The 53495-nt window shown below is 57.7% G+C and carries 49 protein-coding genes and 1 pseudogene (1 of these 50 cut by a window edge); 41 read left to right on the top strand and 9 right to left on the bottom strand.

All coding sequences use genetic code 11. The annotated features are described in order from the left end of the window. From HMPREF2847_RS11370 to HMPREF2847_RS10250, 3 genes and pseudogenes are all read left to right on the top strand, one after another. Positions 1 to 349 (top strand): annotated as a pseudogene (locus HMPREF2847_RS11370) (cobyrinate a,c-diamide synthase); the annotation flags it as partial. Between the two features lie 10 nt (positions 350 to 359). Continuing rightward, positions 360 to 1451 carry a uroporphyrinogen-III C-methyltransferase gene (gene cobA, locus HMPREF2847_RS10255; protein ID WP_070852401.1) on the top strand — a complete coding sequence of 364 codons (1092 nt, stop codon included), beginning with the start codon at positions 360 to 362 and terminating at the stop codon, positions 1449 to 1451. After that, positions 1444 to 1725, top strand: a complete 282-nt coding sequence (locus HMPREF2847_RS10250) for a hypothetical protein (RefSeq protein ID WP_246822005.1) — start codon at positions 1444 to 1446, stop codon at positions 1723 to 1725. Before cobA ends, HMPREF2847_RS10250 begins: the two co-directional genes overlap by 8 nt. Here the strand turns inward: HMPREF2847_RS10250 and HMPREF2847_RS10245 are convergent. Then, positions 1722 to 2459: a YaaA family protein gene (locus HMPREF2847_RS10245; protein WP_070852399.1), complete on the bottom strand. Its 738-nt coding sequence runs from the start codon at positions 2457 to 2459 to the stop codon at positions 1722 to 1724. The genes HMPREF2847_RS10250 and HMPREF2847_RS10245 overlap by 4 nt on opposite strands. A gap of 60 nt (positions 2460 to 2519) precedes the next feature. Between HMPREF2847_RS10245 and HMPREF2847_RS10240 the strand changes: the two genes are divergently transcribed. Beyond that, a complete protein-coding gene (locus tag HMPREF2847_RS10240; RefSeq protein WP_070852333.1) occupies positions 2520 to 4292 on the top strand; it encodes a proline--tRNA ligase in 1773 nt (590 codons plus the stop codon). Here the strand turns inward: HMPREF2847_RS10240 and HMPREF2847_RS10235 are convergent. Continuing rightward, on the bottom strand, positions 4289 to 5254 hold the full coding sequence (locus HMPREF2847_RS10235; protein WP_070852332.1) for a DUF4439 domain-containing protein: 966 nt from the start codon (positions 5252 to 5254) through the stop codon (positions 4289 to 4291). The genes HMPREF2847_RS10240 and HMPREF2847_RS10235 overlap by 4 nt on opposite strands. A gap of 101 nt (positions 5255 to 5355) precedes the next feature. Here HMPREF2847_RS10235 and rimP point away from each other — a divergent pair, with 101 nt between their 5' ends. The 9 genes from rimP to HMPREF2847_RS10190 all read left to right on the top strand — a co-directional run bounded on the left by rimP (position 5356) and on the right by HMPREF2847_RS10190 (position 14979). Next, the gene (gene rimP / locus HMPREF2847_RS10230; protein WP_005509582.1) at positions 5356 to 5928 is read left to right on the top strand and encodes a ribosome maturation factor RimP; all 573 of its coding nucleotides are present in this window, start codon (positions 5356 to 5358) and stop codon (positions 5926 to 5928) included. Continuing rightward, a complete protein-coding gene (gene nusA / locus HMPREF2847_RS10225; RefSeq protein WP_038628709.1) occupies positions 5925 to 6911 on the top strand; it encodes a transcription termination factor NusA in 987 nt (328 codons plus the stop codon). Before rimP ends, nusA begins: the two co-directional genes overlap by 4 nt. 171 nt (positions 6912 to 7082) lie before the next feature. After that, entirely contained in the window at positions 7083 to 7475 is a 393-nt protein-coding gene (locus HMPREF2847_RS10220; protein WP_070852331.1) for a YlxR family protein, read from the top strand. A gap of 129 nt (positions 7476 to 7604) precedes the next feature. Further along, entirely contained in the window at positions 7605 to 10361 is a 2757-nt protein-coding gene (gene infB, locus HMPREF2847_RS10215; protein ID WP_070852330.1) for a translation initiation factor IF-2, read from the top strand. A 20-nt stretch (positions 10362 to 10381) separates the two neighbouring features. After that, the gene (locus HMPREF2847_RS10210) at positions 10382 to 10915 is read left to right on the top strand and encodes a hypothetical protein (protein ID WP_246822004.1); all 534 of its coding nucleotides are present in this window, start codon (positions 10382 to 10384) and stop codon (positions 10913 to 10915) included. Positions 10916 to 11370: 455 nt separating this feature from the next. Next, positions 11371 to 11802 (top strand): 30S ribosome-binding factor RbfA, encoded by a 432-nt coding sequence (gene rbfA / locus HMPREF2847_RS10205; protein WP_070852329.1) that lies wholly within the window; start codon positions 11371 to 11373, stop codon positions 11800 to 11802. Positions 11803 to 11844: 42 nt separating this feature from the next. Beyond that, positions 11845 to 12906, top strand: a complete 1062-nt coding sequence (locus HMPREF2847_RS10200) for a DHH family phosphoesterase (protein ID WP_070852328.1) — start codon at positions 11845 to 11847, stop codon at positions 12904 to 12906. A gap of 4 nt (positions 12907 to 12910) precedes the next feature. Next, positions 12911 to 14287 carry an MATE family efflux transporter gene (locus tag HMPREF2847_RS10195; RefSeq protein ID WP_083327368.1) on the top strand — a complete coding sequence of 459 codons (1377 nt, stop codon included), beginning with the start codon at positions 12911 to 12913 and terminating at the stop codon, positions 14285 to 14287. Next, a complete protein-coding gene (locus HMPREF2847_RS10190) occupies positions 14284 to 14979 on the top strand; it encodes a 4'-phosphopantetheinyl transferase family protein (protein ID WP_246822003.1) in 696 nt (231 codons plus the stop codon). Before HMPREF2847_RS10195 ends, HMPREF2847_RS10190 begins: the two co-directional genes overlap by 4 nt. Positions 14980 to 14995: 16 nt before the next feature. Here HMPREF2847_RS10190 and truB read toward each other — a convergent pair whose 3' ends face one another. Further along, on the bottom strand, positions 14996 to 15982 hold the full coding sequence (truB, locus tag HMPREF2847_RS10185; RefSeq protein WP_070852326.1) for a tRNA pseudouridine(55) synthase TruB: 987 nt from the start codon (positions 15980 to 15982) through the stop codon (positions 14996 to 14998). A 64-nt stretch (positions 15983 to 16046) separates the two neighbouring features. Here truB and HMPREF2847_RS10180 point away from each other — a divergent pair, with 64 nt between their 5' ends. The 7 genes from HMPREF2847_RS10180 to galK all read left to right on the top strand — a co-directional run bounded on the left by HMPREF2847_RS10180 (position 16047) and on the right by galK (position 25992). Continuing rightward, positions 16047 to 17042, top strand: a complete 996-nt coding sequence (locus HMPREF2847_RS10180; protein ID WP_070852325.1) for a bifunctional riboflavin kinase/FAD synthetase — start codon at positions 16047 to 16049, stop codon at positions 17040 to 17042. A 141-nt stretch (positions 17043 to 17183) separates the two neighbouring features. After that, the gene (gene rpsO, locus HMPREF2847_RS10175) at positions 17184 to 17453 is read left to right on the top strand and encodes a 30S ribosomal protein S15 (RefSeq protein WP_070852324.1); all 270 of its coding nucleotides are present in this window, start codon (positions 17184 to 17186) and stop codon (positions 17451 to 17453) included. Positions 17454 to 17957: 504 nt separating this feature from the next. Further along, positions 17958 to 20225 carry a polyribonucleotide nucleotidyltransferase gene (locus HMPREF2847_RS10170; RefSeq protein ID WP_070852323.1) on the top strand — a complete coding sequence of 756 codons (2268 nt, stop codon included), beginning with the start codon at positions 17958 to 17960 and terminating at the stop codon, positions 20223 to 20225. A gap of 158 nt (positions 20226 to 20383) precedes the next feature. Next, the gene (locus HMPREF2847_RS10165; RefSeq protein ID WP_070852322.1) at positions 20384 to 21340 is read left to right on the top strand and encodes an aldose 1-epimerase family protein; all 957 of its coding nucleotides are present in this window, start codon (positions 20384 to 20386) and stop codon (positions 21338 to 21340) included. A 271-nt stretch (positions 21341 to 21611) separates the two neighbouring features. Further along, positions 21612 to 23273 (top strand): sodium:solute symporter family protein, encoded by a 1662-nt coding sequence (locus HMPREF2847_RS10160; RefSeq protein ID WP_187401066.1) that lies wholly within the window; start codon positions 21612 to 21614, stop codon positions 23271 to 23273. A gap of 16 nt (positions 23274 to 23289) precedes the next feature. Beyond that, on the top strand, positions 23290 to 23571 hold the full coding sequence (locus HMPREF2847_RS10155) for a cell wall anchor protein (RefSeq protein ID WP_070852320.1): 282 nt from the start codon (positions 23290 to 23292) through the stop codon (positions 23569 to 23571). Positions 23572 to 23580: 9 nt separating this feature from the next. After that, a complete protein-coding gene (gene galK, locus HMPREF2847_RS11985; RefSeq protein ID WP_083327367.1) occupies positions 23581 to 25992 on the top strand; it encodes a galactokinase in 2412 nt (803 codons plus the stop codon). A 32-nt stretch (positions 25993 to 26024) separates the two neighbouring features. On the opposite strand, the gene HMPREF2847_RS10145 is transcribed toward galK, so the two are convergent. After that, positions 26025 to 27464 (bottom strand): MDR family MFS transporter, encoded by a 1440-nt coding sequence (locus tag HMPREF2847_RS10145; protein ID WP_246822002.1) that lies wholly within the window; start codon positions 27462 to 27464, stop codon positions 26025 to 26027. A gap of 215 nt (positions 27465 to 27679) precedes the next feature. On the opposite strand from HMPREF2847_RS10145, the gene dapB reads away from it, so the two are divergent. From dapB to HMPREF2847_RS10090, 11 genes are all read left to right on the top strand, one after another. Next, the gene (gene dapB / locus HMPREF2847_RS10140; protein WP_083327376.1) at positions 27680 to 28432 is read left to right on the top strand and encodes a 4-hydroxy-tetrahydrodipicolinate reductase; all 753 of its coding nucleotides are present in this window, start codon (positions 27680 to 27682) and stop codon (positions 28430 to 28432) included. A gap of 20 nt (positions 28433 to 28452) precedes the next feature. After that, positions 28453 to 29205, top strand: coding sequence for an FAD-dependent thymidylate synthase (thyX, locus tag HMPREF2847_RS10135; protein ID WP_070852317.1), 753 nt, complete (start codon positions 28453 to 28455; stop codon positions 29203 to 29205). A 58-nt stretch (positions 29206 to 29263) separates the two neighbouring features. Continuing rightward, positions 29264 to 30169, top strand: coding sequence for a 4-hydroxy-tetrahydrodipicolinate synthase (gene dapA, locus HMPREF2847_RS10130; protein WP_069358743.1), 906 nt, complete (start codon positions 29264 to 29266; stop codon positions 30167 to 30169). After that, positions 30169 to 32268: a ribonuclease J gene (locus tag HMPREF2847_RS10125; RefSeq protein WP_070601530.1), complete on the top strand. Its 2100-nt coding sequence runs from the start codon at positions 30169 to 30171 to the stop codon at positions 32266 to 32268. The genes dapA and HMPREF2847_RS10125 overlap by 1 nt, the downstream gene beginning before the upstream one ends. An 89-nt stretch (positions 32269 to 32357) precedes the next feature. Next, entirely contained in the window at positions 32358 to 32975 is a 618-nt protein-coding gene (locus tag HMPREF2847_RS10120; RefSeq protein ID WP_070429436.1) for a TIGR03085 family metal-binding protein, read from the top strand. A 105-nt stretch (positions 32976 to 33080) separates the two neighbouring features. Then, on the top strand, positions 33081 to 36377 hold the full coding sequence (locus HMPREF2847_RS10115; RefSeq protein ID WP_070852396.1) for a DNA translocase FtsK: 3297 nt from the start codon (positions 33081 to 33083) through the stop codon (positions 36375 to 36377). Between the two features lie 235 nt (positions 36378 to 36612). After that, complete coding sequence (locus HMPREF2847_RS10110) at positions 36613 to 37746, top strand: TerC family protein (protein WP_070767353.1); 1134 nt, start codon at positions 36613 to 36615, stop codon at positions 37744 to 37746. 31 nt (positions 37747 to 37777) lie between these two features. Next, positions 37778 to 38344: a CDP-diacylglycerol--glycerol-3-phosphate 3-phosphatidyltransferase gene (gene pgsA, locus HMPREF2847_RS10105; RefSeq protein ID WP_069358740.1), complete on the top strand. Its 567-nt coding sequence runs from the start codon at positions 37778 to 37780 to the stop codon at positions 38342 to 38344. 24 nt (positions 38345 to 38368) lie between these two features. Next, a complete protein-coding gene (locus tag HMPREF2847_RS10100; RefSeq protein ID WP_070767354.1) occupies positions 38369 to 38911 on the top strand; it encodes a CinA family protein in 543 nt (180 codons plus the stop codon). 123 nt (positions 38912 to 39034) lie between these two features. Further along, the gene (locus HMPREF2847_RS10095; RefSeq protein WP_370523079.1) at positions 39035 to 39397 is read left to right on the top strand and encodes a helix-turn-helix domain-containing protein; all 363 of its coding nucleotides are present in this window, start codon (positions 39035 to 39037) and stop codon (positions 39395 to 39397) included. A 140-nt stretch (positions 39398 to 39537) separates the two neighbouring features. Next, positions 39538 to 40365, top strand: coding sequence for a PspA/IM30 family protein (locus HMPREF2847_RS10090; RefSeq protein WP_070601528.1), 828 nt, complete (start codon positions 39538 to 39540; stop codon positions 40363 to 40365). Positions 40366 to 40370: 5 nt separating this feature from the next. Here the strand turns inward: HMPREF2847_RS10090 and HMPREF2847_RS10085 are convergent, their stop codons facing one another. The 3 genes from HMPREF2847_RS10085 to HMPREF2847_RS10075 are packed head-to-tail and all read right to left on the bottom strand — an operon-like array spanning position 40371 to position 42331. Next, complete coding sequence (locus tag HMPREF2847_RS10085) at positions 40371 to 40991, bottom strand: energy-coupling factor transporter transmembrane component T family protein (protein ID WP_070601527.1); 621 nt, start codon at positions 40989 to 40991, stop codon at positions 40371 to 40373. Continuing rightward, positions 40988 to 41689: an energy-coupling factor ABC transporter ATP-binding protein gene (locus HMPREF2847_RS10080; protein ID WP_070852316.1), complete on the bottom strand. Its 702-nt coding sequence runs from the start codon at positions 41687 to 41689 to the stop codon at positions 40988 to 40990. The genes HMPREF2847_RS10085 and HMPREF2847_RS10080 overlap by 4 nt, the downstream gene beginning before the upstream one ends. 33 nt (positions 41690 to 41722) lie before the next feature. Continuing rightward, the gene (locus HMPREF2847_RS10075) at positions 41723 to 42331 is read right to left on the bottom strand and encodes a biotin transporter BioY (RefSeq protein WP_070601525.1); all 609 of its coding nucleotides are present in this window, start codon (positions 42329 to 42331) and stop codon (positions 41723 to 41725) included. A gap of 88 nt (positions 42332 to 42419) precedes the next feature. Between HMPREF2847_RS10075 and HMPREF2847_RS10070 the strand changes: the two genes are divergently transcribed. The 5 genes from HMPREF2847_RS10070 to HMPREF2847_RS10050 all read left to right on the top strand — a co-directional run bounded on the left by HMPREF2847_RS10070 (position 42420) and on the right by HMPREF2847_RS10050 (position 47109). Further along, the gene (locus HMPREF2847_RS10070) at positions 42420 to 42653 is read left to right on the top strand and encodes a DUF3046 domain-containing protein (protein ID WP_083327366.1); all 234 of its coding nucleotides are present in this window, start codon (positions 42420 to 42422) and stop codon (positions 42651 to 42653) included. A 304-nt stretch (positions 42654 to 42957) separates the two neighbouring features. After that, positions 42958 to 44061 carry a recombinase RecA gene (gene recA / locus HMPREF2847_RS10065; protein ID WP_070852315.1) on the top strand — a complete coding sequence of 368 codons (1104 nt, stop codon included), beginning with the start codon at positions 42958 to 42960 and terminating at the stop codon, positions 44059 to 44061. A gap of 43 nt (positions 44062 to 44104) precedes the next feature. Continuing rightward, the gene (locus tag HMPREF2847_RS10060) at positions 44105 to 44713 is read left to right on the top strand and encodes a regulatory protein RecX (protein WP_070852314.1); all 609 of its coding nucleotides are present in this window, start codon (positions 44105 to 44107) and stop codon (positions 44711 to 44713) included. A gap of 106 nt (positions 44714 to 44819) precedes the next feature. Further along, positions 44820 to 46367 carry a tRNA (N6-isopentenyl adenosine(37)-C2)-methylthiotransferase MiaB gene (gene miaB, locus HMPREF2847_RS10055; protein WP_070852313.1) on the top strand — a complete coding sequence of 516 codons (1548 nt, stop codon included), beginning with the start codon at positions 44820 to 44822 and terminating at the stop codon, positions 46365 to 46367. Beyond that, positions 46360 to 47109 (top strand): Rv2732c family membrane protein, encoded by a 750-nt coding sequence (locus HMPREF2847_RS10050; protein ID WP_246822001.1) that lies wholly within the window; start codon positions 46360 to 46362, stop codon positions 47107 to 47109. The genes miaB and HMPREF2847_RS10050 overlap by 8 nt, the downstream gene beginning before the upstream one ends. Before the next feature lie 167 nt (positions 47110 to 47276). On the opposite strand, the gene HMPREF2847_RS10045 is transcribed toward HMPREF2847_RS10050, so the two are convergent. Continuing rightward, complete coding sequence (locus HMPREF2847_RS10045; protein ID WP_070852312.1) at positions 47277 to 48641, bottom strand: DUF349 domain-containing protein; 1365 nt, start codon at positions 48639 to 48641, stop codon at positions 47277 to 47279. Positions 48642 to 48802: 161 nt separating this feature from the next. Here HMPREF2847_RS10045 and HMPREF2847_RS10040 point away from each other — a divergent pair, with 161 nt between their 5' ends. From HMPREF2847_RS10040 to dapF, 3 genes are read left to right on the top strand one after another with little or no spacing between them, the layout of a single operon-like run. Then, positions 48803 to 49507 (top strand): hypothetical protein, encoded by a 705-nt coding sequence (locus HMPREF2847_RS10040; protein ID WP_070852311.1) that lies wholly within the window; start codon positions 48803 to 48805, stop codon positions 49505 to 49507. 43 nt (positions 49508 to 49550) lie between these two features. Next, positions 49551 to 50477, top strand: coding sequence for a tRNA (adenosine(37)-N6)-dimethylallyltransferase MiaA (gene miaA, locus HMPREF2847_RS10035; protein WP_370523074.1), 927 nt, complete (start codon positions 49551 to 49553; stop codon positions 50475 to 50477). Between the two features lie 31 nt (positions 50478 to 50508). Beyond that, positions 50509 to 51432, top strand: a complete 924-nt coding sequence (dapF, locus tag HMPREF2847_RS10030) for a diaminopimelate epimerase (protein ID WP_070852310.1) — start codon at positions 50509 to 50511, stop codon at positions 51430 to 51432. Between the two features lie 57 nt (positions 51433 to 51489). Here dapF and HMPREF2847_RS10025 read toward each other — a convergent pair whose 3' ends face one another. After that, positions 51490 to 52269, bottom strand: a complete 780-nt coding sequence (locus tag HMPREF2847_RS10025; protein ID WP_070852309.1) for a hypothetical protein — start codon at positions 52267 to 52269, stop codon at positions 51490 to 51492. 293 nt (positions 52270 to 52562) lie between these two features. On the opposite strand from HMPREF2847_RS10025, the gene HMPREF2847_RS11360 reads away from it, so the two are divergent. Together HMPREF2847_RS11360 and feoB are read left to right on the top strand one after the other, a co-directional pair. Then, entirely contained in the window at positions 52563 to 52820 is a 258-nt protein-coding gene (locus HMPREF2847_RS11360) for a FeoA family protein (protein WP_083327365.1), read from the top strand. Positions 52821 to 52863: 43 nt separating this feature from the next. Then, positions 52864 to 53495 carry the 5' end (the start) of a ferrous iron transport protein B gene (feoB, locus tag HMPREF2847_RS10020; RefSeq protein WP_070852308.1) on the top strand. 1354 nt of this gene lie beyond the right edge of the window, so only the first 632 of its 1986 coding nucleotides appear in the window; the start codon lies at positions 52864 to 52866; its stop codon lies off the right edge, out of view.

The following is a 53495-nucleotide window of genomic DNA, read 5'->3' as shown; positions in this document are numbered from 1 at the left end:
AGATCTCGGTGGGCGCCGTATGTGTGGCATCATCCCGGGGCGAGCGCACATGGCACGGTTGAAGTTGGGGTACCGGGAGGCTGTGGCTCTGACTGATTCTGCATTGTGCCCGGTAGGTACGCGCGTGCGCGGTCACGAGTTCCACAAGACAGCGCTCACTGATGACACCGCAAGTGTCGCTGCTGCGGCCGGGTGGCAACCCGCCTGGGGTTGGCGTGGATATCAAGGCGAGACAGTTCGCGACGGCTTCGTTTCCGAGTCTGGGCGGATTCATGCCGGTTACCTGCATGTTCATCCGGTTGGTGCGCCGGGGAACGTCAGTCGCTTTGTTGCTTCGTGCGCCGGGTAAAGTATTAGCTATGAGTTTGCTTCTCAAAGACTACGGCGTGTTGGTGATTGGCGGTTCCACGGCTGCAGAGCGCGTGATTCCTCGGTTGTTGGACTCTGGCGCTGATGTCACTGTGTGTGAGGGTGGGGAAGTAACAACTGCGATTGAGGCCTGGGCTGCAGACGGCCGTATTAGTTTGACCCGCACTGGTTTTACCGAGGCGATGAGCTGGGGCAAGGCTCTCATGGTCTGCTGTGACGAGTCGTTGCTGCGTGAGGTGACACTCGAGGGACACCGCCGAGGTATTCTCGTCGACGATGAAACCGGGACATCCAGCCCGCTTACTCCTGTGGCACTGACCGGCCGTCGCGCGTCGCGCGCTGGGGATCTCGCTGGGCAGGTCGCACTCGTAGGCGGTGGCCCGGGCGATCCTGGTCTGATTACCGTTGAGGGGCGTCGCCTGCTCCGGCTTGCCGACGTCGTCGTTGCAGACCACCTCGGTCCACTGTCGCTGCTCGGTGACTTGGAGCCGGATGTCGAGATTATTGATGCCGGCAAGCTTCCTTACGGTCGCGCCATGGCTCAGGAGCGCATCAATGAACTGCTAGTTCATCGTGCCCGCGAGGGCTACTTTGTGGTCCGGCTCAAAGGTGGCGATCCGTACATCTTCGGCCGCGGTTTTGAAGAGCTTCAGGAGCTGCAGAAGGCAGGGGTACCGGTTCGAGTTGTGCCGGGTATCACCTCGGCACTGGCGGTACCGGGGACGATTGGCATCCCAGTTACCATGCGTGGCGTCAACCACGAATTCACTGTCGTGTCCGGTCACGTCCCACCGGGGCACAAGACTTCGCTAGTCAATTGGGATGCGCTTGGCCACATGCACGGCACTATTGCCATCATTATGGGAGTTAAGAACGGGCCGAAGATTGCCGAGGCTCTGATGAAGGCCGGCCGCAGCCCGAAGACTCCGGCTGCGGTCATCCAGGACGGCACGCTGCCGAATCAGCGATCCCTACGCTGCACGCTCGGCGAGCTTGGCGAGAAAATGGTCGAAGAGGCAATCAAGCCGCCCGCAGTTATCGTCATCGGTGAAGTCGCCGGTCTGGATGAGGGCGATGAGTAAGAGCAACAATTCGAGCAACAACAAGTTGAAGAAGCGCGAGCCAGAGCAGCAAAAGGCAGGGATTGTTACCCGACTGCTTGCCGACGATCAGCTGCGTAGCGCCATCTGGATGGGCGCTGCGACCTTCCTCGTGTTCTACCTCGGAGCCATGATTATCTTCCGACTCCTTCTCCTCGGCGGAGAAGGCTCGCGATACGACAGCATTTTCATCGCCGTCATTGCGCTCATTGCTGCCATTGTGGCAGGCCGGAAGCGCTACAACGACGACATTTAGTTTTCCGGGACGCGGAAGATGAGGGCGCCGTCGTCAAGCGAGACGTCGTATCCTGCGGCGCGCGCGATGTCGACGGCCTCTGTGGGAGAGGTCGGTGCCGTGTCGGAAAGGGCGATGGCACGGGCAAATAGGCCCTTGTAGTGCTTGTTGAAGTGGCTGACGATTTTGCCTTCGGCGGTGAGCACGGTCATCGTTGTCGCGGTCTTGACTTTGCCCAAATTGGCGTAGGTGCCGGAACGAAGGTCGATGAGGAAGTCGACATCATTGAGAGCCTCGGTGATGGCGGTGCCCCAGCGGCGCTTCATCGTGGGAGCTGCGTCGGCAGGCTGATCCGCGAAGGGGAGCTTGACCGTGCCAGACAGACGGTAGCGGGGGATGAGGTCGTCCCCGCCAATGACGCCGAAGAGCGCTGACCCGATGGCGAGTCGAGCACGGCCGGTTTCCGGCAGGTCGCTGGGGGAGAGTGCGTCGTAGAGCACCCCCGTATAGCGCTCGAGAGCCGGCATGGTCGGCGACTCTAGGAGTACAGCATTAGCTGTGACTTCGTCAGCGAGACGTGGCCCCAGTTTCAGTGTTTCCATCGCGGCTTCCCTGTTCGCACTTAACGCCACGAGATCGGCTGCAATGCGCTCGCGGATGGAGTTGAGGGCCCCGAAGCTCAGCGAGGAAAAGTCCACTGCGGGATTGCTGCCACCAGTGGCTTTGGTTTCAGATGGGGGTAGGACTACGAGCATGGGCACCATAGTAATGCCCCGCATGTTGCGCAGAATGATTGACGGGTAAAATCAGCATTCATGATTACGCGAATGTCCCAGCTGTTCCTACGCACACTGCGCGAGGATCCCGCTGACGCCGAGGTCCCTAGCCACAAGCTGCTCGTCCGTGCCGGCTACATCCGGCGAACCGCCCCTGGTGTCTACTCCTGGCTGCCACTGGGCTTGAAGGTTCTGCGCAACGTAGAGAAGGTTGTGCGCGAGGAGATGGAAGGCATTGGCGCACAGGAGCTGGCATTCCCTGCACTGCTCCCGCGTGAACCGTACGAGGCGACGAATCGGTGGACCGAATATGGCCCCGAGCTGTTCCGTCTGAAGGATCGCAAGGGCGCGGACTACCTGCTGGGGCCGACGCACGAAGAGATGTTCGCGCTAGCTGTCAAGGATCTTTTCAGCTCCTACAAGGATTTCCCGACAACGCTGTTCCAGATTCAGACCAAGTACCGCGACGAGGCCCGCCCGCGCGCGGGTATTCTGCGTGGCCGCGAGTTCGTGATGAAGGACTCCTACTCCTTCGACATGGACGACGAGGGGCTGGAGAATTCTTATCAGTTGCACCGCGGTGCCTACCAGCGAATTTTTGACCGGCTGGGCATTAAGTACGAAATCTGCCACGCCACCTCCGGCGCTATGGGCGGTTCGGCCTCCGAGGAGTTCCTGGCTGTTAGCGAAAATGGCGAAGACTCCTTCGTAGTCTCCACCGACGGTGAGTACGCCGCCAACGTTGAAGCCGTGAGAATCCCGGCAGTCGAACCGCAGCCGATTGAGGGACAGCCGGAGGCGAAGGTTTACGAGTCTCCGAACTGCACCACCATTGCAGCGCTTGTTGATTGGGCCAATGGCGTGGACCTCGGACGCGAGGTCACCGCTGCCGATACTTTGAAGTGCGTTCTCGTCGCCGTCGACCCGAAGAAGGTCGATAAGGAGGGCAACGCCCTGCCGGAACAGCTCACCGCAGTCCTGGTTCCCGGTGACCGTGAGGTCGATGAAAAGCGTCTCGAGGTCGCATTTGAACCGGGTGAGGTGCGCTTGCTGGAGGACAAGGACTTCGCAGCCAATGACTTCCTGATTAAGGGCTACGTCGGCCCGCAGGGGCTCGCTGATCACGGCGTGAAGGTCCTAGCTGACCCACGCGTAGCGGAGGGCACGAATTGGATTGCGGGCGCCAACGAGGATGGCAAGCACATCGTCGGTGTGGTCGCCGGTCGCGACTTCCAGATTGACGGTATTTGCGATGTCGCAGAGGTGCGTGACGGCGACCCGGCTCCGGAGGGGCATGGCACGCTAAAGATCGAGCGCGGCATCGAGATTGGTCACATTTTCCAGTTGGGCCGCAAGTACACCAACGCCTTTGAAATTGACATCCTCGATGTCAACGGTAAGCGTGCTCGTCCGACGATGGGGTCCTACGGTATTGGTGTGTCCCGTCTGGTCGCTGTCCTCGCAGAACAGCAGTTGGATGAAAAGGGCCTGAAGTGGCCAGTTGCCGCAGCACCGTACAAGGTTCACATCGCTGTGGCCGGTAAGAACGCCGAAGCAGCTGAGGCCGCTGAACGTCTGGCGGAAGACCTCAGTCAGCAGGGCATTGAGGTGCTTTTCGACGACCGTCCGAAGGTCAGCCCCGGTGTGAAGTTCAAGGACGCTGAGTTGCTGGGTATGCCGTTTGTGGTCATCTTTGGCCGTGGCTACGCGGACGGCAAGGTGGAGCTGCGTAACCGCCTGACCAACGAGACCGACGAGGTCGCCGCTGACGGCATTGCAGCTCACGTCGCGGAGCTGGTTCGCAAGGCTTAGAGTCCCGGCAGCGGCTCCAAGTTGTTGCCACCTAGCGCTGCCGCTCCGGCGGCAGCCACGCCAGCTGCCTGCAGTGCGAACATACGCATCCGAGGGTTATTGGCAGCGAGCAATACGTCTTCCCACGCCTGGGCGCAATAGCGCTCCAACGCAATCATGTAATCGACGGGTGCCGTATCCGGTGAAGGAGCATCTTCCGGCATATAGCCAGGTGCGCTCTCCGGCACCTCAACGTCGGAATCCTCCAAAATTAGCCGGGCACGATCGCGCAAAATACGGTGGCGCTCGCCACGAGCCAAAAGAGCAGTAGTGGTATCGCCTCCGACACGTGGTGCGGCGACGCCAACACCGTAAATCATCATGTATTCGGCTTGCAGTGCCTTAGTCATCTGATCTTCGGCACCCGAGATTTCATCCCTGTCACTGGGAATCAATGGGACAATCTCCTCCCACTCAGCGCCCGCAGCACGCAGAGCGAGGACTATACCGCCATCGACAGCCGTGGCAAGGCGCGCAGTGTGCTCCTCCCGCAATGCAGTGCGTGAATCCAGAGCCTTCGTCAGTACCGGACTATTTCGCGAGTCCGTGAGCAGTAACGTCGCATCGACACCGGCAGCCAGGGATCCTGGGACTGCGACGTCCGAGCCGCATTCATCGACAGGTTTACCGTCCTTGCGGGTACCGCAGGCGCGTGTGATTTCCTTATCCAGTTCGGTGACCTGCGCGGAGCGCACAGCTGCGAGGTCAGGATCGGCGTCGATAAGCGAATGTGCATCGCGTGCCGCCAGTGCGTGGAGAACCTCAATGGCGTAATCCGGGCGTGGTGCCACCAGATGCGAGCACGCGGAGAGCGCGGGAAGTGACCCCACGGCGAGGGCAGCAGTGAGGAAGCCACGGCGCGAGAGAGTGCGAGTGCGACGCGATGCGGAAGCAGAACTGGGGGCGGGAGGTTCAACAATCACCTCACTATGGTGCCACGGCGGGCGGCACTTTGTATCAATGCGGTGCGTGGAAAGTGCCCAGGTGCGCAATTCCTAGCGCTTGACCTGTAGACTCTACGACTATGGCGATACCCGCACCCGAGAAAATTGAACAGTTTGTGAGCCCGGCGCTCGCACAAATCGGCCTGGATGTGGAAGATGTCAAGGTCGTTCGCGCCGGCGCAAAGTCACAGGTCATTGTGTTGATTGACGCAGATGAGCGTCCTGACCTCGATGTTCTGGAACAGGCCACGCATGAAGTATCTTCCGCTCTGGATGCCGCGGAGGCACGTGGCGAAGCCGACTTCGGCGCTCAGGGCTACACCTTGGAAGTTTCCACTCCTGGTATTGACGCACCGCTGACGCAGCCACGGCACTGGCGACGTAACCGTGGTCGCATTGCGGAAATTTCGCTTGCCGACGGTTCCGCGATTGCAGCCCGCATTGGTGCGCTGTCGCCGGATGAAGAATCCATCATTCTCGTTACCTCTAAAGGGCCAAAGGGGCGGTTGAAGGCTGTTGGTCAGCGTGTCCAATTAACCAATGTGGCCCGTGCAGTGGTACAAGTTGAATTCTCTAATCCGCCCGCAGCCGAGAAAGATTTTGCGGGACTAGACTATGACGATGCCTTGACCAGGCTGGAGGATAACAAGTGAAGATTGAACTAGCTGCCCTGCGAACCTTGGAAAGGGAAAAGGGTATTCCTGTCGACGAAATGCTGGGACTGGTCGCCCGGGCATTGCGTGAAAGCTACCGTAATACCACCGCACCGGCACAGTATGCGCGCGTCGAAATCGACCGTGAGACCGGTGACGTCATAGTCTTTGCTCAGGAGCGAGACGACGAGGGCAATCTCATCTCCGAATGGGACGATACTCCGGAGGACTTTGAGCGTACCGCTGCATTCGCTGTTCGTCAGACCATCCTTTCGCGTCTGCGGGATGCGGAAAGCGACAAGGTTCTCGACGAATACGCAGACCTGTCTAACCAGGTCATTTCCGGCGTGGTCCAGCGCGATGTCTATGCCAATGAAAAGGGCATTGTCGTCGTCCACATCGGTTCGGAGGCCAATGGTCGCGACGGTATTCTGATGCCGGCTGAGCAGCTGCCAGGTGAGGAACTCAAGCACGGTGACCGCATCAAGTGCTACGTCGTCGGTGTGAACAAGACACCGCGGGGTGTTGCGATTCACCTGTCACGCACGCACCCGGAGCTCATTCGCAAGCTCTTCGAACTTGAAGTTCCGGAGGTTGCCGATGGGGCAGTGGAATTGATTTCGATTGCACGCGAGGCTGGTCACCGCACCAAGGTTGCTGTACGTCCCACGGTCAAGGGGCTCAATGCTAAGGGCGCCTGCATTGGGCCGCGCGGTCAGCGCGTGAGCTCGATTATGAATGAGCTCAAGGGCGAGAAGATTGACATCATCGACTACGACGAGGATCCGGCGAAGTTCGTTGGTAACTCGCTGGCGCCAGCCAAGGTCGTCAGTGTCAAGATTTTGGACATGGATGAGCGCCGTGCACATGTAGTGGTGCCCGACTACCAGCTCTCGCTTGCTATCGGCAAGGAGGGACAGAATGCCCGTCTGGCGGCTCGTCTGACCGGCTGGCGAATCGATATCCACTCCGACGCGGAGTAGACGCAACGTCAGCGTCCCAGCGGTTGCGAAAGTGGCGGGAAAGTGCCTAGGGGGTTGGCACTTTTCCGCCTTTTCGGGTTATGCTGGGAAGTGGCCAAACGACAAGGCGTGATTTTCCTATGCGAATTTTCGCGCTGAATTTCTTAGCAGGAAGGTGGGTGCGTCAGGAGTATGACGGCTTCGCGGGTGACAAACCCGAATTCGACAACTCATACACCTGCACCCACACGTACCTGTATTGCAACTAAGCAGCGTCGCAATTGCTCGGAGCTGCTGCGCATTGTCGCTACCACCCGTTCAGATGGCTCAGTAGCCGTCGTTGCTGATCCGCGTCGTCGGATGCAGGGACGAGGTGCCTGGATTACCCCAACACTAAAAGCTTGGGAGATCGCCGACAAGCGCCGTGCATTTGGCCGCGCACTGAAGGTATCTACGCAGGTAGATGCGTTTCCGGTTAAACAGTTTATCGCCACGCACTACGAAGTGGCGGAGGTTTTCGCCCCCGCTGACGATGTGCGTGTCGCTAAGCAGGGAGGCAGGAAAAATGACACCAGAAAGACCTGAACACTGATGAGCACACGATGAAGCATCAGCGATGAACGGCAATAGATAAGAGGGAGCCCTGCAGGCGCTCTCGGTGCGCGGACGAATCCGCCATCGGGCGCTGCTCGGCCCCCACTAGTGAGGAGAGCAGTGTCCGGAAAGCTACGTGTCCATGAGCTCGCTAAGCAGCTCGGGGTCACCAGCAAGGAACTACTCGCCGAGCTGAAGGCTCAGGGCGAGTTTGTTAAGACCGCTTCTTCGACGGTGGAACCACCCGTCGTCAGGAAGATGAAGAAGGTCTACGAAGAGAAGAATGCTGGTGCAGGTGCTGACGCGTCTGCACAGGCCCCAGCTACGAAGGCTGCAGCTAAGCCTGCTGCTAAGTCGGGTGCCAAGCCAGCAGCTAAGCCAGGTGCCAAGCCGGCTGCACCAGCGGCGGCAAAGCCGGGTGCCAAGCCAGCTGCAAAGCCAGGTGCCAAGCCGGCTGCACCAGCGGCGGCAAAGCCGGGTGCCAAGCCGGCTGCACCAGCGGCGGCAAAGCCGGGTGCCAAGCCAGCAGCACCGTCCCGTTCGCCGAAGCCGGGACAGGAAATGCCACGCCCGCCGAAGCCTGCTGGCCCGAAGCCAGGGCCGAAGCCAGGCGCACGCGCACCGCGTGTGGCGAACAACCCATTCTCGACCGGCGGATCGTCCCGTCCGGCACCGCGGCCGTCCAACATGCCGCGTCCGCAGGGCGGTCCTGGCCGTCCGGGTCCGAAGCCGGGTGGACGCCAGGGTGGCCCTCGCCCGCAAGGTGGACAGGGCCGCGGTAATAAGTCGGGCGGCAATCGCCCGACTCCGGCGATGATGCCTTCGCACCCGAACCCGGGACAGATGCCTGCAAAGGCAAGCCGCGGTGGCGGTGGCGGTGGCTTCGGCGGCCGTGGTCGCGGCCCAGGTGGTCCGGGTGGTGGACCGCGCGGTGGTCGCGGCGGACGTCGCGGTGGAACTGCAGGCGCATTCGGGCGGCCAGGAGGCGCCCCGCGTCGCGGACGCAAGTCGAAGCGTCAGAAGCGCAACGAGTACGAGGCAATGCAGGCACCATCCGTGGTGGGTGGCGTCAAGCTGCCTAACGGTAAGGGCAAGACCATTCGCCTCGCACGCGGCGCATCGTTGTCCGACTTCGCTGAGAAGATCAATGCCGATGCCGCAGCACTGGTTCAGGCATTGTTCAACCTCGGTGAAATGGTTACGGCAACTGCATCGGTGTCCGACGAGACCCTGCAGCTGCTCGGTGACGAGATGGACTACAAGGTCCAGGTTGTTTCGCCTGAGGATGAGGACCGCGAACTGCTTGAATCCTTCGACCTCCAATTCGGTGAGGATGAGGGCGACGATGAGGACCTGGAACAGCGCCCGCCAGTGGTGACTGTGATGGGCCACGTCGACCACGGTAAGACGCGCCTGTTGGACACGATTCGTAAGGCCAACGTTGGTGGCCACGAGTCCGGTGGTATTACCCAGCACATCGGTGCCTACCAGGTGCCGGTGGAGCTAGACGGCGAGAAGCGCAAGGTTACCTTCTTGGATACCCCGGGTCACGAGGCGTTTACCGCCATGCGTGCTCGTGGTGCCAAGTCGACCGATATCGCGATTCTGGTTGTTGCAGCTGATGACGGCGTCATGCCGCAGACGGTTGAGGCTATTAACCACGCCAAGGCCGCTGATGTGCCGATCGTCGTTGCAGTCAACAAGATTGATAAGGAAACTGCAGATCCGCAGAAGATTCGTGGTCAGCTGACTGAATACGGTCTCACTGACGAAGAGTGGGGCGGCGACACTATGTTCGTCGATATCTCCGCTAAGCAGGGCCTCAACATCGATCAGCTTCTCGAAGCAGTGCTGTTGACTGCCGACGCTTCGTTGGATCTGCGCGCCAACCCGGATATGGACGCTCAGGGTGTCGCCATCGAGGCTCACCTTGACCGCGGCCGTGGTCCGGTGGCAACCGTTATCGTTCAGCGCGGTACGTTGCGCGTCGGTGACTCCATCGTTGTCGGTGACGCATATGGTCGTGTTCGCCGCATGGTCGATGAGTACGGCAACGACGTCGATGAGGCCGGTCCTTCCCGTCCGGTTCAGGTGCTCGGCCTGACCTCCGTACCGGGTGCTGGTGACAACCTCCTGGTTGTTGACGAGGATCGTACGGCCCGCCAGATTGCAGACCGCCGCGATGCACGTCGTCGTAATGCACTGCAGGCACGTCGTCGCAAGCGCGTCTCCCTGGAGAACCTGGACGAGATCCTGAAGGAGACCAACACCCTCAATCTGATCCTGAAGGGCGACAACGCCGGTACCGTCGAGGCACTCGAAGAAGCCCTGCTCAAGATTGAGGTCGACGACGAGGTCGCACTGAACATCATCGACCGTGGTGTCGGTGCTGTTACTCAGACCAACGTCACGCTGGCTGCTGCGTCTGACGCCGTCATCATCGGCTTCAACGTTCGCTCCGAGGGTAAGGCCACAGAGGTTGCCAACGCTGAGGGCGTTGACATCCGCTACTACACGGTGATTTACCGTGCTATCGAGGATGTCGAGGCTGCTCTGAAGGGCATGCTCAAGCCGGTCTACGAGGAGAAGGAGATTGGTCGTGCAGAGATTCGCGCCATCTTCAAGTCCTCCGCAGTTGGCCTCATCGCCGGCTGTATGGTCGAGTCCGGCAAGGTCCGCCGCAACGCGAAGGCTCGCCTGGTTCGTGACGGCAACGTCATTACGGATTCGGCGACTATCGAGTCGCTGAAGCGAGAGAAGGACGATGCTACCGAGGTGGCAGCCGGTTACGAGTGCGGTATGGTGCTGTCTTACCCGGACATCCAGGTGGACGACGTTATCGAGGTCTACGAGATGGTCGAGGTTCCGCGCACGTAGCAACGTAGGCTAAACACTGCGTGAACTTTGATAAGGCGCTCCCTTCGGGAGCGCCTTTTTGCGTAGCATTTGGGCCAACGCTGCTTTTCGGGACCGACGACGTATACGACCTTATTGAGGACGCAGCGTTGGCGAATGATCCTCGTGCAAGTTGGTCACTGTGCATCAATAGTGTTGTCGATTTGTGCCACTATAAGACTCCCACCAGAGAATTAGAGGCAAGCTGCGAAGACTATGATTTCGATATGCAGCGGTTTTTCAGTTCGGGAAGGCTGTTGGATTTCGAGGTACCGTTCGCTAATGGTGAACACGTCGAGGTACTACATCCGACGGATGTGGCTGAATGGGAACAAACCCATGGCAGCGTGGCGCCCAAGGATAAAAACGGTGATGTAAGTTATCTTTTTCATCCGCTGGAGCTAGGTAATGTTGCGATTAAATGGATTTTCGGTATCGAGGGAGAAACACCATTGCAGGACAGCGTGATGGATTCACTGCCTGACTGTTCTCATGTTAATGGGTTACCGATGTACAGCTTCGTGGAGCGCCGTTAAGAGCGTACGGGTAGGCCGTTAGCTGTAGGCAAAGATTCTGAGCTGCTCCCTGGCGTGACGTTTCCGACTGTTGAATTGATGTGGGGCAGCGGGCTTTGTTTTTGAGGAGACCGCGTTTCAGCTGCGCAATTCCGTGGTAGCGACCCCCAAGCCGTCGATGACATCGATGATGGCGGCAGCATTGTCGTGATGATTAATAGGCTATTAACAAAGGGTGAGTGTGCGGCGAAGCAAGTGGCTGCACCCGGTAGAGGAGCTTAGGCGAAGTCGCGAAAAATGCGGTTCGAAGTTGAGTAGTGTTTTGCGTGTTAGTATTAGCAGTCCTTTGTATTGAACCGTTTTGCCGGATCCCAAATGGGTCTTTGTCAGCGAAGGGGCACTTCAGGCCTCACGCTATATGGGGTCTAGCTACGAATGGTTGCGCACAGATATAGATAGATAGGGAGTAGCCGAAAATGGCAGATCCAGCACGCGCGCGCAGGCTGTCCAAGCGTATTCAGGAGATTGTCGCCAGCGCAATTGAGCGTGAGATTAAGGACCGGCGTCTGGAGTTTGTGACTATCACCGACTGCCGCGTCACCGGCGATTTGCACGACGCCACAGTCTTTTACACTGTGCGCGGACGTACGCTCGACGAGGAACCGGACTACGAGTCGGCAGCAGCAGCGCTGGAAAAGGCGAAGGGGCAGCTGCGTTCCCTAGTCGGTCGTGGCACCGGTGTGCGCTACACACCGACGCTGGCTTTTGAGGTTGACACGGTGCCGGAGATTTCCGCGCACCTTGAGGCGCTGCTTGATAAGACTCGCGCGCGCGACGCGGAATTGGCTGAGCAGGCCAGAAACGCAAAGCCCGCAGGCGATGCCAACCCATACCGCGACGAGGAGTAAAACTCTCCACCGGCCACATCTATCGATGAAAGGGGCACCCACGTGACCACTTCTCCGCAGGCTCAGGAGCAGGCAGCTCACCAGCTTTCCCAGGCGATTAATCGCCGCATGTCCAAGCCGATTCAGCAGATGCAGGATATGCTTGCCGACGCTAAGAAAGTCGGCGTCATTGCCCATGTTCACCCCGATGCGGATGCGATTGGTGCCGCATCTGCGATGGTCATGGCACTTGTACAGCGTGGCATTTCGGCTGTCGCCAGCTACGGTGAGAGCGATTTGCCTGCCAAGTCGCTGCTGACCATCCCCGGATGGGAACGCTTCGTCGAGTACACGGACCTGGATGAAGACATTGACACGTGGGTGACTGTCGACTGCGCAAGCCCGGGGCGTCTCGGTGCGCTCGAAGATCGCGTGATGGCCTCCGATCGCGTTATCAATGTTGACCATCACGCGACCAACACTCGCTTTGGGTCCGTCAACATGATTGATGAACTCGCAGAGTCCTCGACCATGGTGCTCCTGGACTTCTTTGGTGTCTGGGGTATCAAGCTGACCACGCCGATGGCTCATGCTCTCTACGCCGGGCTGTTGACGGATACCGCGTCGTTCCAGTTCGGCCGTTCTCGCATGCACACTGCAGCGGCGCGCCTGCTGGATAAGGGGCTCGATCCGCGCACGATTGGTGCACAGCTGCTGGAAGAGCATCCGTTTGCCTACCTGCCGTTCCTGGGCACGGTGCTTTCCACCGCGACATTGGTGCCCGAGTGGGGCGACGGCGCAGGCCTAATCCACGTCGTCATTGAGTACGACCAGACCGCCGAAGTTGGCCACGATGAGATTGAATCGGTCGTGGACATTGTGCGTACGACCAATGCGGCCGATGTCTGTGCGGTACTTAAGGAGTATGAGCCAGGCCAGTGGGCGGTCTCGCTGCGTTCTCGCGAGCTTGTCGATGTCTCCCAGGTCGCCCTGGAAATTGGCGGCGGTGGCCACGAGCGCGCAGCCGGTCTGACTCGCGATTGCAGCAAGGATGAGCTGCTGCAAGCCATCCTGGACACCAGCGATGTCGCAGCCCAGGCACGCCGAGGCACAAGCGAGGCCTAGGGGATTGTCGGACTCGCGAGAAACTCAGGAGCGCACTGAGGCTGAGCAAACTGGCATAGAGCGAACCGGGCACAGTGCGAAGTCAGATGTCAGCCTTCGCGCAATCGTTTCGCTGGCGCTGCCAGCATTGGGCGTTCTTGCTGCGCCCGCACTCTATGTGCTGCTGGATACGGCTGTCATCGGTCGGCTCGGAGCCATCCAGCTTGCGGCGCTTGCTGCTGGTTCGACGGTATTTTCCGTGGTAACTACGCAGCTTACTTTCTTGGCTTACGGCACGACCGCCCGATCAGCGCGAGCCTTTGGCAGGGGCAACGTGGACGAGGCGGTCGAAGAGGGGCTGCAAGCGACGTGGGTCGCCATCTTTGTGGGCCTGAGCCTCTTTGCCATCATCGTGGGGTTGGCACCGGTGTTTACCGGTTGGTTAGCTCCTCATCCGGAGGTCGCTCATGATGCCGGGCAATGGTTACGAGTTGCTGCTTTCGCCATTCCGCTGACGTTGATTGCGCAGGCTGGAAATGGTTGGTTACGAGGTATCCAAAACACCCGCTCGCCGCTGCTATTTGTGCTCTCAGGCCTTGTTCCGGCCGCCATTGTGATTGTGCCTCTGATCCGCGCCTTCGGTCTCGAGGGCTCTGCGATGGCCGTTCTTTTCGGCGAATTGATTACCGGCGGGCTGTTCCTCCGCAGTCTTTTCAAAGAGTGCTCTAACCGCAAGCTCTCCATGCGCCCGAATGGCACCATTATCAAAAGCCAGCTCGTCCTCGGTCGCGATCTCATCGTTCGCTCCTTGTCCTTCCAGGTAGCGTTCCTCTCTGCCGCGGCGGTTGCTGGCCGCGTTGGGCCGACCACGCTAGGTGGGCACCAGGTCATGCTGCAACTGTGGAATCTGATCTCGTTGGTGCTCGACTCGTTAGCGATTGCTGCACAGACGCTCGTCGGTGCAGCGTTGGGCGGTAGCTCCACGGCCGTTGCCCGCTGGACTGGCAAGCGAGTTACTGTCTGGTCAAGCGTCATTGCTCTCGGCCTAGCGGCCGTCTTCGCAGTGGGTAATGCCAGTATCGTCCGCATTTTTACCGACTCCATAGGCGTGATTGACGCAGTCACCGCCGGACCATGGTGGATTCTTGTCGCAATGATTCCTATCGGCGGTGTCGTCTTCGCGCTCGATGGCGTGTTGCTCGGCGCCGGCGATGCAGCCTTCCTCCGTAACGCCACCGTTAGCGCGGTCCTGTGCGGATTCCTCCCACCGGTCTGGCTGGCTCAGGCATTTGGTTGGGGGCTGACCGGCGTATGGTGCGGTCTCTTGGCATTCATGATTCTGCGACTCATCTTTGTCGCTACCCGTTTCCGTGGAGAGAAATGGTACGGCATCAGCGCATGAGTGTGCTTACCGACGTCCAGGAGTACCTGGCCGGGCATTTACCCGCCGGTAGCCGGCTGGTCATTGACTCCAATGCCGAGCGTCCTTTTAGTGATGCGGAATTGCAGCAGCTCCATAGCGCTGAATTGAGGCTGTCTGATAGTGCAGCACCTGCTCGAATCCGTGATTTCACCCGAGGGCGCCTCGCTGCGCATGAGGCGTTGCGACGGCTTGGAGAGTCTGCCCCAGGTGGGATTGGCGTGTCGCCCACCGGAGCGCCGCTGTGGCCGCGAGGAGTCGTGGGGTCAATTAGCCACTGCGACGGGGCCGTGGCAGCTGTGTCCGCGAGCGCTGAACAGCTGCAGGGGATTGGCATCGATGTCGAGGTCGAGCAGACTCTAGAGTTAGGAATCATAGATGCAGTCTTGCGCACTGACGAAGCTCGCTTGGATCCGCTGGTGCAATTTAGCGCCAAGGAATCAGTGTACAAACTCTGGGAGCCGATAGTCGGGCAGTGGCTAGACTTCGACGAAGTTTCCGTGCAACCGAGGAAGAGACGGATAGCAGCGCGAGGTTTTTCCCGAGGACTCGCAGGCGGACCTCTACAGCTAACATTTCACCGTGAGATTCCCGACGCCTTCGGCGGAGTAAAGGGCTTCTGGGCCCGCGGCGCAGGCGTCGTTGCCACCGCGGTGTGGCTCGAGCAGTGTTAAAAGCCTTGAGAAGTAGTTACAGCGTGGCCGGGCGTACCACGAAGACCGTCTTGGCCCGTTTGCCGGATTCTGTGAGCAGCGCCGGGACCTTTCCCGTTGGAGACACCGCCGCATAGACTCCAGGTTTTCCGATTGGCTCCAGCCACTTGCCCTGAGCCAAATCAGCCGCCTGCTGTTCAGTAATTTCGCGGGTATCAAAGCAACGCAGGCAGGCCGCGTCCAGACTCATCGGCAGCAAGGAAGCGGCGCGCTCCGGAAGGGGGCGTCGCATCTCCGCAATTTCTGGATTGGCGGTGTCGAATTGCTCGGCTTTCGCTGTGAGCTCGTCGATAGTCAATGCTTCTTCAATAGTGAAAACGCCGGCGGCAGTACGTCGTAGAGCGGTGAGATGACCACCGACTCCCAGTGCATCCCCCAAGTCACGAGCTAAGGCGCGGATGAAAGTGCCGGCAGAGCAGTCGACCTCCACGTCGATATCGATGCACTCCCCGGGACGGGAAGGATCGGAGTCGTGGCGGATGTCCAGAACCTCATAGCGGGTGATTGTCACCGGGCGCGCTGGGATATCGACCTTCTCGCCACGGCGGATGCGCTCGTAGGCGCGGACACCGTCAATCTTCACTGCGGATACCGCCGCAGGTTTTTGCATGATCGTGCCGGTGAACTTCGCAATTTCCTCTCGAACCATTTCATCGGTCACCGATGCCGCTGACGATTCGGAGAGCAACTCGCCTTCGGCGTCGTCGGTAAGTGTGGCAGCGCCGAGCCGAATGGTGGCTTGGTAGGACTTCGTGTCCGCGTGGACATGGGGTAGGAAACGCGTGCCGCGGCCGATGCCGAGGACGAGCACACCGGTGGCCATTGGGTCGAGGGTGCCGGAGTGGCCGACCTTCTTGGTGCGGAAGATTCGACGGAGTTTGCCCACTACATCGTGGCTTGTCCAGCCTTGGGGCTTGTCGACGATGGCAATGCCGGAGTCTGCAATCGGATCGAAGTCGGTCATAGACGCAATCCTATGTTGCGCTATATGCGGTGTGTTAAACGGTGACCAGTTACACTAGCTCTTTGTGGAGATTTGGTATGGCTTGGACAATGCACCCGAAGACCTGGGGGACACGGTCGTAACCATCGGAGTGTTCGATGGTATTCATCTAGGACATAAGCGCCTGATAGCTGCTGCAGTCAGTGACGCTCGCGCTCGTGGCGTGAAGTCGCTGTTGATGACTTTCGACCCCAACCCCGTAGCGCTGTTTGCCCCGGATAAGGTGCCGCCGGCACTGTCCACCGTGTCCCGTCGTGCCGAGCTGGCAGAGGCGGAGGGAATTGATGCCATGCTCGTCGTGCCCTTCGACAAGAACTTCTCCAGCATCCCCCCAGAAGACTTTGTACGCACCGTTATCCGCGACAAGCTGAGTGCACAGGCCGTCTTTGTCGGCCAGAACTTCACCTATGGGCAGAAGGCCGCGGGCACCGCCGAGACTATGCCGGAGCACGGCCGGAAGTGTGGGGTCGACGTCACCATCGTCGACCTCCTCGACGTCACTGCCGCGGATTCGACCGAACGCGTTTCGTCGACACGTATTCGCGGTTTGCTTGCCGACGGAGCGGTGTCCGCAGCCGCCTCGTGTCTCGGGTACTTCTACCGTGTCGATGGTGACGTTATTCCCGGTCAGGGGCGTGGGGGAGCGCAGCTGGGCTTTCCGACCGCCAATATTGACTTCGCCGAGGGCTTGGCAGTCCCGGCTGATGGTGTCTACGCGGCATGGTTTACGGCTCAGCCGACGGCAGCCCGCCCGGAGCCGGACCCGAAGGGCGATATCGAGTTTGGGGTGCGCTACCCAGCAGCCGTGTCGGTGGGCACTAATGTGACCTTTGGAGACACTGATCGAACGGTCGAGGCCTACGTGATTGACCGTCACGCGGACCTCTACGGCGCCGCCGGGCAGGTTGAGTTTGTCGATCGGATTCGCGGAATGGAGAAGTTCGACTCGGTCGAGGAGCTCATTGACCGGATGAACCAGGACGTAGTAGACACCGAGGCCATTTTGGCAAAGACCGATTAGCTGTTAAAGTAAAACGCTGGCTGTGACTGCGGTCCACAAGCAGTTGCGAGGAATCAGCTGCCAAAAGCTGTTTGGTTCCGGGAAAGCCGAGAATGTGGACTGAAAAAACGACCATAATTTGATTCAAGGAGTTAGATTTACATGGCTTTGAACACTGCAGAAAAGGCTGAGATCCTCAAGGAGTTCGGCCTGCACGAGACCGACACCGGTTCCCCGGAGGCTCAGATTGCACTGCTGACCGCTCGTATTCGTCAGCTGACCGAGCACCTGAAGTTCCACAAGCACGATCACCACTCTCGTCGTGGTCTGCTGCTGCTGGTCGGTCGCCGCAAGGGCCTGCTGCAGTACCTGCAGGACAACGACGTTGAGCGCTACCGTAAGCTGATCGAGCGCCTTGGTCTGCGTCGCTAAGATTTCCCTTAAGGTCCTGTTTGTCAGAGCTTCATTGGTGTAAATTGCTCTGTTAATTCAAGGCTTTTAAGCTTTTAGACCCGCCGTTTGGGTTTCCATTGGATGGAAGCTCACGGCGGGTCTTTTTGCTCACTTGTCGTTGTGGTATTCACTCATCGATGCGCTGTAGCGTGGCCACAAGTGAATACCTCATCGACATGTGGAGGGGGCTGACCGACAGCGTGCGCATAAGTGCCGGGGCACCATCGATAAGACACGGTAATTCGTCGACAAGACACGGTAATCCATCGATGAGTGAAGAGAAGTCATCGATAAGTGCCCCCGCTCCGCAAACTCCTAGAACCCCGCGTAGGTGTAAAACCCAGGTGACAGTGAGAGATCTCCGACTCGCCCAATACGAGAACTTCCCGGGTTACCTGGTAGAATGCTGGGCGCAAACAAAGTCCACTCGATTTGATGAAGGCGACATCGATGATCGCCGCTATTTCTAGGAGTAAGAAACCTATGGCCAACAGCAAGGCTGTTGAATTTTTCTTTGATGAGGATTTCGGTATTACCGAGGCCGTTGCCACCATCGACAATGGTGATTTCGGCACCCGCACCATTCGCTTTGAAACGGGCCAGCTGGCTCGTCAGGCCGATGGTTCGGTGACCACTTACTTGGACGAGGAGACCATGCTCCTGTCCACCGTCACTGCTTCCAACCAGCCCCGCGAGGGCTTTGACTTCTTCCCGTTGACCGTCGACGTTGAAGAGCGTATGTACGCTGCGGGCAAGATTCCGGGTTCGTTCTTCCGCCGTGAAGGTCGCCCGTCCACCGACGCCATCCTGGCATGTCGTCTGATTGACCGTCCGCTGCGCCCGACCTTCGTCAAGGGCCTGCGCAACGAGGTACAGGTTGTCGTCACCGTCATGTCCTGGGATCCGCAGGACCGTTACGACGTTGTCGCAATCAACGGCGCGTCAGCTGCAACTCAGCTTTCCGGGCTGCCGGTTTCCGGCGCTGTCGGTGGCGTCCGTATCGCGCTTGTTGCTGATGACAAGCACCCGGAGGGTGCATGGGTCGCTTTCCCGACCGAGGAACAGCACGAGCAGGCTCTGTTCGAGATGGTTGTCGCTGGCCGTATCGTTACCCGCAAGCGTCGCGGCAAGAACGTCGAAGATGTCGCCATCATGATGGTGGAGGCCGGAGCGGGGGAGACCGTCGTCAAGCGTATTGCTGACGGTGCACCGGCACCGACCGAGGACATCGTCGCCGCTGGCCTCGAGGCAGCAAAGCCGCACATCAAGGTTCTGTGTGAGGCACAGAAGGGTCTGGCTGAGCGCGCAGCGAAGGAAACGCAGGAGTTCCCGCTGTTCCCGGCATACAGTGATGAGATTTTTGACGCAGTCGAGAAGAAGTCCGCTAAGAAGCTGGCCAAGCTGCTCACGATCCCGGGTAAGCAGGATCGAGATGACGCCACCAACGAGTACATGGAGGACGTCGAGGGGCAGCTGCTGGAGCGCTTCGTCTCCGATGATGTCGACGAGCAGGCTGTATCTAAGCAGATTCGCGCTGCATACAACGCAGTGATGAAGCAGATTGTCCGTGAGAAGATTCTGGCTGAGGGCTTCCGCATCGATGGTCGCGGTGTTACCGACATTCGTGACCTGGGCGTTGAGGTCGGCTTGGTTCCGCGTGCCCACGGCTCTTCGCTGTTTGAGCGTGGCGAGACCCAGATTCTGGGTGTCACCACTTTGGACATGCTGAAGATGGAACAGCAGATTGACTCGCTGACCCCGGTTACTTCCAAGCGCTACATCCACCACTACAACTTCCCGCCGTACTCCACCGGCGAGACCGGTCGAGTTGGCTCTCCGAAGCGCCGCGAGATTGGTCACGGGGCACTGGCTGAGCGTGCTCTGCTGCCGGTCGTGCCGTCCCGTGAGGAGTTCCCGTACACCATTCGCCAGGTCTCCGAGGCCCTTGGATCTAATGGTTCGACCTCCATGGGTTCGGTCTGTGCTTCGACTCTGTCGCTGTACAACGCCGGTGTGCCGCTGAAGGCTCCGGTTGCCGGTATCGCCATGGGCCTGGTTTCCGGCGAGGTTGACGGTGAGAACCGCTTCGTCGCGCTGACCGATATCCTCGGTGCAGAGGACGCATTCGGTGACATGGACTTCAAGGTCGCTGGTACTGCTGACTTCATTACCGCACTGCAGCTGGACACTAAGCTCGACGGTATTCCGTCGAAGGTTCTGGCCGATGCCCTGTCCCAGGCTCGTGACGCACGTCTGGCCATCCTCTCCACCATGGCTGAGGTCATCGAGTCTCCGGACGAGATGAGCGGTCTCGCTCCGAAGATCACCACCGTTAAGGTTCCGGCGTCCAAGATCGGTGAGCTCATCGGCCCGAAGGGCAAGACAATCAACGGCATCACCGAGGAAACCGGTGCTGATATCTCCATCGAGGACGACGGCACCGTATTTGTCTCGGCAACTTCCGGTAAGGCCGCGGACGCTGCAATTGAGCAGATTAATGCGATTGCTAACCCGCAGCTGCCGAAGGTCGGCGAGCGCTACCTGGGCACTGTCGTGAAGACTGTCGCTTTCGGTGCTTTCGTCTCCCTGACTCCGGGCCGTGACGGTCTGATTCACATCTCCAAGCTCGGTGGCGACAAGCGCATCGAGAAGGTTGAGGATGTTATCAATGTCGGCGACAAGATTCAGGTCGAAATCGCTGATATCGACAACCGCGGCAAGATCTCGCTGGTTCCGGTCGAGGACGACTAATGCTTGGCGACGGAGGATGTGCTGTATGTAGCCTCCGACAACGCGAGTAGCGATGGCGCGGTTAGGTCACAAATTGACCTAACCGCGCTTTTGTTTTTGGGTTAATCTCGGGTTTCGAAGGGATTAATTTTCGAACCCACGTGGAAGGTGATTTGCGCATGGAACTTGTCGCGCACGATCATGAATTCATCGACATTGCCGCCGGTGACTACGTCGCAAGTATTTCCCAGTTCGGTGGTGGCCCGAGATCACTGGAGTACTGTGGCCTGCCACTGCTGACAGACTATCCCAAAGGATTCAATCCACCGTTGTCCGCAGGTACGCTCCTGGCTCCGTGGCCGAACAGGGTCGCTGACGGAGTATTTATCTTTGATGGGGAAATCCACCGGCTAGATATTTCGGAGCCGTCCCGGGCGAATGCTATTCATGGGTTCGTTGCAGATCGCGTTTGGCCCGTGGTCGATTCTGATGACAGTAGCGTCACCTTGGGAGTGGAAGTTGAGCCACAGCCGGGTTGGCCTTGGGAACTCGGTATGACCGTGCGTTGGCAAGTCACGGCTGCAGATGGCCTATCGGCAGAGTTCACAGTGCATAATCGCAGCGATAGGGAGTGCCCGTTTGGTCTGGGCTGGCATCCTTACTTAAGCGCGTTGGGCGCTGATTTCGGTAGTTGCACACTGCGGTTGCCCGTTGATAAAAACCTGCCACTGGAGCCAATTCGAAACTTGCCCGCCGGTCCAGCGGTGCCAGCGGAGACAGTGGTTCCCAGCCTTCGAGAGGGAGCATCTCTGGTTGGACTGTGGCTGGATCACTGCTTCTTTGCTGCCGAGGAAACAGCCGAGAGTAGCTCACCGCGCCGTCGTGAAGCGCATTTGGTTGGACCAAATGGCAAGGGTGCTGTGCTCTGGGCCGATGATGAATTCCGGTTCTTCCAGGTCTATGTTGCTGACGCTGGACGACGAGAAGGATTTCCTGGGCACGGTAGTGCGATTGCGGTGGAACCAATGACATGTCCGCCGGATGCGCTCCGCTCCGGTACCGGTTTGCTGCGACTTCAGGCTGGAGAGACAACAACTCTTGCCATGGGACTGCGCGCGGAGACGGGCGGAAAATAGTTTTACTCAGCTCAGAGGACTGCAGCCCCCTCAACTGGGTTAAATCCTTCTTAATTAATTCACCTTGAATTAAGAAAGGAAACTACACTAGGGACGAATGTAAAAGAATAGGTCTTCCTTTGTGCAGGGTCGTGGCGATCTGCCTGCGGTAGGTCTAGCCACTTTCACGACTATTGTTGGGCGTGCGCCATATCAGGTGCCGAGATAAGGGAAATCCCTATTCGTGCATTTTCTGAATACGTATCAACCGCCTAACCGCAAGGAGGCCGTCGTGATAGTGGCGCAATCAGCCTTAAGACTCGATGCGACATGGGTGGATTACTCCATCGTTGCTCTGTACTTCCTATTCGTCCTCGGTATTGGCTGGGCTGCACGAGCTAAAGTGTCCAGCTCCATTGACTTTTTCCTCTCAGGGCGCTCACTGCCAGCCTGGGTGACAGGGCTGGCGTTCATCTCAGCTAACCTAGGTGCCGTGGAAATCGTCGGCATGTCCGCAAATGGTGTGCAATACGGTTTCCAGACCATGCACTACTTCTGGATTGGTGCCGTCCCAGCCATGGTGTTCCTGGGCATTGTCATGATGCCCTTCTACTATGGCTCTAAGGTTCGCTCAGTTCCGGAGTTCATGCTGCGTCGTTTTGGTCCCGGTGCACACCTGGTCAATGCAATCTCTTTCGCTATCGCGCAGCTGCTGATTGCAGGCATTAACCTTCTGCTTCTGGCCAAAGTGGTCAATGCGCTACTCGGCTGGCCGCTGTGGCTGACATTGGTAGTCGCCGCAGTCATTGTGCTGTCCTACATCACGCTGGGCGGACTGTCCGCGGCAATCTACAACGAGGTACTTCAGTTCTTCGTGATTGTCGCAGCTCTATTGCCACTGACTCTGATCGGCCTGCACAGCGTCGGCGGATGGTCGGGGTTGAAGGAAAGGGTTGCCACTGAATCGCACTTCCACACCTGGCCTGGCACGGATATTTCTGGTTTCGATAACCCGGTAGTTTCAGTCATCGGACTGGTCTTTGGCCTCGGCTTCGTGCTGTCGTTTGGCTACTGGACAACCAACTTCGTGGAAGTTCAGCGCTCCATGGCCGCCGACTCACTGTCGGCCGCCCGCAAGACTCCAATCATCGGTGCTTTCCCGAAGATGTTCATCCCGTTCATCGTGGTGCTGCCGGGCATGATCGCCGGCGCCACCGTCGCACCAATCATGGATCAGACCGCCAAGCCTAACGACGCAATTCTCTACCTAATGAGAGATTTGCTACCCAACGGTCTGCTGGGCATCGCAATCGCCGGTCTGCTAGCAGCCTTCATGGCCGGCATGGCGGCGAATATTTCCGCGTTCAATACAGTCTTTAGCTACGACATTTGGCAGACCTACGTTGTCAAAAATCGAGCAGATGATTACTACCTCAAGGTTGGCCGTATCGCTACCATCGGCGCGACCGGCATCGCAGTGTTCACCGCACTGATTGCCGATAATTTCGGCAACGTCATGGACTACTTGCAGACTCTATTCGGCTTCTTCAACGCACCGTTGTTCGCTACCTTCCTTATCGGTATGTTCTGGAAGCGCATGACACCGACAGCAGGTTGGACGTCTCTGCTTGCAGGAACGGGTGCCGCGATTTTGTACTGGTACATCTCCGAGTTCACGTCGGCAAGCGCAACTATCTTTGACCTGCCGGGGCAGGGCACTGCGTTCGCTGCCGCCTCCGTGGCATTCGTCGTCGATATTGTGGTGGCCGTCGTCGTTTCTCTCATGACAACGCCGAAACCCGATGAGGAGCTGGTGGGCTTCGTCAAGTCCGTCACGCCGAAGGCTCACTTCACAGATGCTGCTGAGGCAGAGCTGCCGTTGTTACAGCGAACTGTTCCGCTGGGTATCTTGTGCCTGGTGATGGCCGTAGTTCTCAACATTGTTTTCGCATAGGAGCTAGTGAGAAATCATGTCACGGACGCAAAACAATTCAACTGTAAAAGCGACTGTCAGCGCCGGTAAAAAGAAAGCAGGTGCCTTTGACATTCGCAACGTCATTGGGGCGCTGCTTGGCCTTTACGGCATCATTTTGCTTCTGTCGTGGTTGTTCCTCGATCCTGGGGTCAACCCTGAGACCAATGTTGCCAAAGAGCCGACGTATAACCTGTACAGCGGAATAGCCCTGCTCCTCTTTGCAACCGTTTTCTATGCCTGGGCAAAACTACGCCCAACGGTTGTCGAAGAATCATAAGGAGGATAAATGACAACCGACGACCAGCACTCTCACGCTTTTTCGGTAACGCGCACTACGCTTGCCGACGGTCGTGAGCTAATTTACTTCGACGATGAACCGGACTATGTCTCGGGCAAAAAGACTCGAAAGTTAACCGACGAACGTGATTTGCCACAGGCAATTACAGAGTCGGAGCTGCGCCAAGATCCGCTGACGGGTGATTGGTACTGCTACGCGGCACACCGCATGAACCGCACCTTTATGCCTCCTGCTGGCGAGAACCCCTTAGCTCCGACGCTACCGGGACAACTTCCCACAGAGGTGCCTGCCAGCGACTACGACGTGGTGGTTTTTGAAAACCGATTCCCATCGCTTTCTATGCACATGGAAGTTCCGGATGACTTTGCTCAGACTGTCGACGGCGCCGAGATTTTCCCGCGGAAGCCGGCCTTGGCTCGGTGTGAGGTTGTCTGCTTTACTCCGAATGTTTCGGACTCCTTCCGGGATCTGACTTTCACTCGTGCTCGCACCGTTATTGAAGCGTGGGCGCACCGCACTGCGGAACTCAGCAAGCTCGAAGGTGTGCGGTTGGTGTTCCCCTTTGAAAACAGGGGCAAGGAAATTGGGGTAACGCTGCAGCATCCTCATGGGCAGATTTACTCGTATCCGTATCTGCCACCACGAGCGGCAGCCATTGTCGCACGCGCGAAAGCCCACTTCGAAACTACCGGTCGTGACCTCTTCGAGGATGTCCTGGAGGCCGAAAAGGCTTCAGGTCGACGAATCATCGCAGAAGGGGAGTACTTCACCGCATTCGTCCCAGCTGCAGCTAAGTGGCCAGTCGAAGTCATGATTATGGCTAACCGCGCTGTCGGTGATTTTCAGGAGCTGACCGATGCGGAGAAGGACGAACTGGCAGCAATGTATCTTGACCTGCTGCGACGTATTGACCGATTCTTCCCCGGCATCGACAAAACGCCGTACATCGCTGCCTGGAACCAAGCTCCGGTAGGCGAGGACCACCAGTTTGGGCGCCTCCATTTGCAGCTCTATTCCATGATGCGCTCTGCAGGACGCATGAAATTCCTCGCTGGTTCAGAGTCCGGGCAAGGAGCCTGGATTTCGGATACGACCCCAGAGGCAATCGCTGACCGCTTCCGGGAGCTTGGCCAGCCTCGCTGGATGCGCACTCGTCCCCATAAGCAGGCCGTATCTGATGTAACAGAGCAATTTCGTCGCAGCTTCGGTTCGGAACCACAGGGTGTCTTTCGCGCCCCAGGCAGAGTCAACCTAATTGGCGAACATGTCGATTATGCCGGTGGCATCTGTCTGCCATTCGCGTTGGCGCAGAGTACTTTTGCAGCGGTGGGTGCTCAGACTGCCGGGGACTCGTGGACAGTGCGAATCGTTTCGGACTTGATGGACAAGGACGATGCCGCAGACGGTGACAGGCCGGTTAATATCGCAATGTCCGATGTCGGTCCGAACTCTCCTGCAAATTGGACGGGATACGCAGTTGGCACTATCTGGGCTATGCGTGAGGCAGGGCTGTTGCCTGCAGATTGCCCAAGCCTTGACATTGCGATTTCCTCCGATGTGCCGGTCGGCTCTGGGTTGTCTAGCTCCGCCGCTCTGGAGTGTTCTGTCGGCGTTGCAGCCTTCGAACTCGTCCACGGTCGTGCACCAAACGATGAAGAGCAGCAGGGAATTGTTGAGGCGGCTATCCGCGCAGAAAATGAGGTCGTTGGTGCCTCTACCGGGGGTCTGGATCAGCGTATATCCATCAAGGGCCAGGAAAAACACGCACTGGCCATTGACTTTGCGAAGAGTTCTGACCAGCTTGTCAAGGCTGCTTTCGCAGGCGAGGACCTAGAAATTTTGGTGATCAACACCAATGTTCGACATAGTCTCTCGGATGGTCAGTATGCGACGCGTCGCGGAATCATTGATGCCGTGACAAATGGTCTTGGGGTATCTGATTTCCGCGGTCTGGATGATGCAGTTGGTGCTGCTATCAATTGGGCGAAGGAGAACGTCCCAGCTGAGACAGATAGGGATCAGTGGGTTGATACGGTGGCGCGCCGAGTGCGTCACGTTGTTACCGAAATTGACCGGACGGCACAGGCGATTGAAAAGCTTTCCGAGGGGGACTTCGAGGCCTTTGGCACTTTGATGGTGGCAAGCCATCTTTCGCTGAGGGATGACTACGAAGTTTCCTGTCCAGAGCTGGATATTGCTGTAGACGTAGCGCTTGAGCAGGGCGCGCTTGGTGCCCGAATGACTGGCGGTGGCTTTGGTGGCAGTGCCATTGCGCTGCTGCCACACGACCGTGTCAATTCTGCAGCGAATGCAGTTGCGTCGGCTTTCCGTGACCGAGGAATGTCGGAACCGGAGTTTTTCGTTGGAAATCCGGGGCCGGGAGCAAGCCGCCTAGTCTAGGCGGTATTACTCCCGGTCTCGGGAGGGGGGGATTACTGCAATGCGATCTTCTTCCGCTGCGGCTTGAGCAGCGTGGTCAGGAAGATCAGCACCACGCCAAGACCCGCGGCGGTAAACATCGCAATGCTATAGCCGCGAATCAGGTCGTCGGTTGCAGGAGCTGCTGCACCAGCGCCGGAAAGACCCGCGGCAATGACAGTCGACAGCGCGACAAAAAGTGCAGTACCAACCGCGCCTGCAACCTGCTGCAGCGTGTTCAGGATCGCTGAGCCATCCGGGTAGAGGTTCTTGGGAAGATCGCCAAGGCCGAATGTGAACAGTGGAGTAAACAGCAGCCCCAAGCCAATCTCAAAGACGATGTGGCAGGCGACAATCCACCACAGCGGAGTGGACGCCGAGATAAAGCCGAGCCCGAAGAGACCGAGGGCGAGAACAATAGAACCAGGGATTGCCAGCGGACGCGGACCGTAGGTGTCGAAAAGGCGGCCAACAGTCGGACCCATAAGCCCCATAATCAGCGGGCCGGGCATCACAATTAGTCCAATGGTCTTGACATCAACACCGCGCAGGTTGAGGTAGAGCGGCAGAATGATTATCACACCGAACATCAGCATAAAGCCGAAAGTCAGGATGGTTGTGGACAGTGTGAAGCTCTTGGTACGGAAGGTCCGAAGGTCCAGCAGAGCTCGGTTTCGTGGTGCCAAGCGGCGCTGACGCATGATGAAGAGCACCAGTAGCACGATTCCGGCTGCGCAGAGGATTCCGTCGATAAGCGAAAATTCGGCACCCACACGGCTGAGCGCATACACGAGCGGACCGAATGCGCCTGCGCTGAGGAACACCGAGAGAATATCGATGGGCTTGGCGGAGTTTTCCTCGATGTTGGGCACGAGGATGACGCCGACCACGAGCACAAGCAGGCCGAGCGGCAGCATCGTGTCGAAGAGCGCATGCCAATTGTTGTTTGCAATCTCCAGAATTAAACCGGAGACTGTCGGACCGATAGCGGGTGCGACGGCGATGACTATGCTCATGCGCCCCATCATGCGACCGCGCTCATGTTCCGGTACCACATTGAGAACCGTGGTCATCAGTAGTGGCAGCAACACTGCGGTGCCGGAGGCTTGAACAACGCGTGCGAGCAGCACGATTGCAAAACCTGGCGCGAAGGCGCCAATGAGAGTGCCTACGACAAATAGCCCCTGGCTGATCGCGAAAAGAGTGCGGAAGCGCACTGAGGCAATGAGAAATCCAGTGATTGGAATGACAACAGCCATGGTCAGCAGGAATGACGTTGTCAGCCATCCGGCAGTCGTTGCGCTGATGTTAAGGTCCGCCTTGACGACGGGAATTGCGACACTCATGACCGTCTCGTTCAAGATAGCCATAAATGCCGCAGCTAGTAGCACATAAATGGCCATGTAAGCGTTTTTCGGCGCTTTGGCCTGTGCTGCTTCCGAACTTGGGCTCAATTCGGAATCTTCAGATTCAGAAACCAAGAGAAGTCACTTTCTAGATATAGGTACTGAAATAAGTAATTTTCTAAGATGTTGCGGCTTAGCGCAAGAAAATCCCCATCGTAAGCCGACAAAACGGCAAAGCCGACGGGGGCATTGGCACACAAGTTGCCCAACACATTCTAAGGTAAGGGATAGAGATGAACCCGTTGGGAAAGGACAAGAGAGCTGTGAGCAATATCAAGGTCGGCGTACTTGGCGCCAAGGGTAAGGTAGGGTCCACCATCTGCGAGGCAGTTGAAGCCGCCGACGATTTGGAGCTGGCAGCGGGTCTCGACTCGGGCGATGACCTGAATGAACTTGTCACGGCTGGTGTGCAGACCATTGTTGACTTTACTCAGCCCGACGCTGTGATGGGCAATCTTGAGTTCTGCATTAAGAATGGTATCAACGCCGTCGTGGGTACCACGGGCTTTACCAAGGAGCGCCTCGATCAGGTGCAGCGCTGGCTTGACGACGCCGACGGTGCCGCCAATGTCCTTGTTGCACCGAACTTCGCAATCTCCGCGGTATTGACCATGAAGATGGCAGAGCTAGCCGCTCCGTACTTCGAGTCCGCTGAAGTTATCGAAATGCACCATCCTTTTAAAAAGGATGCCCCCTCGGGCACCGCTATCCACACTGCTGAGGCTATTGCCCGTGCTCGCAAGGAAGCAGGCATGGGGGAGCAGCCCGATGCCACTGAGCAGACTCTGGATGGTGCTCGCGGCGCCGATGTCGAGGGCATTCCGGTACACGCAGTACGCATGACCGGTTCGGTGGCTCACGAGACCGTTATCTTCGGCGCTGAAGGACAGTCGCTCACCATCAAGCAGGACTCCTACTCGCGCACCAGCTTTGTGCCGGGTGTGCTGCTGGGCGTGCGTAAAATTGAGGATTTTCCGGGCCTGACTGTGGGACTGGAGCCGTTCCTGGGACTGTAATTGCCAGGAGTTCACTGAAAATGTCTGAAAACGTCACTCTCAAGGCGCAACTGATTGCCTCGACCAATTTCTTCCCACCTGAGGACATCGACTTTGATACCGATGCCGACGGTGGGGAAGCATTAATTGAGTTCTCTGGCCGGGCTTGTTATGAAACGTGGGACAAGCCCAATCCACGGACATCGACCAATAGGGGCTATCTGCGGCATGTGCTCGAGGTAGGCCACACCTCACTTTTTGAACACGCAAGTGCAAGCATCTATGTCCGTGGGCTGTCGCGCTCGTGTGCACATGAACTCACACGGCACCGTCACTTTTCCTTTTCGCAGTTGTCGCAGCGGTTTGTGCCGACCAGTTCCAACAATGTTGTAGTTCCTCCCGCAATTGCGGAGGACCCGGATCTGTTGCGAGTTTTCGAAAGCGCGGTTGATCAGTCCCGTTTCGCCTATGGTGAGTTATTAGACGCACTGGAAGAGAAGTGGGCCGATGAGCCCAACGCTATCTTGCGGCGAAAGCAGGCACGCCAGGCAGCCCGGGCGGTTTTGCCCAATGCCACCGAAACTCGAATCGTGGTTACTGGTAATTTCCGGTCTTGGCGCCACTTCATTTCGATGCGTGCGACCGAGCATGCCGATGCTGAAATTCGGGAGTTGGCAGTGGCATGTCTGCGGGAGCTGCAGCGCTGCGCTCCTGTTGCTTTTGGGGATTTTGAGATCAACACTCTGAAGGATGGGTCGGTCGTCGCGTCGAGTCCTTACGCCTTCGAGGGGTAATCGCACGTACAGTGTGAAGATATAGTCGATTGAGATTTTTAAGAAAAGGTAGTCAACAATGAGCACAGGAATTGCGTCAACTCGCGGTGCTGACATTTTCGGCACTGTCGCCGTAGCTATGGTGACCCCTTTTGATAAGGACGGAAGCCTCGATGTCAAGGCAGGTGTGCAGCTCGCTGGGCACCTTGTAGACGGCGGCTGCGATGCACTCATTCTGGCCGGTACTACTGGCGAGTCGCCTACTACGACCGTTGAGGAAAAGCTTGAGCTTCTCCGAGCTGTCCGCGCAGAGATGGGCGATAAGGTCAAGCTTGTGGCCGGTGCCGGTACCAATGACACGGCCGAGTCTATTGAGCTGGCAAAGGCTTCTGTGGAAGCGGGCGCGGATGCGCTGCTCGTCGTCACGCCGTATTATTCCAAGCCGTCCCAGGAGGGCCTGTACCGCCACTTTACGGCGGTGGCCGACGCAACCGAGGCTCCGGTGTGCCTGTATGACATTCCGCCCCGTTCGGTTATTCCGATTGAAGTTGATACCATTTACCGGTTGGCGGAGCACCCGAGAATCCAGGCTGTTAAGGACGCCAAGGGAGACTTGGGAGCTGCCGCCGGCATTATCGCTAATACTGATTTGGCGTGGTACTCCGGTGACGATGTGCTGAACCTTCCGTGGCTGTCGATTGGCGCCACCGGGTTCATTTCCGTTATTGGACATGCAGCCCCGCAGCTGCTGGCCGAGGTGCGCTCTTGTTTTGACAAGGGTGACCTTGCTGGTGCGCAGGCAGCCCACGCGAAGATGACTCCGCTGTTTGCCGCTCAGGCTGCACTTGGCGGTGTAAGTTTTGCTAAGTCCGCTCTGCGTCTGCAGGGCATTGAGATAGGAGATCCACGCTTGCCGCAAATTGCAGCAAATGACCAGCAGCTTGAGGTGCTTGAAGAAGCTATGCGGAAGGCAGGTGTTCTGTAGTGGCTGAAGGACGCAATCGCGCCCGCAAGGTAACTCGTAAGGCCGGTCCGCCTTCCGAGTCTGACGTGGCTGCAGCAGAGCAGTCCAAGAACTCTGCATCCAAGGGCTCCGACAAAGGTCGAGCTAACTCGAACGGCTCGAAGTCCTCGCAGCGTTCCGAGCGCTCTGAGCGTTCTAGTGATCGTAAGAACGCCGGCAACGCTAAGAAGTCCCAAGGTTCGTCGAATTCTTCCAACCGCGGTTCTCGTGGTGGTCGCGGTGGCCGTGGCGGTAACCGCGGAAATAATTCGCGGGGTGGCCGTGGCGGGCGTGGCGGCAACCGTCGTAACGTAGTGCAGTCGATGCAGGGTGCAGACTTGACGCAACGTCTGCCCGCGCCGCCGAAGGCCCCCAAGGACGGTCTGCGTGTGGTCGCGCTGGGTGGTATTTCCGAAATCGGTCGCAATATGACCGTGTTGGAGTACAAAAACCGACTGATTATCGTCGACTGTGGCGTGCTGTTCCCGAGCTCGGATGAGCCGGGTGTTGACCTGATTCTGCCTGACTTCTCCTACATGGAAGACAAGTGGGATCGCGTGGAAGCTCTCGTGGTCACCCACGGTCACGAGGATCACATCGGTGCTATCCCTTGGTTGCTCAAGCAGCGCGCGGACATCCCGATTATTGCTTCCCGCTTTACCTTGGCACTGATTCAGGCCAAGACACAGGAGCACCGTCAGCGCCCGAAGGTCATCGAGGTCAACGACACCAGCCACATTCAGCGTGGTCCGTTCGATCTGCGTTTCTTCAACGTCAACCACTCGATTCCGGAGTGCCTTGGCATCGTCATTAAGACCGGAGCTGGCATGGTTGTCCACACCGGTGACGTGAAGATGGACCAGACCCCGCCGGACGGAAAGCCGACTGACCTGCCGGCGCTGAGCCGCTACGGTGATGAGGGAATCGACCTCTTCTTGTGTGAGTCCACCAACGCCACAATCCCGGGCTTCTCCGGTTCCGAGGCGGAGTTGGCTCCGACCCTGCGTCGTCTGATTATGGACGCAAAGCAGCGCGTTATCGTTGCGGCTTTCGCGTCGAATGTCTACCGCGTTCAGGCTGTTATCGATGCAGCTGTCAAGGCTGGACGAAAGGTCGCGTTCAACGGCCGCTCCATGATTCGCAACATGCGTATCGCGCAGGAGTTGGGTCTGCTGACCGCGCCAGAGAACACCATCGTGGAGATGAACGAGGCCGCTCGCATGGCGCCCCACAAGGTCGTGCTGGTGACTACCGGTACGCAGGGTGAGCCAATGGCTGCGCTGTCTCGCATGGCCCGTCGTGAGCACCGTCAGATTACCGTCCGTGATGGCGACCTGATTATCCTCAGTTCTTCGCTGGTACCGGGTAACGAAGAGGCGGTCTTCGGCGTTATCAACATGTTGGCCCAGATTGGTGCCACGGTTATCACTGGCAAGGATGCCAAGGTTCACACCTCCGGTCACGGGTTTGCTGGCGAGCTGCTGTTCCTCTACAACGCAGCCCGTCCGTCGAATGTCATGCCAATTCACGGTGAGTGGCGCCACATTCGTGCCAACAAGGAACTGGCTGTGTCCACTGGCGTGAAGCCAGAAAACGTTGTCCTCGCTCAGAACGGTGTGGTTGTCGACCTCGTTGACGGCCGCGCTCGTGTAGTTGGCCAGGTTCCGGTCGGTAACCTCTACGTTGATGGCGTCACCATGGGTGACGTCGACGCTGACGTGCTGGCAGACCGTGCTGAAATGCGTGAAGGTGGTCTTATCACCGTCACAGCCGTCATCGATAACCGCACTGGTCGTCCGTTGGAGAAGCCGCGGGCTCAGGCTCGCGGTTACTCGGACGACGCCAAGGAAGTGCTCGCAACCGTCGAGCAGGTCGTTGACGATACTCTCTTTGACCTGGCTGGCAGTGGCGAGAACAATCCATACCGTATGGCTCAGGAAGTTCGTCGCCGCACCGAGCGCGTCATTAACCAGAAATGGCGTCGCAGTCCGATGGTTGTTCCGACCATCGTGCCGATGTCCTCAGAGGCAGCCGAAGAGGTCACCGATGAGGAAATCAAGGAGTCGCGCGAAAGCATCTAAGTTTCTAGAGCGTCGTTTAGCGTAAGAGCCCGCATCCACCTAAAGCCGTGTGGATGCGGGCTTCTCCGTGCCTGGTCTAGTCTGGAGCTATGACTTTTGCTGAACGGGAACGTGAAGACCTAGCTAATCTACTGCTCAGCGTCGGCCCCGACGCACCGACCTTGTGCGAGGGCTGGACAACCCGGGATTTGGCCAACCACCTTTACATTCGCGAAAACCGTCTGGATGCCGCTGGCGGGATGTTCGTCAAGGCGCTTTCGGAACGCCTCGTTGCTGTTACCGCTGAGGTCAATCGAATGCCCTACGTCGAAGTGGTGGGGAAGTGGGGCAGTGGTGCTCCGCGATGGAATCCAATGAACTGGGCAGACCGCTATGTCAACACTGCGGAGAACTTCGTTCACCACGAGGACGTCCGTCGTGCCCAGGAAGGTTGGACCGTTCGTCAGCTGCCACCCTCCGGAGTTTCAGACCTGTGGCGCCTGGTCACTACTGCCGGCCGTATGATGTTGCGCGGTTCGACCTCGACCGTGGTGCTAATGCGCGACGACGGGGTTGCGGTGACCCTAATCGACAACAGTGCTAAGGGTGCTCCGGTTGTGACTGTCCGCGGAAGCGTCGGGGAACTGGTGTTGTGGCTCTATGGCCGTGACGAGGTACGCGTCACCATCGACGGCGACGAATCGGGCATCAAGCGCAACAGCCTTTAAGATCACGTTCTCAGTTCTGGACAGTCGTGGCAGCCCGCCTGTTAAACAATGACACGCGTGTGACTAATGTGAAAACGATCCGGTGTTAGCTGTAAGGTTATGGTCATGTCTGCGACCAGCCGAACCAGAACTGACAATCGTCGTGGATCTTCCCGCTCTGCGGAGACAGATGCCACGCGGCGATACCCCGTGCACAGTGCCACGGAGGAATTCGAGCGCACTCCTAGCGCCATGTCGTTCGTGGGCAATAGCTTGGCCAGCGCCTGGACTGAAACTGCCCGCGGCGTGGCCGGTCTTGCCCGTCGGGTAGGCGGTCGCAAGAATAAGCGAGATGAAGAGGAGAATATGTCGCGGCGCGAAAGTGACGCCGATTTTTCGACGAAGCCCCGTAGGAAGCGTCGTAAAGCAGCTAGCGGCTATGACGATGTAATTGAACCGCCGGCACCGGCCTCCGTGCCAGCTGACGAGTTCGACGCAGACTTCGATGAGGGTGGCGAACCGGGATCGAAGGATGGCCTCGCACTACTCGTGCTGGCGTTGGCGATTGTGCTCGCTGGCTCGACATGGTTCCACCTGGCAGGGCCAGTGGGGGAGTTCATTGAAACGGCAGTGCGCACGCTCATTGGTATCGGCGCTTTTGTACTTCCGGTGCTGCTCGGTGTTGTTTCCGTATTAATGATGCTGGATGCTATGCCGCGCCGTGAACGTCTGACACCTACCATCACTGGAGCTTCGCTGATCGTGGTGGGGCTGCTCGCAATTGTGCATATCGGCTCGGGTCGTCCTGCGGACTGGCAGGGGCGACGTGCAGCTGGTGGCGCAATTGGTGGTTATATCGGTTCGCCGCTAGCAGCCGGGTTTACCTCGTGGGTCGCCGTGGTTTTGTTGCTGGGTATCGTTTTTTACGGCGCTTTGGTGCTCTCTGGCGCGACGGTGCGCCAGCTTATCGATGCCACTAAGGAATACTTCAACTTTTCCGAGTGGTCTTCGCGTCGTGCCGGCGACGAGCCGGAATCGGACGATCCCTACGGCAATGTCGATGACATGCTGGAACGTCGTGCGAGCTGGGATTCCGATACCGCATATGCCGATGAGGACTTTGACCAGCCGACGCAGCTAATTGAGCGTCGCCCAAGCCACAGCAGCCGCACGCAACATTCCTCGTCTCGTTCGACCGATCGCTCTGCTTACCGAGCGCCTCGTCGTGGCGCGGATAGCCGTATATCCGCACCCGAACCCGCGCCTTACGACGAACCGGATACTGACGGTAACCTCTACGATCTTTTGGACGAAGAGCCGCAGAGGAACCGACAGGCTCCGCGACGTGCCCGTCAGGTTGAGGATGTCGACTACGACTCGGCAAAGACCACAGTGTTCGATGTCCGGAATGGGGCACCGCACTCCAATCGAGTTTCCCCAGTGGAGCCGGCGTTTCCGGCAGCTGAGTACGTGGAGGAAGCTCAGTCGGATGCAGTACATCGCGACACCGCTGAGACAGAATCGACTATTCCAGCTGTCGGGGGCACGAACTACCACGCTGTCGACGAGGATTATGACGAGTACTCCGAGTACCCGACGCAGGAGGCTGCTGCAGCTAATAACAGCGAACGGAATCGTGTTTCCGATTCCCGAGCTCCGAAACAGCCCGCTGTTCAACCTGAGGCCGTAGAGCCGGCGAGCGCGCCGCAGGGAGAGTCGTCTGTCGATGATTCGCGGGATGCAGTGTCTGAGGCTACCCGCCGCACAATGGATGCCATTGCCGCTCGTTCTGGTATCGATGCCTCTAAGATTCCGGCCACAACTCCGAAGTCTGAATTGGAAAAGGATGCCGAGGGTACTTCCGGTTCGTCGGCACGCACGCCGGAATCTGACTACCACCTGCCATCGACTAATTTGTTGATTCCAGGTGAGCGTCCCAAGACACGTACGGCGACGAACGACCGCATGATTGAGGCGATTACTGAAGTATTCGCAGAATTCAAGGTCGATGCTGCGGTGACTGGTTTCTCTCGCGGTCCGACGGTGACTCGCTACGAGGTCGAGCTTGGCCCGGGCGTGAAGGTCTCGAAGATCACGAACCTGCAGTCCAACATTGCCTACGCGGTAGCGACCGACAATGTCCGCTTACTGACTCCGATTCCGGGAAAGTCGGCCGTTGGTATCGAGGTGCCGAACAACGACCGTGAGATGGTTCGGCTTGCCGACGTACTCAACGCGCCCAAGACCGTTGCGAACGATGACCCGATGCTGATCGGTCTCGGTAAGGATATTGAGGGCGAGTTTATCTCGCACTCCATCCAGAAAATGCCGCACCTTCTCGTTGCCGGTTCGACCGGTTCGGGTAAGTCCGCGTTCGTAAATTCGATGTTGGTGTCGCTGCTGACTCGTGCGACCCCGGAGGATGTCCGCCTGATTCTGGTGGACCCGAAGATGGTCGAGCTGACTCCATATGAGGGGATTCCTCACCTGATTACGCCAATCATCACTCAGCCGAAGAAGGCCGCGGCGGCTCTGCAGTGGCTGGTTGAAGAGATGGAACAGCGCTACATGGACATGAAGGCCGCCCGCGTCCGTCACATCAAGGACTTCAACCGTAAGGTCAAGTCCGGTGAGATTACGACCCCACTTGGCTCGGAGCGCGAGTACCGTCCGTACCCGTACATTGTCTGTGTCGTTGACGAGTTGGCAGACCTGATGATGACCGCACCCCGCGATATCGAAGATGCGATTGTGCGCATCACGCAAAAGGCCCGTGCCGCCGGTATCCACTTGGTGCTGGCTACGCAGCGTCCGTCTGTGGATGTGGTCACCGGCTTGATTAAGACGAACGTGCCATCGAGACTGGCATTCGCTACCTCGTCGCTCACGGACTCCCGCGTCATTCTTGACCAGGGCGGTGCTGAAAAGCTCATTGGTATGGGCGATGGCCTGTTCATCCCACAGGGTGCAGGCAAGCCGCGACGTCTTCAGGGGGCCTTCGTCACAGACGAAGAGATTCAGGCAGTAGTCGATGCAGCTAAGGCGCAGGCCGAGCCGGATTACACCGAGGGTGTCACGGAGGATAAGAGTGCTGAGGCTGAGCGCAACATTGACCCCGATATCGGAGATGACCTGGAAGATTTGCTTCAGGCAGTCGAGCTGGTGGTCACCGCACAGCACGGGTCGACCTCGATGTTGCAGCGCAAGATGCGAGTCGGTTTCGCCAAGGCCGGTCGACTGATGGATCTGATGGAAACTCGCGGAGTGGTTGGACCGTCAGAGGGATCTAAGGCACGTGAGGTGCTGGTCAAACCAGAGGAGCTCGAAACCATTAAGTGGATGATCAAGGGCGCAAACCCGGAGGATGCTCCTAAGGAAGAAGTAAACGTAGTCGACGCTGATCCGAATCAGTCTATGGCGTAGGACGACCCAGCCTTACCGCCGTTTCTGATTGCGTGTATAGTCGGCACACGTGGAGGGGAGTATCCCCGGTAAAAGTGGATGTTTTCCGCTAGCCCGTGACGGTTATCGTCAGCACGGATTGGACGCACAGACTCGTCTTGCGCACATCGAATCCCGGTGCCGTCACTTTTGCCACTATGGCAGAAGCAGGAGAGACCTCCGGTTCATGTTCGCACGACCGGAGGTCTTTTTTAATATGCATGTCCCCGCATTGGTATGGATTATCACCATTGTGGTCGTCATGGGTTTTATCGCCTTTGACTTCTATGCACACGTTCGCACGCCGCATAACCCAACTATGAAGGAAGCCGGCATCTGGACCGCTTTCTACGTAGTCTTGGCATTAATTTTCGGCGGAATGGTGTGGTTGTTATGGGATCACCACCGAGGCATTGAGTTTCTATCGGGCTATATCACCGAAAAGGCGCTCAGCGTAGACAATCTATTTGTCTTTGCACTCATCATCGGCGCATTCAAGATTCCGCGCCAGTACCAACAAAAGGTTTTGCTGTTCGGTATTGCGATGGCGCTGGTATTCCGAGGCCTGTTCATTTGGGCTGGTGCGGCAGTTATTGCCAAGTGGTCTGACGTTTTCTACCTGTTTGCAATCTTCCTGATTTACACGGCTATCAAGACGGTGTACGACGAAGCCGTCGATAAGCCGGAACCCGATCCGTCGGATATGAAGCTGATTCAATGGCTGCGTCGAATCGTCCCAATTTCGGACCATTACAACAAGGACAAGCTGACCGTTAAGGAAAACGGCAAGCGTTACTTGACTCCACTTGCCATCGCGCTGGTGTCCATCGGTTTTATCGATGTGATGTTTGCGTTTGACTCTATCCCGGCTATCTACGGCCTGACGGATGAGGCATATATTGTCTTTACTGCAAATGCCCTTGCTCTCATGGGTTTGCGACAGATGTACTTCCTGCTCAACGGTCTGCTGGATCGCTTGGTGTACCTGGCTTATGGCCTGGGTGTCATCCTTGCCTTTATTGGTGTGAAGTTGCTGTTGCACGCACTGCATGAAAACAACCTGCCGTTTATCAACAGCGGTGAGAACGTGTCGGTGCCTGAAGTATCGACCTGGGCGTCGCTGGCGGTCATCGTCATCGTTCTGGTGGTGACTGTCCTGGCATCGTGGCTCAAGATCAAGCGTGATGAAAACATGGGTGCGATTGCCTTTCCGCGTGTTCACCACGATGATGATGGAAGCCGCGATGGCCTCGGCTCTCACGCTTCCTCTACTTCTGTCAGTGAGGGGTCAGCGTCGGCCGGCAGCGAAACTAACGGTTCACACACCGGTAAGAACGAGCCTGGGCGTTAATCGAACACGATTGTGAGATAAGGTAACAACTGTGACTGCTCCAAGTGCTGATACAAGCCGTGTTTCCAACTGGAACTTGCCAAATTTCCTGACCGTGCTTCGCATCCTCGGAGTACCGGTGTTCCTGTGGGTACTTCTTCAGGAGGGCGGCGAAGCCACCAATTGGCGCTGGTGGTCGTTTGTCGTATTCGCGCTTCTGATGGCGACTGACAAGTTGGACGGGCACCTCGCACGTAGCCGTAACCTCATTACCGACTTTGGCAAGATTGCCGATCCGATTGCCGATAAGGCTCTAATGCTGGCTGCGCTGATTGGTATGAACATCATCGACATTCTGCCGTGGTGGGTGACTGTCATCATCGTGATTCGCGAAGGTGGCATCACCATCTGGCGTATGTTCGCACTGCGTCAGGGGCGTGTTGTTCCGGCTTCTCGGGGCGGCAAGATAAAGACGGTTCTGCAGTCTGTAGCAGTGGGGCTCTTCCTGATGCCAGTGGACTGGTTGTTCTGGCCGTCCTGGATTGTGATGATTGCCGCCATTGTCGTCACCGTCGGTACTGGTATCCAGTACATTGTGGATGCGCGAAAGGTCTCGTAGAGAAATTAAGTGGAGGGTAAAGCTGTGAACACAGTCGAACGCCTCGCCCAGAGCGACGAAAACGCTAACGGTGTCGATGGCGTTTCGCTTCAACTCGTCCAAAAGCTTACGGCTCGTGGCGAGACTTTCGCAGCTGCCGAATCGCTCACCGCAGGTCTTCTCTGCGCCACCGTCGCCTCCGTACCGGGAGCCTCCGCCGTTCTGCGCGGTGGTGTGGTTACCTACGCCACTGACACGAAGGCGTTGCTTGCCGACGTGCCGAAGGATGTATTGGCCACTTATGGCCCGGTGTCCGAATTGACGGCCAGGTATATGGCACTTGGAGCGGCGAATAGAGCAGTGGCGGACTGGGGGATTTCGCTAACTGGCGTTGCTGGTCCAGCGATGCAGGATGGGCACCCAGTAGGTGAAGTCTGGTGTGGCCTGAAGCCACCGGGAGCTTTGTATCTCGACGGGGTAACCGCTGTTAGATTACCGGTGAATGGAGAAGGCACGCGCGCGGAGATTCGTCGTCAAGCGGTGGTATTGGCGTTAGAACTGTTGATGCAGAAGCTCGACAGTGAGTAGAATTTTTGAAAATTGGGAACAGGTCGGCCCTCTAAAACGTTAGAGAAAGTGATGACCAACAATACTGCACTTATGACCATTCACTACCCAGAGGTAGATAGCGCTGCTGCTTTGGCGGCTTCGATGGATGCCACAGCGCAGTCTGCGAAGGTGGCCGTAGCGGGGCAGCCAGGATCAGTTGCAAAGCTAACTGCACAGGATTTGGCGGACCGGGAGGATTCCCGGGAGCCTCTGCTGCGAGAGGCGCTGGGAGAGACCCTGCGTGATATCCGTTCGCGTAGTGGACAGACGCTGCGTGAGCTTTCTGAAAATGCGGCTATTAGCCCTGGATATCTGTCTGAGCTTGAGCGCGGCCGCAAAGAAGTTTCATCTGAGCTGCTGGCGTCGGTATGCGCGGCGCTCGGAGTGACCGTGTCGGATTTGATGATGGAAGCGGCTACAGCGATGGCTCTGCACTCGGCGAGCCCTGAATTGGCAGCGATGTAAAAATGGTTGCGCCGGTAGAAATTTATTCCATTGCTCCGGCACTTAGCACCCGAAGAAGCTCGGCATTAGTTAAGATTGGGTGCGCGATAAGCACAGACCTGTGTTGCGGTAGTTGCATTTAGAAAGGTGTATGGAACGCTATGGCTAATCCATTTGTAAAGCTATGGAATTACTTGATGGCCGCTTTTGATTCCAAGATTGAGGAAAACGCTGATCCGAAGGTTCAGATTCAACAGGCTATCGAGGATGCCCAGCGGCAGCACCAGGAACTATCGCAGCAGGCAGCGGCGGTGATTGGTAATCAGCGCCAGCTGGAAATGCGTCTTAACCGCCAGCTCGCTGAGATTGAGAAACTGCAGGGTAACACTCGCCAGGCATTGCAGCTCGCCGACAAGGCTCGTGCTGAAGGGGATACTGCCAAGGCTACTGAGTACGAGAACGCAGCTGAGGCTTTTGCAGCTCAGTTGGTTACTGCTGAGCAGTCGGTAGAAGATTTGAAGGCTCTGCACGACCAGTCGCTGCAGCAGGCAGCTCAGGCTAAGAAGGCCGTAGAGCGTAATTCCATGCAGCTGCAGCAGAAGGTCGCGGAGCGCGCAAAGCTCCTCAGCCAGCTGGAACAAGCAAAGATGCAGGAAAAGGTCTCCGAGTCCCTGCAGTCGATGAATCAGATTTCTTCGGGTTCTACCCCTAACCTGGATCAGGTTCGTGACAAGATTGAGCGTCGTTACGCTAACGCTCTTGGCCAAGCTGAGCTGGCTCAGAACTCCGTTCAGGGGCGTATGGCTGAGGTAGAGGCCGCAGGCGTTCAGCTTGCTGGGCACACTCGCCTGGAGCAGATTCGCGCAGAAATGAACGGCGGCAACGAGCTCTCTGGTGGCGAGGCTCAGAAGTCCATTGAGGGTAACGCCGCCTCCAGCGTTGATCCTGCAGTCGCTGAGCGCATGCGCCAGCTGCGTGAGGGAAACTAATTCTGCTACTCGCCCTCGCCGCGGGCGATTAGCGAATCGCCCATTGCCTTCGAGCGGTTGATGGTCCGAATGACTACGGGTACGCCGAAGGCGAGGATGGAACCGGTGGTGCCTCGGGCTTTTCGGGCTTCCAGCACCTCGGTAGCGGCCATAACCTGAAGCGGAATCATACGCAGCGTCAGTGATAGCGCGAGCGCGATGGTTTCGACTGGTAGGCCGAAACGGGCGAACGGCCGCATCGCAGTGGTCAAAGTATCCATGATGTCGCTGACGCGGGTCGTCAGCGTTAGCAATATGGCCACTGCGATTGCAGCGAGAAGCGCGAGGAAGGTCGTCAGCGCTTGCTCACCTCCGGCGCGCCACCACAGGAGAAGCGAAAGCAGCGCCAAAATGATGACGGCCCCACGGAGCTGTCGAAAAGCAACCATGGGTGGCACCTTGGCCACCGCATAAGCGAGGGTGACAATTGCCAGGGCAATCGCCCCGCCTAGCCACGTATCCACGAGAATCCCGGTCAGCAACAGAAACGCGATGACGCTGATGAGTTTGGCGGCAGTCGGTAGCCTATGTACAGGTGAATTGTGGTTAAGGTAAAGCCCTAGGGGGACATTGGCCGGATGCATCATAAGCGGCCTTCTTCCGCACGCGTCATATCCCTGACATATCGGTCAATAACTTCCTTTGGCTCCCCGTCGTCGACGATTTCACCCGCGCTTACACGGATAACTCGGTCAAAGTCCACAATAAAGTCCAAATCGTGAGTTACCACGATGACTTGCTGCTCAAGCTGGGCGAAAATATTCCGAATGTGGAGACGGTTGTGCAGGTCAAGAAGCGTAGTGGGCTCATCGGCGATGATGGTCGTGGGGTTGAGAATCAACACGGCCGCCAGAGCTAGTAGTTGTTTTTGCCCACCGGAGAGCAAGTGCGGCGAGGCGTCAGCATGATCGGCAAGCCCAAACCGCTCGAGAGCTTCTTGTACGAGCTGGTTTCGCTGATCTTTTGGCAGTTTTCGCTTGCGAAGTGAAAAGGCAATGTCCTCTGCCACTGTCGGCATCACAATTTGGTTATCCGCATCAGAAAAAATGAAACCGACCTTCTTGCGGATTTCCTTTGCCTGCTTTGCGACATTCATGCCTTCGTATGTGACCGTGCCGCCAGTGACCGCACCCAGGCCGTTGATCAGTCGTACCAGGGTAGACTTACCGCCGCCGTTTTCGCCGATAATTCCAATGCGCTTCTCTGTGAGAGTCAGCGTGGTCGGCTGCAGTATTTGACGTCCCGAATAGTTCGCGGCCGCACGGTCAAAAGTGATGGTGGGCATGGTGCGACTCAATGACCTTTCTGAGTGTGTGGGTTACTCGGCCGTGTTGGCTGCTTCCTTTATTAGGCGATTCTGCTTGCGGTTGGCAGCGTCGGGAAGCAAATCTGGGAAAGCTTGTAGTACTGCCGTAGCGATTAGCGCGGCTACGACAACCTTGGCGACATCGCCTGGAATAAACGGAACGTTCGTAATTAGTGCGTCGGTGAAGCTGAGCCCCATGCGCCAGACCAATCCGAGAGAGCCGAAGAAGTACTGCAATAAAACGCCGGCGAGACCCGCGCCGATGAAGACGGCGATGCGTGGGCCCTTCGCCCTGGGTGCTTGCTGGGCAATTGCTCCGATGACGAAACCGGCAATCAGGTAGCCGAAAATGTAGCCGACCGTGGGGCCTGGGAGCGCGGCCAGGAGTGGCTTCCAACCGGCCATGTTCGGGACGCCCACGAGACCAACGGCCAGAAACAGGGTAGTGGCGAGGCCGCCGCGTTTGAATCCGAGAATCATCCCGGCCAGTGCGATGCCCATGTTCTGTAGAACGACTGGCACGCCTAGTCCGCCAACGGGAATGGCGATACCGCCGAGCACGATGATGAGTGCTGCAAAAGCGGCGATAATAGTGAGATCATACACCTTGGAATTATTCACGGCTTATATCTTAATCCCCGAGGTTGAGCACTGTTCAGGCAGGGGAGTCGCATGCAGTCGTGCAGGAAAAACGGCCAGGTAGGAATAAGTGACAGCTATCTTGTACCTTGGTCTCATGCGATTGGCCGATTTTCACAACTTCGTCAACCACGAATTTGGCCCTCAGCATGGCCCGTGGCTGTTGCATTCCCATGTGCTGATGGGGTACGGAAAAACTCCCGCGGACCTACTCGAAGACGGGGTCGAACCTCGAGATATCTGGTGGGCGCTGTGCAGGGAACATGACGTTCCTGAAGACCGCTGGTACGGTCCCGACGAATAGGCTACGGCGTAGGCGTCGGTGAATGCTTGCCGACGACCCTTGCGTGGCGTTGCCATTCGAACAGGGTTTCGCATATTATCGAAAGTGCTGATGAAGTCAATCCGTCTGATTCGGTATAACTTCCGGGTGTAACCGACAGTAGAGGTGTCGCGGACCAATTTGGAACCAGAACGGTAGATTTCGCGCCTAACTAAGTGTGAGCGAAGTTTCTGTTTTGGATGAAAATCGGGACACGGATTCTCTGAGTACGGCTCCAGAACCCGATACCGTACGCGACAATGACAATGAGGAAGAACAACAAACTATGGCTCGTAAGAAGGCTACGGCTTCGAACCAGGGTAATGATCGCCTGAAGGCGCTCGATGTAGCTCTGGCGAATATTGAGAAGGACTTTGGTAAGGGGGCAGTTATGCGCCTGGGAGACGACAATCGTCCTCCAATTCAGGTTATTCCCTCTGGTAATATCGCTATCGACGTGGCCTTGGGCCTGGGCGGTTTCCCACGTGGTCGTATCGTAGAGATTTATGGTCCAGAATCCTCGGGTAAGACCACAGTCGCACTGCATGCTATTGCAGAGGCGCAGCGGCAGGGAGGTATTGCCGCATTTATTGATGCGGAGCATGCGCTGGATCCGGTCTATGCGCGCAAGCTTGGGGTAGATACGGATAACCTTCTGGTATCCCAGCCAGATACTGGTGAGCAGGCACTTGAGATTACGGATATGTTGGTGCGTTCCGGCGCTATTGACATCATCGTCGTTGACTCGGTGGCTGCGTTGACGCCGAAGGCTGAAATTGACGGTGAAATGGGTGATTCCCACGTCGGTCTGCAGGCGCGATTGATGAGCCAGGCGCTGCGAAAGATGACGGGTGCGCTGTCTAGCACCGGCACTACTGCCATCTTCATTAACCAGCTGCGTGAAAAGATTGGCGTAATGTTCGGCTCGCCGGAGACCACCACGGGTGGTAAGGCGTTGAAGTTCTACGCTTCTGTTCGCTGTGACGTGCGCCGGATTCAGACGTTGAAGGACGGCCAGGATGCGGTGGGTAACCGCACTCGCTTGAAGGTGGTCAAGAACAAGGTGTCGCCGCCGTTCAAGCAGGCAGAGTTCGACATCATCTACGGTGAGGGCATTTCACGTGAGGGCTCGTTGATTGACATGGGCGTTGATAACGGCATCGTCAAGAAGTCCGGTTCGTGGTTTACCTACGAGGGCGATCAGTTGGGTCAGGGCAAGGAAAAGGCTCGTATGCACCTGCGTGAGAATCCAGAAATTGCCCAGGAAATCGAAGTCAAGATTAAGAAGAAGCTCGGCGTCGGGGAATTCGCTGAGGTAGAGGACGAGACCGATATCGATGCCCCTGTCGATGTCGTGCCGGACATCGACTTCGACGATTTGGAAGACTAGCTAGCTCGAGACGTAGTGCCGCGACACATGAAAAGTGAGGACCGTGGAGGATTGCAACGGCCGCGATGTGCGGGAGACTATCGAAAAGCTTGCTCAGCAGATTGCGGAAGCTGACGGTAGTTCGCTCTACGATGCGGGGCGTGAGGAATCCAAGGCTCCGATTCGTGCTAAGGCGCTGCGCTTGCTCGATCAGCGAATGCGTTCCCGCAAGGAACTTGTAGAAAGGCTCGAAGCAGTCGAGGAGTTTCCAACCTCGATGATTGAAGAAGTCGTTGATGACCTGACCCGAAGCGGATTGGTTAATGACGAGCTTTTCGCATCCGAATGGGTGCGGCAGCGCTTTGCCAGTCGCGGTAAGTCGAAGATGGTTTTGAACCGGGAACTGCAGGAAAAGGGTATTGATGCTTCGCTTCGTGCTGATGCGTTGGAGCAGATTACGCACAATGCGGAAGAAGAAGTCGCCCGGAAGCTAGCGGCGAAGAAAGCGGCCACTATTAAATCAGTGGCACCTGGCTTCAACGCCAAGCAAAAGGATTTACGCAAGGTTGTCGGTGTGCTGGCGCGGCGCGGTTTCCCCTCCGAATTGTCCATGAACATTGCTCGGGAACAGCTAGAAAATCGCTACCGAGAACTCGAAGCGGACACAGATTAGCGCCGGTGACACCGCACGCCGGATTATCACGCCGGCGGCGGACTGGTCAGGTTTAAAGGGATTGCTGATTGGGGAAATGGACCATAAACAGCTAACCTAAACTGCCGTGACTACCCCTTCTTTGAACTCTCAGCAGCAGTCTTCGCCTCGCACATATGAGGTACGTACTTTCGGTTGCCAGATGAACGTCCATGACTCGGAACGACTGTCTGGCTTGCTGGAAGAAAACGGTTATGTAGCGGCTGCAGAAGGCGAGAATCCCGATCTGGTCGTTTTCAACACCTGTGCCGTTCGAGAGAACGCGGACAACCGCCTGTATGGCACATTGGGACAGCTCAAGCCAGTCAAGGATGCTCACCCAGGCATGCAGATTGCCGTCGGTGGTTGCTTGGCCCAGAAGGATAAGGACGTCGTCGTAAAGAAGGCCCCATGGGTGGACGTCGTCTTCGGTACACATAACTTGGGTTCGTTGCCAGCACTGTTGGAACGCGCCGCTCATAATGACCGGGCTGAAGTCGAGATTAAGGATGCTCTGGAAGAGTTTCCCTCGGTGCTGCCGGCCAAGCGTGAATCCACTTACGCAGGTTGGGTGAGTATCTCCGTAGGCTGCAATAACACGTGCACCTTCTGTATCGTCCCCAGCTTGCGTGGTAAGGAACGCGATCGTCGTCCGGGAGAGATTCTTGCTGAGGTGCAGGCACTTGTGGAGCAGGGTGTTACTGACGTCACCCTTCTCGGCCAGAATGTCAACGCCTATGGTGTTAACTTCGCAGACCCAGACATGGAACGCGACCGCTCAGCTTTTTCCAAGTTGCTGCGCGCCTGCGGCCAGATTGAGGGGTTGGAGCGTGTGCGCTTTACATCTCCACACCCAGCTGAGTTCACCGATGATGTCATCGACGCCATGGCGGAGACACCGAACGTGGTTCATCAGTTGCACATGCCACTACAGTCCGGTTCCGACCGAGTGCTGAAAGACATGCGCCGTTCCTACCGCACCAAGAAGTTTCTGGGAATTCTGGAGGAGGTTAGGGAAAAAATGCCGGATGCGGCCATTACCACTGACATCATTGTCGGTTTCCCAGGCGAGACTGAAGAGGACTTCCAGCAAACTCTCGACGTGGTGGAAAAGGCTCGCTTTAGCTCGGCGTTCACCTTCCAATACTCGCCTCGCCCAGGAACTCCGGCGGCAACGATGGCGGATCAGGTTCCACCAGAGGTCGTGAAGGAACGCTATGGTCGTCTGCTAGCGCTCCAAGAGCGTATTTCCGAGGAAGAAAACGCCAAGCTAGTCGGCAGCGAAGTCGAGCTGTTGGTAAGCCAGTCCGATGGCCGTAAAAATGCGGAGACTCATCGCATGTCAGGTCGGAGTCGGGATGGTCGCCTGGTGCACTTCAGCCCGTCGGAAAGCGAACCTGGTGTCGTTGACCGAAAGATTCGCCCAGGTGACTACGTGACAGTGCGCGTGACCGACTCTGCACCCCACTTCCTGATTGCCGACTCCGGCGTGCTGACGCACCGCCGCACTAAAGCGGGGGATAATGTGGAGGTCGGTCAGATTCCAACGACCGCTCCGATTGGAGTTGGTCTGGGCTTGCCAAAGATTGGGCGCCCGGAGAAAACGAAGGTAAGTGAGGGATGCGGCTGTGAGTAGCGACAAGGCTTCGCCGGAAAGTGATATGGAATCCACCAGTGAGCAGTCGGTGGAATCCGCGCAGGCACTGCGGGTTCAGGAGCGCAAGGCCGCTGGCGAGCTGGATCTCGGCCGTGCGGTGATTCCGATGATGGTTGCCGTCATCGGCCTTATTACGAGCTTCTTCCTTCCACATTCGGGCGTCGTTTTGGGCTTTGATGTGCTGCTGGATACGGATGTTGCACATCAGTACTTCACGACGCGCCCGGAACGAATTTACTCCATTCTTGTGGTGGTAGGCGTACTGCTGGCTATTGCCACGCTGATTACGCGGACGACGATTCTCGCGTTTGTCACCTGGTTTTTTGCCTGCATTCAGATGGTCTACTCAGTCTTCGCTGGCTGGATGCGCCAGTCTCGTCCACAGGAACTTGCTGGCGAAGGTATTTCCTTTGGCCTGATGCTCGGCATTTTCTGCAGTTTTCTACTGGCCATTTCCGTGACTTTCATCGCTTTCCGACGCAGTAAGGAGCAGCTCGCAATCGCGACGAAACGTCGCAAGCACGCTGACACCGATCCGGTACTGCGAGCGCAGCAGGTTTACCTGCGTGCGGGCCTGACACCGAATACAACTACTGATGTAGAGGTCGTCGACGACCGCCGTGAACGCGCACGCCGACGCAATCGTGGCCAGCAGGGTAGTAGCGCGCACAATGTCTCTCAACGGGCTGGCGAACAGGACGAGCAGATCAGCGACGAGTAGTGAGATTCTTTAACTAGCGCAGTAAGAAAGGGGCTCTCTTCCATTTGAACTACTCCCACTAGTCGGTAACTGATTTCTCAGTCCAACTTTCGGGGACCAGTTCAGAAGAGAGCCCCTTTCTTTTAACCATCCACGCGTTGCCAGAGCATAGCTGAGCCAAGCTTCTGTTAGAGCTCCTTGAGAGTCGCCGCGGCCTGCTCTGCCCACTGTCGCCACTGTTCGGCCTGCTCCCGAGCCTTGGCGGCCTGAGAAGCCTTGCCCTTCGCCTCGAGTTCGGCGGCTTTCTGTTCAAACTCCGCTGCGCGGTCGGCGAACTGCTGGACGCGAGCCTGTGCTTCGGGGTCGGTGCGGCGCCACTGCGAATCGGCAGCATCGGAGACGCGCTTTTCCAGTGCGCCAATGCGGTTTTCATACTCACGCACACGACCACGCGGCACGAAGCCGATGGCCTCCCATTTCTCTTGCAACTGACGAAGTTCGCTGCGAGCGTGCTCGAGGCCCTTGGAGGGATCAATGCGGTCTTCGTATTCAGCCAGTAGTGCGTCCTTGGCCGCGGCGTTTTCCTCGAACTCCTTGTCTCGAGCTTCGTTGACCGCATTGCGAGCACCAAAGAACTCATCCTGGGCGGCCTTGAACTGCGCCCACAGCTTGTCATCGACCTCGCGTGGCGCTCGACCAGCGGCCTTCCACTCTGCCATCAGGTCACGGAAGGCAGCAGCGGTGCCACCCCAATCAGTGGAGGTCTTCAGGGCCTCAGCTCGCTCAATGATGTCCTCCTTAACGCGGCGAGCAGCCGCACGGTTGCGGTCCAGTTCCGCAAAATGGGCACCGCGGCGGCGGTTGAAAGAATCACGCGCGCGGGAGTAACGGCGCCAGAGCTGATCATCAGTTTTGCGGTCGATGCCGCGAATCTGCTTCCACTCCGTGAGAATCTCGCGGATACGGTCGCCGGCGACCTTCCACTCGGTGGAGTTCTCTGCGAGCTCCTCGGCCTCTGCGGCGAGCTCTTCCTTACGTGCGATGGCGTTCTTACGGCGCTCTGCCTTGTCGTGAGCGACTTTTTCCTCTGCGACGTGGGAGGTGGCAATGACCTCTGCAAGGCGCTTATCCAGCGCATCGATATCGCCGAGGACTGCGGCGGTGGAAAGGTTCTCACGCAGTTCAACTGCGTTGTGGGAAATGGTCTTTGCCTCCTGTGGGTGGGAGACTACACGAGATTCCAGTAGCTCGACCTCGGTGGCCAGATCCTCGTAGCGCTTGCCGTAGTGGGCGTAACCCTCTTCTACGGTACCAGCCTGCCAGGAACCAATATTGCGCTCGCCGGCGCTGGTGGTCAGCCAAACAGTGCCGTCTTTATCAATGCGGCCAAACTTTTTTGGATCATTGTGGACGGCATGTGCCACAGCGGCCGACCCCGCAGGCGCTGGAGTAGCTCCAGGGGTCTTACGATGAGCCGGCATTGCGCCTGGTCGAGGTCCGGGACGTGGACCCGGACGTGGACCTGGCTTAGGGGAATTGCTGGTACCGGTCATAGTGGGTAAACCTCTTCCAATCTTCATGCAGAACTGCCGCGCGACACGGCTGCCATCAAACACTTACGGTATGTGCTCGAGTATCCCAAAAATTTTGGCACAGCGCGCGTAACACCGCCGGAATAAGGCATCGACTAGCCCCTCACGGTAGCGTTGAGGACGTGAATTCGCGTTTGCCTCGGCTTGTTATCGTTCCGCGTGCGCTCCTCATCGTCGAGGAGCTGGGTGGTTTTGCAGCTATCGCCACGGAATTGCGCCGTCAAACCCGTGAAACTGTTGCGACGCTGTGGACAGATGACGAACCCGGGGACCCCGGCGCGGTCGCCATTATCACTGGCAGAATGCAGGCGAAGTCCCCGCATCAGAACAGCGCACCCGGCAGTTTCTCCCCGTATGGGGTTGATGTCACGGTGTCTGGCGGAACCGAATTACCTGAGCTGCTGGGGCGCTGGCTTATCGAAGACTACGCACGACGGAATTCTGAAGGACACACTGGCCGCGTCATTCAGGCAACGTGCTTCGAGTCTATCGACGAGGCACTCGCTGCCGGTCACACGCGTCTGCTTGTGCTTGTCGACGGCGCATTCGGCCTTGCGGACGATTCCCCGGTCGGCGTAATTGAGGGTGCAGCGGAGGTTGATGCGCTGTGCAGTCTGATTGCTGGGCAGGACTGCTCCACCGTTAACGTGGAAAATGTTGTGTTTCCAGCTCCCGGCGCGTACGCAGCCGAGTTATGGCAGCAGCTGAGTAAAGCTGCTGAAAGCTGGATGGGGTCTGGAATGACCGTCGTGAAGCGTTCTTACTATGACGGGGCGCCTTATGGCATCGGTTACCACGTGGCCAGCTGGCAGTGTGTTGCGGAGTAAGAGCTCGCGTTTTTAGTTTTTGTGCAGGAGTGTGAACTGGGTCGTGACGGCTTTGGAGAGTGAGAGCTTGCCGGTGCCGATTGCTGTGGTGGGGCCAACGGCATCGGGAAAGTCGGATTTGGGGCTGGTACTTGCGGAGCAGCTTGGCGGTGAGGTCGTCAATGTTGATTCGATGCAGCTGTATCGAGGAATGGATATCGGGACCGCGAAACTGTCGGTGGACCAGCGGCGGGGGATTCCGCACCATCAGCTCGATGTGCTGGATGTGATGCAGCCGGCGAGCGTGGCGACGTATCAGCGTGAGGCAGTCTCGGATGTTGAGGCCATTCGTGCTCGGGGGAAAGTCCCCATCCTTGTCGGTGGGTCGATGATGTATGTACAGGCGTTGGTGGACGACTGGCAGTTCCCACCTACGAACCCTGAGGTGCGTGCGAAGTGGGAGGCGGTGCAGAACGAGATCGGGCCGGCGGCGTTGCATGACCGGCTCGCCGAGATCGATCCGGACGCGGCGGCGATTATCGAGACCAACGACCCGCGGCGCACCGTCCGGGCGTTGGAGGTCATCGAGCTAACAGGAAAACCTTTTGCGGCGTCGAAACCGTCGATAGATAAGCCCCCGCGGTGGAACACTCGCATCCTGGGATTACGCACGCAGGCGGAATGGCTGAATCCGCGGATTGAACAGCGCACCAGAGGCATGTTTGCCTCCGGCCTGGTGGAGGAAACTGAGGGTTTGATTGCACAGGGGCTGCGCGAAGGCGTAACTGCTAGCCGTGCGATTGGTTACGCGCAGGTACTGGACTATTTCGATGGCGTTTACGACCTGGATACGGCCTGTGAACGCACGATTACTGGGACTCGGAGGTATGTGCGGCGGCAGCGTTCCTGGTTCAACCGTGATCATCGAATCATGTGGCTTGACGCGGCCGGTGATGTGCCGGGGCAGGCTTTTTCTGCGCTTGGGCTTTAGCCGGTTCGGCTGTCCCGCTAGCATCGAGGGCATGGTTTCATTCGCCAAAGGCCACGGTACGCAAAACGATTTTCTAATTTTCCCAGATGATTCGGTGTCGCTCGATTTGACCGAGTCGCTGGTCGCGGCAGTGTGCGATCGACAGCGTGGTCTTGGCGCTGACGGCGTTCTACGAGTTGCCCGTGCGGGAAAACTCGTGGATGCCGGTATCTTGGCGGCACTGCCGGAGGGGGTTGAAGCCGACGATTGGTTTATGGACTACCGCAATGGCGATGGCTCCATCGCCGAGATGTGTGGTAACGGTGTCCGCGTCTTTGCGCACTATGTTGCCGCAATTCACAGTCCGGATAGTGTCGTCGACGGAACTCTGCGTGTGGGCACTCGAGCAGGGCTGCGCGCTGTCTCGATTGATGAGCTCAGCCGCAGGCACGCGGTTGTCGGGGTGGACATGGGGCGACCGGAGGTGCTCGGTGTGGCTACTGCGTTCATTGGTTCGGGCGAGACTGCACAGATATTCGCCGGGATTGGTGTCGACGTGGGAAATCCGCATTTGGCCTGCGTTATGCCTGGTCTGAATGCCGATACTTTGGCACAGCTTGAGTTAGAGGCGGCGGGTAGTGCCACCAAGGCGGTGCGTGCCGACGAAGCCATGTTCCCGCGCGGCCTCAACTTGGAAATTGTCACCCCGCTGGATGCCTCTGATTCGGTATCCATGCGAGTGATCGAACGGGGAGTGGGGGAGACCCGGTCGTGTGGAACCGGTACGGTTGCAGCGGCTATTGCTGCGCTGACCGATGCCGACCGCACCGAGGGAGCGGTGACGGTCAAGGTGCCCGGTGGCGTGGTGACCGTGGATGTCCACGAGGCCAGCAATACCGATGGCGCCTTCTCGGCGATCTTGACCGGTCCGAGCGTGATTCACACGCTTGGCAAAATTGAGCTGGAAGCCCTGTGAATGGTAGCTAGCGCAACGGGGCTGGCGGGTTAGTCGAAGTGGGCGCGAGTTAGCGAACTAGTGTCCGCCGCAACCGCCTTCGCCACAACCACAGCCACCTTCACCGCAACCGCCACCGCAGCCCTGTGGCGGGATGATTTCACCCGTCAGCAAGAAAGTGCCCGAGACAACCATGCCCGGCTGAGGCGCTTCGTCGCCACCGGGGACGAGCACATCCATGGGAGTCGGTAGCGCAAGGTTGAGCACCCAGAACTTCTTTCCAGTTAGCTCATTTACATGCTTGCGAGAGTTGTTGATAACACCAGCCAGCTTGACAGTGGCGCTGGGGGAGGCCTTGCCAACCTGGTCGCCGACAATCGCCTTGGCACCTGCAAAGTCGAGGGTTGTCGGGGTTGACCCAGTGCGCTTCTCGTAATCCTCAGAAGATGCGTCGAGAGTGAATTCAGTTGCCAACGCGGACAGTGCGACATGCTCGAAGGTCTGTGTGCCGGCATCAACGATCATCGGTCCCTGCGACAGTAGACAGCAGGCGACCTCGATGACCTTGTCAAAATCGTCCGAAGACGGGTCATCCTCGACAATCTCCACCAGCGCCAGGACATCGTCCACACTGGAGACATGCGCAGTGACGGTCGGGCTGCCCGCGAAACCTGCGTAGGTAGAAAATGGTTCAACACCCAGGATGTGCAAGCGCGCGCCAGAGGAATCTTCGAAACGGACCAGCTGACCACCGCGTACCTCGCCGATAACCGAGAGATTGTCGCTGGCAATCGCGGCCTCCATCGCGTCTCGCCAGCTTGGGTAGTCCATGCCAATGCTTCGCAAGTCAGTAGTCATAACTTCCGATGATACTTCCCATATCTTCAACTGCGAACTAACGAATCGCACGGGAGTAAGTTAAGTTCCGCAGTTCACCTGGACCCATGTCCTCACACTGCGTCCACACTGCGTCGACAATTCGAACGAGGCTAACGGTTCTGCCATCCTAAATAGGCAAATGTTAAGTGTGAGATAAATAACCTTCCTTAGGTGTACCCGGTTTATTCCATTTAGGCGTACCTAAGAGTAGGCTGGCCTTCATAAACATCATTTGTTTAGCTTAATTCTTATCGATATAAGCGAGGTCTCTCATGCTTGGACTGCGGTCTCGAAAACAGTCGGATGACGTTCAGTCGCTTGCTGACGTCCCGGTGGGGGCAACCGTCACTCTGGGCGCGTCGCATGTGGATGAGCGCCTGTGCCGCAGGCTTTCACAACTCGGGCTTCGCCCTGGAATGAGTGTCACTGTCGGACGGAGCACCAGTGGCGGTGGACGTATCGTCCATGCTGGCGCAACGCGTTACGCCATCGATGCCAGCACGCTGCGCAAGATGTCCGTCGCGGGTTAGTACCCTACATTCCTTTTCCTCACATTCTTCCTGAAAGTTCACAATGACAACACCTACGGATTCCTCAACGCGAAAATTCGCATCCACGCCGAGCTGTCATGCTTGTAGTGGTGGAGCGCCAGCAAAAGATGGTGCACCTGTTGTCGCAGTTGTTGGCGCACCGAATTCCGGTAAGTCAACGCTGTTTAATAGTTTGACTGGCGCGAAAGCGCAGATGGGCAATTGGCCGGGCACGACCGTGGAGGTCAGCCGTGGCGCATGGAAGACTGATGTCGCTGAGTACGATGTCATTGATTTCCCTGGTGCCTACTCGCTGGATGCCATGAGCCCGGACGAAGAGCTCACTCGCGAGATGCTCATCGAGAAACCAGAGGGAGAACGCCCCGACCTCGTCGTAGTTGTGGTCGACGCTACGGCTTTGGGGCGTGGTCTCTATATGGCTGCGGAATTGGCGGAACAGCCTCAGCGCATCGTTCTGGCCCTGACCAAACTCGATGCGGCTGAGGCCAAGGGCATCGATGTGAATCCGGACGCATTGCAGTCAGCTATGGGTATGCCGGTGGTGGCGCTAGATCCCCGTCGTAAAGCGGGAATGACACGGTTGGCCGACGCAGTAGCAGCAGCTCTGGACGGATGTAGTTCGGTGCTGTCGCCGATTCGTCAGGCGGATGGCGA

The sequence above is a fragment of the Corynebacterium sp. HMSC074C03 genome (genome assembly GCF_001838285.1).
GTDB classification, from domain to species: domain Bacteria; phylum Actinomycetota; class Actinomycetes; order Mycobacteriales; family Mycobacteriaceae; genus Corynebacterium; species Corynebacterium amycolatum.
Note: the sequence above shows the minus strand (reverse complement) of the source record. Positions and strands in the feature narration are given on the sequence as shown.

What these genes read in the sequence shown, in the direction of transcription:
- truB (WP_070852326.1), bottom strand. Translation starts at nt 15,982, where the DNA reads ATGACCGACTTCGATCCGATTGCAGACTCCGGCATTGCCATCGTCGAC.
- HMPREF2847_RS10165 (WP_070852322.1), top strand. Translation starts at nt 20,384, where the DNA reads ATGGAACTTGTCGCGCACGATCATGAATTCATCGACATTGCCGCCGGT.
- HMPREF2847_RS11360 (WP_083327365.1), top strand. Translation starts at nt 52,563, where the DNA reads ATGCTTGGACTGCGGTCTCGAAAACAGTCGGATGACGTTCAGTCGCTT.
- HMPREF2847_RS10110 (WP_070767353.1), top strand. Translation starts at nt 36,613, where the DNA reads ATGCATGTCCCCGCATTGGTATGGATTATCACCATTGTGGTCGTCATG.
- HMPREF2847_RS10120 (WP_070429436.1), top strand. Translation starts at nt 32,358, where the DNA reads ATGACTTTTGCTGAACGGGAACGTGAAGACCTAGCTAATCTACTGCTC.
- galK (WP_083327367.1), top strand. Translation starts at nt 23,581, where the DNA reads ATGACAACCGACGACCAGCACTCTCACGCTTTTTCGGTAACGCGCACT.
- HMPREF2847_RS10090 (WP_070601528.1), top strand. Translation starts at nt 39,538, where the DNA reads ATGGCTAATCCATTTGTAAAGCTATGGAATTACTTGATGGCCGCTTTT.
- HMPREF2847_RS10155 (WP_070852320.1), top strand. Translation starts at nt 23,290, where the DNA reads ATGTCACGGACGCAAAACAATTCAACTGTAAAAGCGACTGTCAGCGCC.
- HMPREF2847_RS10190 (WP_246822003.1), top strand. Translation starts at nt 14,284, where the DNA reads ATGAGTGTGCTTACCGACGTCCAGGAGTACCTGGCCGGGCATTTACCC.
- rbfA (WP_070852329.1), top strand. Translation starts at nt 11,371, where the DNA reads ATGGCAGATCCAGCACGCGCGCGCAGGCTGTCCAAGCGTATTCAGGAG.
- HMPREF2847_RS10220 (WP_070852331.1), top strand. Translation starts at nt 7,083, where the DNA reads ATGACGGCTTCGCGGGTGACAAACCCGAATTCGACAACTCATACACCT.
- HMPREF2847_RS10085 (WP_070601527.1), bottom strand. Translation starts at nt 40,991, where the DNA reads ATGATGCATCCGGCCAATGTCCCCCTAGGGCTTTACCTTAACCACAAT.
- recA (WP_070852315.1), top strand. Translation starts at nt 42,958, where the DNA reads ATGGCTCGTAAGAAGGCTACGGCTTCGAACCAGGGTAATGATCGCCTG.
- HMPREF2847_RS10245 (WP_070852399.1), bottom strand. Translation starts at nt 2,459, where the DNA reads ATGCTCGTAGTCCTACCCCCATCTGAAACCAAAGCCACTGGTGGCAGC.
- rimP (WP_005509582.1), top strand. Translation starts at nt 5,356, where the DNA reads ATGGCGATACCCGCACCCGAGAAAATTGAACAGTTTGTGAGCCCGGCG.
- cobA (WP_070852401.1), top strand. Translation starts at nt 360, where the DNA reads ATGAGTTTGCTTCTCAAAGACTACGGCGTGTTGGTGATTGGCGGTTCC.
- rpsO (WP_070852324.1), top strand. Translation starts at nt 17,184, where the DNA reads ATGGCTTTGAACACTGCAGAAAAGGCTGAGATCCTCAAGGAGTTCGGC.
- HMPREF2847_RS10240 (WP_070852333.1), top strand. Translation starts at nt 2,520, where the DNA reads ATGATTACGCGAATGTCCCAGCTGTTCCTACGCACACTGCGCGAGGAT.
- HMPREF2847_RS10045 (WP_070852312.1), bottom strand. Translation starts at nt 48,641, where the DNA reads ATGACCGGTACCAGCAATTCCCCTAAGCCAGGTCCACGTCCGGGTCCA.
- HMPREF2847_RS10080 (WP_070852316.1), bottom strand. Translation starts at nt 41,689, where the DNA reads ATGCCCACCATCACTTTTGACCGTGCGGCCGCGAACTATTCGGGACGT.
- HMPREF2847_RS10170 (WP_070852323.1), top strand. Translation starts at nt 17,958, where the DNA reads ATGGCCAACAGCAAGGCTGTTGAATTTTTCTTTGATGAGGATTTCGGT.
- dapF (WP_070852310.1), top strand. Translation starts at nt 50,509, where the DNA reads ATGGTTTCATTCGCCAAAGGCCACGGTACGCAAAACGATTTTCTAATT.
- HMPREF2847_RS10115 (WP_070852396.1), top strand. Translation starts at nt 33,081, where the DNA reads ATGTCTGCGACCAGCCGAACCAGAACTGACAATCGTCGTGGATCTTCC.
- HMPREF2847_RS10250 (WP_246822005.1), top strand. Translation starts at nt 1,444, where the DNA reads ATGAGTAAGAGCAACAATTCGAGCAACAACAAGTTGAAGAAGCGCGAG.
- HMPREF2847_RS10095 (WP_370523079.1), top strand. Translation starts at nt 39,035, where the DNA reads ATGGATGCCACAGCGCAGTCTGCGAAGGTGGCCGTAGCGGGGCAGCCA.
- thyX (WP_070852317.1), top strand. Translation starts at nt 28,453, where the DNA reads ATGTCTGAAAACGTCACTCTCAAGGCGCAACTGATTGCCTCGACCAAT.
- HMPREF2847_RS10025 (WP_070852309.1), bottom strand. Translation starts at nt 52,269, where the DNA reads ATGACTACTGACTTGCGAAGCATTGGCATGGACTACCCAAGCTGGCGA.
- dapA (WP_069358743.1), top strand. Translation starts at nt 29,264, where the DNA reads ATGAGCACAGGAATTGCGTCAACTCGCGGTGCTGACATTTTCGGCACT.